General features: G+C 45.6%; 59 protein-coding genes and 1 pseudogene (1 of these 60 running past the window's edge). 36 read left to right on the top strand and 24 right to left on the bottom strand.

The features are described from left to right. The 3 genes from recF to dnaA form a co-directional block, all read right to left on the bottom strand. Nucleotides 1–800, bottom strand: the 5' portion of a protein-coding gene (recF, locus tag ACED59_RS15395) for a DNA replication/repair protein RecF (protein ID WP_017096604.1). It extends 280 nt beyond the left edge of the window; the window shows 800 of its 1080 coding nt (coding positions 1–800); it begins with the start codon at nt 798–800; its stop codon lies off the left edge, out of view. 74 nt (nt 801–874) lie between these two features. Further along, complete coding sequence (gene dnaN / locus ACED59_RS15390) at nt 875–1975, bottom strand: DNA polymerase III subunit beta (RefSeq protein ID WP_010433159.1); 1101 nt, start codon at nt 1973–1975, stop codon at nt 875–877. An 81-nt stretch (nt 1976–2056) separates the two neighbouring features. Next, nucleotides 2057–3478: a chromosomal replication initiator protein DnaA gene (dnaA, locus tag ACED59_RS15385; protein ID WP_009848136.1), complete on the bottom strand. Its 1422-nt coding sequence runs from the start codon at nt 3476–3478 to the stop codon at nt 2057–2059. Between the two features lie 309 nt (nt 3479–3787). Between dnaA and ACED59_RS15380 the strand changes: the two genes are divergently transcribed. From ACED59_RS15380 to glmU, 23 genes are all read left to right on the top strand, one after another. Then, entirely contained in the window at nt 3788–4537 is a 750-nt protein-coding gene (locus tag ACED59_RS15380; protein WP_029223762.1) for an amino acid ABC transporter substrate-binding protein, read from the top strand. Between the two features lie 134 nt (nt 4538–4671). Continuing rightward, complete coding sequence (locus tag ACED59_RS15375) at nt 4672–5343, top strand: amino acid ABC transporter permease (RefSeq protein ID WP_009848134.1); 672 nt, start codon at nt 4672–4674, stop codon at nt 5341–5343. Continuing rightward, on the top strand, nt 5340–6077 hold the full coding sequence (locus tag ACED59_RS15370) for an amino acid ABC transporter ATP-binding protein (protein WP_009848133.1): 738 nt from the start codon (nt 5340–5342) through the stop codon (nt 6075–6077). Before ACED59_RS15375 ends, ACED59_RS15370 begins: the two co-directional genes overlap by 4 nt. A gap of 206 nt (nt 6078–6283) precedes the next feature. Continuing rightward, entirely contained in the window at nt 6284–6418 is a 135-nt protein-coding gene (gene rpmH, locus ACED59_RS15365; RefSeq protein WP_004735800.1) for a 50S ribosomal protein L34, read from the top strand. A 45-nt stretch (nt 6419–6463) separates the two neighbouring features. Beyond that, a complete protein-coding gene (rnpA, locus tag ACED59_RS15360) occupies nt 6464–6787 on the top strand; it encodes a ribonuclease P protein component (protein ID WP_029223763.1) in 324 nt (107 codons plus the stop codon). After that, the gene (gene yidD / locus ACED59_RS15355) at nt 6754–7011 is read left to right on the top strand and encodes a membrane protein insertion efficiency factor YidD (protein ID WP_004735802.1); all 258 of its coding nucleotides are present in this window, start codon (nt 6754–6756) and stop codon (nt 7009–7011) included. Before rnpA ends, yidD begins: the two co-directional genes overlap by 34 nt. Nucleotides 7012–7013: 2 nt before the next feature. After that, entirely contained in the window at nt 7014–8633 is a 1620-nt protein-coding gene (gene yidC, locus ACED59_RS15350) for a membrane protein insertase YidC (RefSeq protein ID WP_009848131.1), read from the top strand. 129 nt (nt 8634–8762) lie between these two features. Beyond that, nucleotides 8763–10124, top strand: coding sequence for a tRNA uridine-5-carboxymethylaminomethyl(34) synthesis GTPase MnmE (mnmE, locus tag ACED59_RS15345; protein WP_029222947.1), 1362 nt, complete (start codon nt 8763–8765; stop codon nt 10122–10124). Between the two features lie 50 nt (nt 10125–10174). Next, nucleotides 10175–10609 (top strand): FMN-binding protein MioC, encoded by a 435-nt coding sequence (mioC, locus tag ACED59_RS15340; RefSeq protein ID WP_009848129.1) that lies wholly within the window; start codon nt 10175–10177, stop codon nt 10607–10609. 480 nt (nt 10610–11089) lie between these two features. Further along, complete coding sequence (gene mnmG, locus ACED59_RS15335) at nt 11090–12985, top strand: tRNA uridine-5-carboxymethylaminomethyl(34) synthesis enzyme MnmG (RefSeq protein ID WP_012605106.1); 1896 nt, start codon at nt 11090–11092, stop codon at nt 12983–12985. Next, nucleotides 12985–13617 carry a 16S rRNA (guanine(527)-N(7))-methyltransferase RsmG gene (gene rsmG, locus ACED59_RS15330; RefSeq protein ID WP_009848127.1) on the top strand — a complete coding sequence of 211 codons (633 nt, stop codon included), beginning with the start codon at nt 12985–12987 and terminating at the stop codon, nt 13615–13617. The genes mnmG and rsmG overlap by 1 nt, the downstream gene beginning before the upstream one ends. A gap of 14 nt (nt 13618–13631) precedes the next feature. After that, nucleotides 13632–14405, top strand: a complete 774-nt coding sequence (locus tag ACED59_RS15325) for a ParA family protein (protein ID WP_009848126.1) — start codon at nt 13632–13634, stop codon at nt 14403–14405. Nucleotides 14406–14428: 23 nt separating this feature from the next. After that, entirely contained in the window at nt 14429–15310 is an 882-nt protein-coding gene (locus tag ACED59_RS15320; RefSeq protein WP_012605105.1) for a ParB/RepB/Spo0J family partition protein, read from the top strand. A 192-nt stretch (nt 15311–15502) separates the two neighbouring features. Continuing rightward, nucleotides 15503–15892 carry a F0F1 ATP synthase subunit I gene (locus ACED59_RS15315; protein ID WP_008221392.1) on the top strand — a complete coding sequence of 130 codons (390 nt, stop codon included), beginning with the start codon at nt 15503–15505 and terminating at the stop codon, nt 15890–15892. An 8-nt stretch (nt 15893–15900) separates the two neighbouring features. Beyond that, on the top strand, nt 15901–16698 hold the full coding sequence (atpB, locus tag ACED59_RS15310; protein ID WP_009848124.1) for a F0F1 ATP synthase subunit A: 798 nt from the start codon (nt 15901–15903) through the stop codon (nt 16696–16698). 49 nt (nt 16699–16747) lie between these two features. Beyond that, a complete protein-coding gene (gene atpE, locus ACED59_RS15305; protein ID WP_004411110.1) occupies nt 16748–17005 on the top strand; it encodes a F0F1 ATP synthase subunit C in 258 nt (85 codons plus the stop codon). Nucleotides 17006–17064: 59 nt separating this feature from the next. Further along, a complete protein-coding gene (gene atpF, locus ACED59_RS15300; RefSeq protein WP_010433231.1) occupies nt 17065–17535 on the top strand; it encodes a F0F1 ATP synthase subunit B in 471 nt (156 codons plus the stop codon). Nucleotides 17536–17550: 15 nt separating this feature from the next. Beyond that, nucleotides 17551–18084 carry a F0F1 ATP synthase subunit delta gene (atpH, locus tag ACED59_RS15295; protein ID WP_009848122.1) on the top strand — a complete coding sequence of 178 codons (534 nt, stop codon included), beginning with the start codon at nt 17551–17553 and terminating at the stop codon, nt 18082–18084. A gap of 13 nt (nt 18085–18097) precedes the next feature. Beyond that, complete coding sequence (gene atpA / locus ACED59_RS15290) at nt 18098–19639, top strand: F0F1 ATP synthase subunit alpha (protein ID WP_009848121.1); 1542 nt, start codon at nt 18098–18100, stop codon at nt 19637–19639. A gap of 48 nt (nt 19640–19687) precedes the next feature. Continuing rightward, on the top strand, nt 19688–20554 hold the full coding sequence (atpG, locus tag ACED59_RS15285; RefSeq protein ID WP_009848120.1) for a F0F1 ATP synthase subunit gamma: 867 nt from the start codon (nt 19688–19690) through the stop codon (nt 20552–20554). Nucleotides 20555–20588: 34 nt separating this feature from the next. After that, entirely contained in the window at nt 20589–21992 is a 1404-nt protein-coding gene (atpD, locus tag ACED59_RS15280; RefSeq protein WP_009848119.1) for a F0F1 ATP synthase subunit beta, read from the top strand. Between the two features lie 18 nt (nt 21993–22010). Then, entirely contained in the window at nt 22011–22433 is a 423-nt protein-coding gene (locus tag ACED59_RS15275; RefSeq protein WP_004735742.1) for a F0F1 ATP synthase subunit epsilon, read from the top strand. 182 nt (nt 22434–22615) lie between these two features. Beyond that, nucleotides 22616–23977 (top strand): bifunctional UDP-N-acetylglucosamine diphosphorylase/glucosamine-1-phosphate N-acetyltransferase GlmU, encoded by a 1362-nt coding sequence (gene glmU, locus ACED59_RS15270; RefSeq protein WP_029223764.1) that lies wholly within the window; start codon nt 22616–22618, stop codon nt 23975–23977. 123 nt (nt 23978–24100) lie between these two features. On the opposite strand, the gene punC is transcribed toward glmU, so the two are convergent. Next, entirely contained in the window at nt 24101–25312 is a 1212-nt protein-coding gene (gene punC, locus ACED59_RS15265) for a purine nucleoside transporter PunC (protein ID WP_017096606.1), read from the bottom strand. 163 nt (nt 25313–25475) lie between these two features. On the opposite strand from punC, the gene punR reads away from it, so the two are divergent. Continuing rightward, nucleotides 25476–26390, top strand: a complete 915-nt coding sequence (punR, locus tag ACED59_RS15260; RefSeq protein ID WP_009848116.1) for a DNA-binding transcriptional activator PunR — start codon at nt 25476–25478, stop codon at nt 26388–26390. 100 nt (nt 26391–26490) lie between these two features. On the opposite strand, the gene ilvA is transcribed toward punR, so the two are convergent. Genes ilvA through ilvG form a run of 5 tightly spaced genes read right to left on the bottom strand, consistent with a single transcriptional unit; the run spans nt 26491 to nt 32826 of the window. After that, a complete protein-coding gene (gene ilvA, locus ACED59_RS15255) occupies nt 26491–28035 on the bottom strand; it encodes a threonine ammonia-lyase, biosynthetic (RefSeq protein ID WP_009848115.1) in 1545 nt (514 codons plus the stop codon). Nucleotides 28036–28037: 2 nt separating this feature from the next. Continuing rightward, complete coding sequence (gene ilvD / locus ACED59_RS15250; RefSeq protein ID WP_371705041.1) at nt 28038–29879, bottom strand: dihydroxy-acid dehydratase; 1842 nt, start codon at nt 29877–29879, stop codon at nt 28038–28040. A gap of 33 nt (nt 29880–29912) precedes the next feature. Continuing rightward, a complete protein-coding gene (locus ACED59_RS15245; protein WP_017096607.1) occupies nt 29913–30881 on the bottom strand; it encodes a branched-chain amino acid transaminase in 969 nt (322 codons plus the stop codon). 12 nt (nt 30882–30893) lie between these two features. Continuing rightward, the gene (gene ilvM / locus ACED59_RS15240; RefSeq protein ID WP_009848112.1) at nt 30894–31178 is read right to left on the bottom strand and encodes an acetolactate synthase 2 small subunit; all 285 of its coding nucleotides are present in this window, start codon (nt 31176–31178) and stop codon (nt 30894–30896) included. 1 nt (nt 31179) lies between these two features. Further along, the gene (gene ilvG, locus ACED59_RS15235; RefSeq protein ID WP_017096608.1) at nt 31180–32826 is read right to left on the bottom strand and encodes an acetolactate synthase 2 catalytic subunit; all 1647 of its coding nucleotides are present in this window, start codon (nt 32824–32826) and stop codon (nt 31180–31182) included. A 471-nt stretch (nt 32827–33297) separates the two neighbouring features. On the opposite strand from ilvG, the pseudogene ACED59_RS15230 reads away from it, so the two are divergent. Next, nucleotides 33298–34331, top strand: a pseudogene (locus ACED59_RS15230) (YifB family Mg chelatase-like AAA ATPase); the annotation flags it as partial. Nucleotides 34332–34364: 33 nt separating this feature from the next. Further along, nucleotides 34365–34745 carry an ATP-binding protein gene (locus ACED59_RS15225; protein ID WP_371705044.1) on the top strand — a complete coding sequence of 127 codons (381 nt, stop codon included), beginning with the start codon at nt 34365–34367 and terminating at the stop codon, nt 34743–34745. A 141-nt stretch (nt 34746–34886) separates the two neighbouring features. Here ACED59_RS15225 and ACED59_RS15220 read toward each other — a convergent pair whose 3' ends face one another. The 6 genes from ACED59_RS15220 to ACED59_RS15195 form a co-directional block, all read right to left on the bottom strand. Continuing rightward, nucleotides 34887–35840 (bottom strand): DUF2860 domain-containing protein, encoded by a 954-nt coding sequence (locus ACED59_RS15220; protein ID WP_017098107.1) that lies wholly within the window; start codon nt 35838–35840, stop codon nt 34887–34889. Nucleotides 35841–35979: 139 nt separating this feature from the next. After that, nucleotides 35980–36579 (bottom strand): thiol:disulfide interchange protein DsbA/DsbL, encoded by a 600-nt coding sequence (locus ACED59_RS15215; RefSeq protein WP_012605095.1) that lies wholly within the window; start codon nt 36577–36579, stop codon nt 35980–35982. Between the two features lie 53 nt (nt 36580–36632). Beyond that, entirely contained in the window at nt 36633–37619 is a 987-nt protein-coding gene (locus ACED59_RS15210; RefSeq protein WP_371705043.1) for a serine/threonine protein kinase, read from the bottom strand. 74 nt (nt 37620–37693) lie between these two features. Continuing rightward, nucleotides 37694–39112: a cytochrome c oxidase accessory protein CcoG gene (ccoG, locus tag ACED59_RS15205; protein ID WP_017098109.1), complete on the bottom strand. Its 1419-nt coding sequence runs from the start codon at nt 39110–39112 to the stop codon at nt 37694–37696. A 326-nt stretch (nt 39113–39438) separates the two neighbouring features. After that, nucleotides 39439–39702, bottom strand: coding sequence for a YihD family protein (locus ACED59_RS15200; protein WP_009848104.1), 264 nt, complete (start codon nt 39700–39702; stop codon nt 39439–39441). A gap of 131 nt (nt 39703–39833) precedes the next feature. Then, entirely contained in the window at nt 39834–40001 is a 168-nt protein-coding gene (locus tag ACED59_RS15195; protein ID WP_009848103.1) for a hypothetical protein, read from the bottom strand. Nucleotides 40002–40284: 283 nt separating this feature from the next. Here ACED59_RS15195 and ACED59_RS15190 point away from each other — a divergent pair, with 283 nt between their 5' ends. Together ACED59_RS15190 and ACED59_RS15185 are read left to right on the top strand one after the other, a co-directional pair. Continuing rightward, the gene (locus tag ACED59_RS15190; protein WP_009848102.1) at nt 40285–41076 is read left to right on the top strand and encodes a sporulation protein; all 792 of its coding nucleotides are present in this window, start codon (nt 40285–40287) and stop codon (nt 41074–41076) included. A 173-nt stretch (nt 41077–41249) separates the two neighbouring features. Continuing rightward, nucleotides 41250–41903, top strand: coding sequence for a hemolysin III family protein (locus tag ACED59_RS15185; protein WP_004735763.1), 654 nt, complete (start codon nt 41250–41252; stop codon nt 41901–41903). A gap of 22 nt (nt 41904–41925) precedes the next feature. On the opposite strand, the gene ACED59_RS15180 is transcribed toward ACED59_RS15185, so the two are convergent. The 6 genes from ACED59_RS15180 to def all read right to left on the bottom strand — a co-directional run bounded on the left by ACED59_RS15180 (nt 41926) and on the right by def (nt 48436). Continuing rightward, a complete protein-coding gene (locus ACED59_RS15180) occupies nt 41926–42480 on the bottom strand; it encodes a DUF3157 family protein (protein ID WP_017098112.1) in 555 nt (184 codons plus the stop codon). 26 nt (nt 42481–42506) lie between these two features. Continuing rightward, nucleotides 42507–43952: a TrkH family potassium uptake protein gene (locus ACED59_RS15175; RefSeq protein WP_009848099.1), complete on the bottom strand. Its 1446-nt coding sequence runs from the start codon at nt 43950–43952 to the stop codon at nt 42507–42509. Nucleotides 43953–44032: 80 nt separating this feature from the next. Then, on the bottom strand, nt 44033–45484 hold the full coding sequence (trkA, locus tag ACED59_RS15170; protein WP_267868334.1) for a Trk system potassium transporter TrkA: 1452 nt from the start codon (nt 45482–45484) through the stop codon (nt 44033–44035). Nucleotides 45485–45519: 35 nt separating this feature from the next. Next, entirely contained in the window at nt 45520–46800 is a 1281-nt protein-coding gene (gene rsmB, locus ACED59_RS15165) for a 16S rRNA (cytosine(967)-C(5))-methyltransferase RsmB (RefSeq protein ID WP_017098113.1), read from the bottom strand. A 119-nt stretch (nt 46801–46919) separates the two neighbouring features. Next, nucleotides 46920–47885, bottom strand: coding sequence for a methionyl-tRNA formyltransferase (fmt, locus tag ACED59_RS15160; protein WP_017098114.1), 966 nt, complete (start codon nt 47883–47885; stop codon nt 46920–46922). Between the two features lie 38 nt (nt 47886–47923). Then, nucleotides 47924–48436 (bottom strand): peptide deformylase, encoded by a 513-nt coding sequence (gene def / locus ACED59_RS15155; RefSeq protein WP_004735769.1) that lies wholly within the window; start codon nt 48434–48436, stop codon nt 47924–47926. Between the two features lie 140 nt (nt 48437–48576). Here def and ACED59_RS15150 point away from each other — a divergent pair, with 140 nt between their 5' ends. Genes ACED59_RS15150 through ACED59_RS15135 form a run of 4 tightly spaced genes read left to right on the top strand, consistent with a single transcriptional unit; the run spans nt 48577 to nt 51839 of the window. Then, on the top strand, nt 48577–49668 hold the full coding sequence (locus tag ACED59_RS15150; RefSeq protein ID WP_017098115.1) for a LysM peptidoglycan-binding domain-containing protein: 1092 nt from the start codon (nt 48577–48579) through the stop codon (nt 49666–49668). Further along, complete coding sequence (dprA, locus tag ACED59_RS15145) at nt 49665–50777, top strand: DNA-processing protein DprA (RefSeq protein ID WP_017098116.1); 1113 nt, start codon at nt 49665–49667, stop codon at nt 50775–50777. Before ACED59_RS15150 ends, dprA begins: the two co-directional genes overlap by 4 nt. Before the next feature lie 3 nt (nt 50778–50780). After that, a complete protein-coding gene (locus tag ACED59_RS15140) occupies nt 50781–51257 on the top strand; it encodes a DUF494 family protein (protein WP_009848094.1) in 477 nt (158 codons plus the stop codon). 12 nt (nt 51258–51269) lie between these two features. Continuing rightward, a complete protein-coding gene (locus ACED59_RS15135; RefSeq protein ID WP_017098117.1) occupies nt 51270–51839 on the top strand; it encodes a type I DNA topoisomerase in 570 nt (189 codons plus the stop codon). Between the two features lie 86 nt (nt 51840–51925). Here the strand turns inward: ACED59_RS15135 and ACED59_RS15130 are convergent, their stop codons facing one another. Continuing rightward, a complete protein-coding gene (locus ACED59_RS15130; protein ID WP_017098118.1) occupies nt 51926–53056 on the bottom strand; it encodes a 5-(carboxyamino)imidazole ribonucleotide synthase in 1131 nt (376 codons plus the stop codon). A gap of 5 nt (nt 53057–53061) precedes the next feature. Then, entirely contained in the window at nt 53062–53547 is a 486-nt protein-coding gene (gene purE, locus ACED59_RS15125) for a 5-(carboxyamino)imidazole ribonucleotide mutase (protein ID WP_371705040.1), read from the bottom strand. Between the two features lie 195 nt (nt 53548–53742). Here purE and ACED59_RS15120 point away from each other — a divergent pair, with 195 nt between their 5' ends. The 4 genes from ACED59_RS15120 (at nt 53743) to ACED59_RS15105 (ending at nt 56429) form a co-directional block, all read left to right on the top strand. Beyond that, complete coding sequence (locus ACED59_RS15120; protein WP_004735778.1) at nt 53743–54300, top strand: L-threonylcarbamoyladenylate synthase; 558 nt, start codon at nt 53743–53745, stop codon at nt 54298–54300. A gap of 19 nt (nt 54301–54319) precedes the next feature. Then, a complete protein-coding gene (gene hemF, locus ACED59_RS15115; RefSeq protein ID WP_017098119.1) occupies nt 54320–55237 on the top strand; it encodes an oxygen-dependent coproporphyrinogen oxidase in 918 nt (305 codons plus the stop codon). Between the two features lie 75 nt (nt 55238–55312). Beyond that, complete coding sequence (gene aroE, locus ACED59_RS15110) at nt 55313–56143, top strand: shikimate dehydrogenase (protein ID WP_017077328.1); 831 nt, start codon at nt 55313–55315, stop codon at nt 56141–56143. A 16-nt stretch (nt 56144–56159) separates the two neighbouring features. Continuing rightward, a complete protein-coding gene (locus ACED59_RS15105) occupies nt 56160–56429 on the top strand; it encodes a DUF1488 domain-containing protein (protein ID WP_017077329.1) in 270 nt (89 codons plus the stop codon). Here ACED59_RS15105 and ACED59_RS15100 read toward each other — a convergent pair. Continuing rightward, nucleotides 56426–56971 (bottom strand): gamma carbonic anhydrase family protein, encoded by a 546-nt coding sequence (locus ACED59_RS15100; protein WP_017098120.1) that lies wholly within the window; start codon nt 56969–56971, stop codon nt 56426–56428. The genes ACED59_RS15105 and ACED59_RS15100 overlap by 4 nt on opposite strands. Between the last annotated feature and the right edge of the window lie 100 nt (nt 56972–57071).

Raw genomic sequence — 57071 nt, 5'->3', positions numbered from 1 at the left:
TCCACTGGAGTGCCGTTCACTTTTATCTTCAGATCCGCTTTGTTTGGCCCACTAAAGGTGTAACCAAGCTGCTGATCCCTTTCAAAATTCTTTTCTAAAATATCGGCATATGGGGTGTCTTTGTCCCAACCACGATAATAGTTAATCTTTATCTCAAACTCAGGAAGGAAGGTCGCACAGATTTCTTCGGCGACTTCTTTAAGCTGTTCAACGTAAGTGGCACGCCACTGGCTGATACTTTCCGCTAAACGGGCCAATTCTTGGTCCCAATAGCTCAGTTCTCGATAGTTTTTTGCCGTTTTCAATAAGGCGTTTCGCTGCTTATTGAGGCGCTTTACCCTGCCCCATGCATCATAAAAGCTGGACTCACTGTGGAAGACTCCCCAATCAATGAATGCGCGGCGATGCTTAGGTCCATCGGTTAGTAAATCAAACCCTTCCGGGTGAATCAACTGCAAAGGTAAAACCTGAGCTAACTGAGCCAATTTTTGCCCAGTTTGACCGCTTATTTTAACCTCTGTTGTGCCATCGCGCTGCTTATTAATGCCAATTGGCAGCTCAAATTGATCCGAGGTCATAAAACGGCCATGTACAAACAGCTCACTGCACTCGTTTTGTATGATACGGCCGGTGAGTGAACTCTTAAATGAGCGACCATGTCCAAGCAGATATACCGCTTCAAGGACACTGGTTTTTCCGCTCCCGTTAGCCCCTATAAGAAAGTTAAAGCCTGATGACGGTTGAATGTCACAGGCTTCTATATTTCTAAACTGCTTAACGATTAAGCGCGATAAAGGCATAACGTCTTCATATTAATCTTCAATCACGACTCGATAGGTAAACGTTGTTGATCAGTAAACATCACAAACAACGCTTATAAGCGAATAGGCATAACAACGTACATCGCGCTGTCGTCTTGTGCGTTCTCGATAAGAGCACTCGCATTGGCGTCTGACATTGAGATGCGAACTTGTTCACAACGTAGTGTGTTCAGAACATCCAATACGTAGCTTACGTTGAAGCCAATCTCTAGCGCGTCACCGTCGAAGTTAACATCTAACACTTCTTCCGCTTCTTCTTGTTCTGGGTTGTTCGCGGTAATGCGCATCTCGCTATCTACAAGATTAACGCGAACACCACGGAATTTTTCGTTCGACAGAATCGCAGCACGAGAAAATGCTGAACGTAATTCATCACAACCAGCTTCAAGTGTCTTGGTAGTATTTTGCGGCATTACGCGGCGATAATCAGGGAAACGACCATCAACCAGCTTAGAAGTGAAGACATAGTTGTTCACTTCAGCACGCACATTAGAGTTACCAATCTGCAGCGTTACCGGTTGCTCTGGTGCATCCAGTAGCTTCACTAACTCTTGTACACCTTTACGAGGAACAATGATCTGCTTCTGAGCAAAATCGGCTCCCAATTGTGCTTGAGATACCGCCATACGGTGACCATCAGTTGCGACACTTCGCAGGATTGAACCTTCAATCTCAAACAACATACCGTTAAGGTAATAACGAACATCTTGGTTCGCCATTGAGAATTGGGTTTTCTCGATAAGACCGCGTAGCTCAGCTTGTGTCACTGACACTTCAACTTCACTGCTCCAGTCTTCAATGTTTGGAAAATCTGCCGCAGGTAATGTTGCTAATGAGAAGCGGCTACGACCAGAACGAACCTGAATACGATCGCCATCCAATACCACAGTGATCACTGAGCTGTCTGGCAAGCCACGACAGATATCTAGGAATTTACGTGAAGGTACAGTAATGCTGCCCGCTTCGAAATCACCTTCAAGCGTTACACGGCTGATCAGTTCAACTTCTAGATCCGTTGCTGTCATCGACAACACGTTATCTTCTACTTTAATCAGTAGATTTCCTAGAATTGGAAGCGTTGGCCTGCCACCGAGTGCGCCAGATACTTGTTGTAATGGCTTAATCAGGTGACTACGTTCAATGGTAAATTTCATATCTTGCTCTTACGGTCTAAATGGCACTGCGTAATAGTACGTGGCCAAGATTCTGCTTATTAAGGTTAAGAATACTGTGTATTAAGAAGAAAGGGTACGAATCAAGTTCGAATAATCTTCTTTAATGTCGTGGCTCTCTTCACGCAACTGAGCAATCTTACGACAAGCATGCAGTACGGTCGTGTGGTCACGGCCACCGAATGCATCGCCAATCTCAGGCAAGCTGTGGTTGGTTAACTCTTTAGCCAGTGCCATCGCCAGTTGGCGTGGACGAGCAACAGAACGAGAACGACGTTTAGATAATAGATCAGCAACTTTGATTTTGTAGTATTCAGCGACTGTCTTTTGAATGTTATCAATGGTGACTAGTTTTTCTTGCAGGGCAAGTAAGTCACGCAGTGCTTCACGCACGAAATCGATCGTGATCGGACGGCCAGTGAAGTTTGCATTCGCAATAACACGGTTCAATGCGCCTTCAAGCTCACGAACGTTAGATCGTAAACGCTTAGCAATAAAGAATGCCACTTCATCCGCAAGGTGAATTTGGTGGTCTTCGGCTTTCTTCATTAAGATCGCAACACGAGTCTCAAGCTCTGGTGGCTCAATCGCAACCGTCAAACCCCAGCCGAAGCGAGATTTAAGACGATCCTCTACCCCGTTGATCTCTTTTGGATAACGGTCAGAGGTTAGGATGATCTGTTGGTTGCCTTCAAGCAGCGCATTAAAGGTATGGAAGAACTCTTCTTGAGAGCGCTCTTTATTCGCGAAAAATTGGATATCATCGATAAGCAAAGCATCAACACTACGGTAGTAGCGCTTAAATTCTTCAATCGCGTTATTTTGTAGCGCCTTCACCATATCCTGAACAAAGCGCTCAGAATGCATGTAAACCACTTTCGCATTCGGCTTATTATCAACAATGGCATTACCCACCGCATGCAACAAGTGTGTCTTACCTAAACCGGTGCCACCGTATAAAAACAACGGGTTATAGGCTGTTCCTGGATTATCAGAAACCTGACGTGCCGCCGCTAAACCCAATTGGTTTGATTTACCCTCAACAAAGTTATTGAACTTATGTTTTGGGTTTACGTTTGAACGGTGGTTAAGATCAACCGCTACAGGCTCTTCATCACGCCAGATATTGTGAACAGGCTTACGAGCTTGTAACTGCGCAGGTGCTGACGATTCAGCGGCCACATCAGCGGCTGTGCGGGTACGAGCTGGGGCGATAGTCTCAGATTTTGGAGCCGTAACTCGTTTGTTCCCAATTTCAAAATGAAGATGCGGAATATCATTACCACAATATTCTTGTAGCAAACGGTTAATGCTATTTAGGTACTTATCGCGCACCCAATCGAGTACAAATCGGTTTGGTGCAAATAGAGTTAGAGTATTACCATTGAGCTCCGCTTGTAGCGGACGTACCCACATACTGAATTCTGTAGCTGGTAACTCTTCTTGAAGCTGTTGCAAGCATTGCAACCAAAGCGAAGATGACACGGTGCCCCACTCTATTTAAGTTATATGAAATGACCGTTAATTTTACCTGTTGATAAGTCAGATCACCAGCAATTGATCACAGATCCAGTGAATAAGATCCAAGTTATTCACAATAAATTTGTAAATAATCGGTGGATCCACACATCTTGCCCCTAATTTACTCACACAATGATCCACTTATGCCCGGATCCTTGCTAGTTATCCCCAAATCGAGAATGCGATCTGGTTATGGTTAATAACATCTGGTTATTTATTCTATTGAGCATTTTCCCAGTAACATCCAACCCTATAAATATAAGGAGTTACCAAATGAATAACTGGATTAAGGCTGCAATTGCGGCTATCGCACTCTCTGCTGCTACTGTTCAAGCCGCGACTGAAGTTAAAGTCGGCATGTCTGGTCGCTACTTCCCGTTTACGTTCGTTAAACAAGACCAACTACAAGGTTTTGAAGTGGATTTATGGGATGAGATCGGTAAGCGTAACGATTACAAGGTTGAATACGTAACGGCAAACTTCTCTGGTCTGTTTGGTCTTCTTGAAACGGGTCGTATCGATACCATTTCAAACCAAATTACAATGACGGATGCACGTAAAGCGAAATACCTATTCGCAGACCCATACGTAGTAGACGGTGCACAAATTACCGTTCGTAAAGGTAATGACAGCATTAAGGGTATCGAAGACCTTGATGGCAAGACGGTTGCGGTAAACCTAGGTTCAAACTTTGAACAACTGCTTCGCAGCTACGATAAAGATGGCAAGATCAATGTTAAAACCTACGATACAGGTATTGAGCATGATGTCGCTCTTGGTCGTGCCGATGCATTCGTAATGGATCGCCTATCAGCACTAGAGCTTATCAAGAAGACGGGGCTACCATTACAGCTAGCGGGTCAGCCATTCGAAACCATTGAAAACGCTTGGCCTTTCGTGGACAACGACAACGGTAAAAAACTGCAAGCAGAAGTAAACCAAGCATTAGCAGCAATGCGCGCAGATGGTACGCTAGAAAGTATCTCTCAGAAATGGTTTGGTGCGGACATTACTCAGAAGTAATCACTCACTATCTCCATTCGAGGCCCACTGCTTTACACGGCGGTGGGCTTTTTGCTTTTGTGCACTGATTAAAAGCCTGATAGAACAGTATTTCCAAATAGAACAACACTTCCAATACTAATACGAGATAGATTATGGGATTTGACTTTAATTACATGCTAGAGCTGTTGCCAATACTACTGAAGTATTTAGGCACCACGATGGAGATGGCGACTTGGGGCTTGTTCTTTGCTCTGATCCTGTCTCTGATACTGGCGAATATTCGTGTATTCAAAATCCCAGTACTCGACCAACTGAGCCAGCTGTACATTAGCTTCTTTCGAGGCACACCACTGTTGGTACAGCTTTTCCTCCTTTATTACGGCTTACCACAAGTATTCCCGTGGATGGTTGGGTTGGATGCTTTCAGCGCCGCTGTAATTGGCTTAACCCTGCACTTTGCCGCGTATATGGCAGAAAGTATTCGTGCCGCGATTATCGGTATTGATCGTAGCCAGATGGAAGCCAGCCTCTCAGTCGGTATGACAACCAGTCAAGCGATGCGCCGAGTGATCTTGCCGCAAGCAACCCGCGTAGCACTGCCTTCTTTAATGAACTATTTCATCGACATGATCAAGTCGACTTCACTTGCATTCACCTTAGGTGTAGCCGAAATCATGGCTAAAGCTCAGATGGAAGCTTCTTCAAGTTTCCGCTTCTTCGAGGCTTTCTTAGCAGTCGCGCTGATTTACTGGGGCGTAGTGGTTATCCTCACTCGTATTCAAATTTGGGCCGAAGTGAAACTAAATAAGGCGTATGTACGATGATCAAATTACAAAATATCCACAAGCAGTTTGGTGACACCGAAGTTTTGAAAGGGATCGACCTAGAAATCAAACAAGGTGAGATAATTGTCATCATAGGTTCAAGTGGTACGGGTAAGTCTACCCTGCTGCGTTGTGTGAATTTTCTAGAGCAAGCCGATCAAGGTATTATTTCGATTGATGATATTAAGGTTGATGCTCAGAAACACACCAAAGCAGAGGTGCTTGCACTGCGTCGTAAGACTGGTTTTGTATTCCAAAACTATGCACTATTTGCTCACCAAACCGCGAGACAGAATATAGCTGAAGGTTTGATTACCGTTCGTGGTTGGAAAAAGAAGCAAGCCCATGAAAAAGCACAACAAATACTCGACGACATTGGCTTAGGAGAGAAAGCTGATAGCTACCCAGCCGCGCTCTCTGGTGGCCAGCAGCAACGGGTTGGTATTGGCCGTGCAATGGCTCTACAACCAGAGCTTTTACTGTTTGATGAGCCGACTTCAGCGCTTGATCCTGAATGGGTTGGCGAAGTGCTTAACCTAATGAAAAAACTAGCAAATCAGCATCAAACCATGCTGGTGGTTACTCACGAAATGCAGTTCGCTAGAGAGGTCGCAGACCGAGTGATCTTCATGGCTGATGGCCACATTGTCGAACAGGGATCTCCACAGGATATTTTTGGTAATCCACAGGATCCTAAATTAAAGAAATTCTTAAATAAGGTCGGGATCGAATAAGGATCCTTGTGATTTTAGTTATTCTACGTATAATCCCCCGACCGGAATTTTAGTTAACCCAATCATTGACACTTTTTGTGACAGTGATTACAATTCCGCCTCTTTGTTGAGAGGCGTCGGTTTTCCTTTCTTATATAAAGAAGAGAAAAAATGCCCACGCCGGGTTTAACAAAAACCTAAAACTACTGATCAGTAAGGTAATTACAATGAAACGCACTTTTCAACCTACAGTTCTAAAGCGTAAGCGTACACACGGTTTCCGTGCTCGCATGGCTACTAAGAACGGTCGCGCAACAATCAATGCACGTCGTGCAAAAGGCCGTAAGCGTCTTTCTAAGTAATCTTTGATTATTTTGAATAAGCTAGCCTTCGGTCGGGAGTTACGCTTGTTAACTCCCGAACATTATCAGAATGTCTTCAAGCAAGCTCATCGAGCAGGCTCCCCTCATTTCACCATCATTGCCCGAAATAACTCTCTTTCAAATCCTCGCCTTGGATTAGCCGTTCCGAAAAAGCAGATTAAAACCGCCGTGGGTCGTAATCGATTCAAGCGTCTTACTCGTGAAAGCTTTCGTAACACTCAACACAAACTTCCTAACAAAGATTATGTTGTAATCGCTAAGAAGAGCGCGCAAGATTTAAGCAATGAAGAAATGTTCAAGCTACTCGACAAATTATGGCTTCGCCTGTCTCGCCCTTCGCGTGGATAGCGCTAATACCCATCTATTTTTATAGATGGTTTATTAGTCCACTCATCGGCCCACGCTGCCGATTTACTCCAACCTGCTCTTTATATGCGATAGAAGCGTTGAAAGCTCACGGTTTTGTAAAAGGGTGTTGGTTATCAGGCAAACGTCTATTAAAATGCCATCCTTTGAACGAAGGGGGCTTTGACCCCGTTCCACCAGTCCAAAAACAAGACAGAGATAAATAACGATGGATTCTCAACGTAATATCCTGTTAATCGCATTGGCTTTGGTTTCTTTCCTACTGTTCCAACAATGGAACGTAGCTCAGAACCCAGCTCCACAAGCGGTTGAGCAGGCACAATCTGGCAGCACCCTACCAGCGCCATCTTATGCAGATGATCTAGACCCGGCTCCTGGTCAAGTTGCTTCTGCTAAAACTATCACAGTAACAACTGATGTTCTGACTCTGTCAATTGATACGGTTGGTGGTGATGTCGTTACAGCAAACCTAAACGATTACTCTGCTGAGTTCGATTCTGAAGACACTTTTGTTCTTCTTAAAAACGAGCCTGGTCACCAATTTATCGCTCAAAGCGGTCTAGTGGGTCCTCAAGGTATCGATTTAAGCAGCACTAACCGCCCTAGCTACACGGTTTCAGCAGACAGCTTCACGTTGGCTGAAGGTCAAGATGAACTACGCATCCCAATGACTTACCAAGCGAACGGCCTGGATTACACAAAAACATTCGTCCTTAAGCGCGGCAGCTACGCGATTGACGTTGAATACGATGTAGTCAACAACTCTGGCAATAACGCAACATTCGGCATGTACGCTCACCTACGTCAAAACGTTATGGATGACGGTGGTAGCCTAACAATGCCAACTTACCGTGGTGGTGCTTACTCTACGGAAGATACGCGTTACAAAAAATACAGCTTCGACGACATGCAAGATCGCAACCTTTCTCTTAACCTAGCAAACGGTCAAGGTTGGGCAGCGATGATTCAACACTACTTTGCAAGTGCTTGGATTCCACGCGACGAAGCAGGCAGCAACCTTTACACTCGTGTAATTGGTAACCTTGGCGACATCGGTGTTCGCATGCCGAACAAAACCATCGCTACTGGCGACGAAGCAAGCTTCAAAGCAACGCTTTGGGTTGGTCCTAAACTTCAAGACCAAATGGCTGCTGTTGCACCAAACCTAGACCTAGTAGTTGACTACGGTTGGTTATGGTTCATTGCTAAACCACTTCATACTCTGCTTTCATTTATTCAAGGCATCGTTGTGAACTGGGGTCTGGCAATCATCTGTCTAACTTTCATCGTTCGTGGTGCTATGTACCCACTAACGAAAGCTCAGTACACGTCTATGGCGAAAATGCGTATGCTTCAGCCTAAGCTGACTGCAATGCGTGAGCGTATTGGCGACGACCGTCAACGCATGAGTCAAGAAATGATGGAGCTTTACAAGAAAGAGAAAGTAAACCCACTAGGTGGCTGTTTACCTATCCTTCTTCAAATGCCTATCTTCATTTCGCTATACTGGGCACTAATGGAGTCTGTTGAACTGCGTCACTCACCGTTCTTCGGTTGGATTACTGACCTTTCAGCACAAGACCCATACTACATCTTGCCACTTCTGATGGGTGCTTCAATGTTCCTAATCCAGAAGATGAGCCCGACAACTGTAACGGATCCAATGCAGCAGAAGATCATGACCTTTATGCCGGTTATGTTCACATTCTTCTTCCTGTTCTTCCCTTCAGGTCTGGTTCTTTACTGGCTAGTATCGAACATCGTAACTCTAATTCAGCAAACGCTTATCTACCGCGCACTGGAAAAGAAAGGCTTACATTCTAAGTAAGTTCGATAATAGAAAGAGATAAAGAAAGGCGACCAAAAGGTCGCCTTTTTGTTTTTAGCTGATTACAATTCAGCTAATTGATTAATCGTGAATGCCCTCTTTGGCTTTCACATGCTAGCAGGCACACCTATGACTACAGATACGATTGTTGCTCAAGCGACCGCGCCAGGCCGTGGTGGCGTCGGTATTATCCGCGTTTCCGGCCCATTGGCGACTCAGGTTGCCCTAGAAGTAACAGGAAAAACACTTAAGCCTCGCTACGCTGAGTACCTGCCGTTTAAATCTCACGATGGCATCGAACTCGACCAAGGTATCGCGCTTTTCTTCCCTAACCCACATTCGTTTACTGGCGAAGACGTGTTAGAGCTGCAAGGCCACGGCGGTCCGGTGGTGATGGATATGCTAATCAAACGAATCCTCGCGATCTCAGGCGTGCGTGCTGCGCGTCCAGGTGAGTTTTCAGAGCGTGCCTTCTTAAACGACAAGATGGATTTAACTCAAGCCGAAGCGATTGCTGACCTGATTGACGCAAGCTCAGAAGAAGCGGCGAAATCTGCACTACAATCCCTGCAAGGTGAATTCTCAAAGCGTATTAATACACTGGTAGATTCCCTGATTTACCTAAGAATCTACGTTGAAGCGGCTATCGACTTCCCTGAAGAAGAAATTGATTTCCTTGCTGACGGTAAAGTAAGTGCTGACTTACAGGCTATCATCGACAATCTCGAAGCTGTGCGCCAAGAAGCCAATCAAGGTGCCATCATGCGTGAAGGTATGAAAGTCGTGATTGCAGGTCGCCCAAATGCGGGTAAATCGAGCCTATTAAATGCATTGTCAGGCAAAGAATCTGCCATTGTGACTGATATTGCCGGCACTACGCGTGATGTACTGCGTGAACATATCCATATTGATGGCATGCCACTGCATATTATTGATACCGCAGGCCTACGTGAGGCCTCTGATGAAGTAGAAAAGATAGGTATTGAACGTGCTTGGGAAGAAATAGCTCAGGCAGACCGAGTTTTATTTATGGTTGATGGCACAACAACAGACGCAACCGACCCGAAAGATATCTGGCCAGATTTCGTTGATCGTCTACCAGACAACATCGGAATGACGGTAATTCGTAATAAAGCGGATCAAACCAGTGAAGAGTTAGGCATTTGTCATGTTAACGATCCAACCCTGATTCGCTTATCAGCCAAAACCGGCCAAGGTGTCGATGCTCTGCGTAGTCATCTAAAGGATTGTATGGGCTTTGCTGGTGGTCATGAAGGTGGCTTTATGGCACGTCGTCGTCACTTAGATGCCCTAGAACGTGCATCAGAACACCTAGATATCGGCCAACAGCAGCTTGAAGGCTACATGGCAGGTGAGATTTTAGCGGAAGAACTTCGAATTACTCAGCAGCACCTCAATGAGATCACGGGTGAGTTCAGTTCAGACGATCTTTTAGGTCGCATCTTTTCTTCATTCTGTATTGGTAAATAACCTTAAAAGGCCGGCTCATGCTGGCCTTCTTCTTTAGTAAGGACAGCTTAATGATCCACATTATTACAGGCAGCACCTTAGGTGGTGCAGAGTACGTTGGCGATCACCTTAATGATCTTCTTGAAGAGCAAGGTCATGAAATAACCCTCCATAATCAGCCTGAATACGATGATATCCCCCAACAAGGCTTTTGGTTGTTGGTCACTTCAACTCATGGTGCCGGTGAATTTCCAGATAATATTAAGCCGTTTATCGACGCATTGACCCAGCAATCTCCAGATTTAAGCCAGGTTCGCTTTGCTGTAGTGGCGCTTGGAGATTCGAGCTACGATACCTTCTGTTTGGCAGGTAAATCAGTCCACAGCCAACTAAAAGAGCTCGGTGCTCAAGCGATTTCCGGCTGTTTTACCATCGATGTTCTTGAAACACCGGTCCCAGAAGATGCTGCAGAGGAATGGTTTAACGATCATAGTGACCAGTTTTAACACCCCAATCTTCTAAAAAGCGGCTTATGCCGCTTTTTTTGTCTCTGAAAATCGTGATTGTGAATAACTTTTTTGAAAATAAATCGAAATACATGTCATTTTTTTCAATTTTCTCTGTGGATAAGATCATACATATACGGTGATCAACCTATAGTTATCCAAATAACAACTTTCTAGGTAATTTCCCTTTGTGCATAAGTGGCCATTTTGATCCCAGCTAATCCTCATTATGATCAAAGTTAGATCACACCCTTTGATCCAAAAAAGATCCATGATCTTGTTGATCATTTTCTACTTATCCACAGACACCCTCGATCCTAATAATAGATCTAATAAAAGATCTAATAAAAGATCTTATCTATATTAATTAAAAACAGCTTTTTCGAAAAATTCCAAAAACGTTTTCTCAAGCTATGAAAACAGGTAGAATATCGCTCCTTTTTATCAATCTAGAAACGTTTGAGTACCTGAGGTCGGTTCATGCTTTATCACGAAAAATTTGACGTCATCGTTGTTGGTGGTGGCCATGCAGGAACGGAAGCCGCACTCGCATCTGCACGTACTGGTCAAAGTACGTTATTACTAACTCATAATATCGATACGTTGGGACAGATGTCTTGTAACCCAGCCATTGGCGGGATCGGTAAGGGCCACTTGGTAAAAGAGGTCGATGCTATGGGTGGATTAATGGCGCAAGCTATTGATCATGCAGGTATTCAGTTCAGAACATTAAACGCATCAAAAGGCCCTGCGGTACGTGCAACTCGTGCACAAGCTGACCGCGCACTTTACAAAGCCTTTGTCCGTAATGTTCTTGAAAACACACCAAACCTAACTCTGTTCCAACAGTCGGTTGATGACTTGATCGTTGAACAAGATCAAGTGGTGGGTGTGGTTACGCAAATGGGCCTCAAATTCCGCGCTAATGCTGTGGTCTTAACGGTAGGCACATTCCTAGGCGGTAAGATTCATATTGGTATGGAAAGTTCATCGGGTGGACGTGCGGGTGATCCACCATCGATCGCGCTCGCTGACCGTCTTCGTGATCTTCCATTTCGTGTTGATCGCCTGAAAACGGGTACACCTCCTCGCATCGATGCACGCAGCGTTGATTTTTCTGAGCTTGAGGTTCAACACGGCGATAATCCGACTCCGGTTTTCTCATTCATGGGTAACCGAGCTCAGCAGCCGCGTCAGATTCCATGTTACATCACGCACACTAACGAAAATACGCATGACGTTATTCGTGCCAACCTCGATCGCAGCCCGATGTACGCTGGTGTGATTGAAGGTATTGGCCCTCGTTACTGTCCGTCGATTGAAGACAAAGTGATGCGCTTTGCTGATAAAAACAGTCACCAAATTTTCATTGAGCCTGAAGGCCTAACGACGCACGAGTTATACCCGAATGGTATTTCAACCAGTTTACCGTTTGATGTTCAGGTAAAAATCGTTCACTCAATGAAAGGTTTTGAGAACGCACACATCGTCCGTCCTGGCTACGCGATTGAGTACGACTTCTTTGACCCTCGCGATCTTAAACTGACTTACGAGACCAAGTTTATTAAGGGGTTGTTCTTTGCGGGGCAAATCAATGGCACCACTGGCTACGAAGAAGCTGCAGCACAAGGCTTAATGGCCGGTTTGAATGCGAGTTTGTTTACGCAAGGCAAAGAGGGCTGGAGCCCACGCCGCGATCAAGCTTACATGGGTGTACTTATCGATGACTTGTCGACGATGGGTACTAAAGAACCGTACCGAATGTTTACATCTCGCGCGGAGTACCGCTTGTTGCTTCGTGAAGACAACGCTGATATCCGTTTGACTGAAAAGTCTCGTGAACTTGGCTTGGTCGACGATGCTCGTTGGACGCGATTCAACGAGAAGATGGAAAACATGGAGAAAGAGCGTCAACGTCTTAAAGAAACATGGATTAATCCAAAATCTGAAGATATTGATCAATTGAACCAGATCCTGAAAACACCAATGTCTCGTGAAGCGAGTGGTGAAGATCTTCTTCGTCGTCCTGAAATGACTTATTCACAGCTAACGTCGTTGGATCGTTTTGGTCCTGCACTGGAAGATCAACAAGCGTCTGAGCAAGTTGAGATCCAAGTGAAGTACGATGGCTATATCCAACGTCAACAAGATGAAATTGAAAAATCACTGCGTCATGAAAACACCAAACTGCCGGCTGACATCGATTACAGTAAGGTAAAAGGGCTTTCTAACGAAGTGGTTCTAAAACTAACTACCGCTAAACCAGACTCAATTGGTATTGCATCGCGAATCTCAGGTATCACACCTGCTGCAATTTCAATTCTGTTGGTTTACTTGAAAAAACACGGCCTGTTGAAAAAAGGTGAGGAAGCATAATGAGCGCATTACGCGAAAAACTGGATCACCTGATTGGCCAGACTGAACTTGAAGTATCTGAAAAGCAACGCAGCCAATTGGTTGGCTACGTTGAGTTACTAAACAAGTGGAACAAAGCATACAATCTGACGTCAGTTCGTGATCCGCAAGAAATGATGGTGAAACATATCTTAGATAGCATCATTGTTAGCACTCACTTACAAGGCAAGCGCTTTATTGACGTTGGCACAGGCCCTGGCCTTCCTGGGATTCCGCTCTCAATCATGAATCCTGACTGCGAGTTTTACTTGCTAGACAGCTTGGGTAAGCGTATTCGTTTTATCAAGCAAGTGATTCATGAGCTGGGTATCGACAACGTGGTGCCGATTCAAAGTCGCGTTGAAGAATTTCAACCAGAAGAAAAGTTTGATGCCGTGCTCAGTCGCGCATTTGCATCAATGACAGACATGGTAGAGTGGTGTCATCATTTACCTAAAGAGCAATCCGGTGTATTTTTGGCTCTTAAGGGACAACATCCTAGAGACGAAATCGACCTGTTACCTGAATGGTGTTCAGTGACAGACATTAAAGCTTTGCAAGTGCCAGAGCTTGATGGAGAGCGTCATCTAGTTACTTTATCGCGTCAGGGATAATCAGCGAGGCCATAGTGGGTAAAATCGTAGCAATTGCCAACCAGAAGGGTGGCGTAGGAAAAACAACAACTTGCATTAACTTGGCAGCATCAATGGCGGCAACAAAGCGCAAGATATTGGTTGTTGACCTCGATCCTCAAGGTAATGCCACGATGGCGAGCGGTGTTGACAAGTATCAGGTTGAAGCAACTGCTTACGATTTGTTGGTTGAAGACACCCCATTTGATGAGGTAGTTTGCCGAAGTACATCTGGCAACTATGACCTTATCGCCGCAAATGGTGATGTTACAGCGGCAGAAATCAAATTGATGGAAGTGTTTGCTCGTGAAGTTCGCCTAAAGAACGCGTTGGCATCCATTCGTAATAACTATGATTTCATCTTTATCGATTGCCCACCGTCATTAAATCTTCTTACAATTAATGCGATGGCTGCGGCCGATTCCGTATTGGTTCCTATGCAATGTGAATACTTTGCTCTGGAAGGTTTGACTGCGTTGATGGATACCATTAGCAAGCTCGCTGCGGTGGTAAATGAGAACCTGAAGATTGAAGGTCTTCTGCGTACTATGTACGATCCTCGTAACCGCTTATCGAACGAAGTATCTGATCAACTCAAAAAGCACTTCGGTAGCAAAGTCTATCGAACTGTGATCCCTAGAAATGTGCGTCTGGCAGAAGCGCCGAGTCATGGCAAGCCAGCAATGTACTACGACAAATATTCTGCAGGAGCTAAGGCATATCTTGCTCTTGCTGGCGAAATGTTACGTCGTGAAGAAGTCCCAGTATAGGTCCAACCAAAGGAATTCGCTCAATGTCTAAGCGTGGTTTAGGAAAGGGGCTAGATGCATTGCTTGCAACTAGCTCATTAGCTCGTGAAAAGCAGCAAGTTGCTTCTTATAGTCAGGCGTTGTCGGCTGATGGTGAGCTTATCGAATTGGCTGTTGGTTGCTTAAAGCCAGGTGTATATCAACCGCGTAAGGATATTGCGCCGGAAGCGCTAGAAGAGCTGGCAGCATCAATCCAATCTCAAGGTATTATTCAGCCAATCGTTGTACGCCCCTTAGCACACGACCAGTTTGAGATTATTGCTGGCGAACGTCGTTGGAGAGCTGCTCGTCAAGCTGGCCTTAAGCAAGTGCCATGTCTAATTAAGAGAGTCGAAGACAAGGCCGCGATTGCGATGGCATTGATCGAGAACATTCAGCGTGAAGACTTGAATGCTATCGAAGAAGCACAAGCGTTAGAGCGCTTGCAGAACGAATTTGAGCTGACACATCAACAAGTTGCTGAAGTGATCGGTAAATCGAGAGCAACGGTTAGTAACTTATTACGTCTAAATCAGCTCGAAAATGAAGTAAAAGGTTTAGTTTCCAACAAACACCTGGAAATGGGGCATGCTAGAGCATTGCTTGCGCTCGAAGGCGATACCCAGGTTGAGGCAGCAAACACTGCGGCAACCAAAAAAATGACCGTGCGTCAAACTGAGCAGCTTGTTAAAAAGTGCTTAAAGCCAGACGTTGAATCAGAATCGAAGCAAGAAGACACTGAAGCTATCGAACTTTCACGAAGACTCACGGAAAAATTGCAAGCAAACGTTTCAGTTACTCGTTCTGTTAGTGGGAAGTCAAAAGTGACAATTACTCTTGATGAGCCTCACAAATTAGATCAACTTATTGCTAAATTAGAGTACTAAGTGAGATAATTGATTTAGGTCAATTATGTAATGAACAAGTGATTTCGTACAAAAGTTGTCGGTTTGTATACAAAAATGTAAATGATTGCTGCATTCTTATTGCAATCAATTTGGCTGAACGTATAATTTTCGCCAATTTATCAGCACGCTTTTAAGCGAGTATCAAAGTAGGCTTAAAAGAGGAACGAATACATGGTAGCGGCGTTAGCAAGACCAGGACGAGTGCTTGCAAAGCAAATGTTATTGATCGAGCTTAGCGCGGTTATATTAGTGGCGATAGGGTTAGGTTTAGCTGTTAATCCTGATTGGGGTTTTGCTGCATTAATCGGTGGCGGTATTTTTGTCATCGCGAATGTAGTTTTTTGTGTGTGTGCTTTTCTATTTTGTGGAGCTCGCGCAACTAAGTTAGTTGCGGCGTCGTTCTATGCAGGTGAAGCGCTCAAAATCTTAATCACAGTTCTACTATTCTCTATCGTCTACATGTATATGCAGGTGGAATTAATTCCCCTCAAACTGACCTATTTACTGGTTCTAGGTATTAATATCTTTGCGCCAGTGCTTTTCATTAACAATAAAAAATAGGATGAGTTATGGCTGCGCCAACAGCATCCGGATACATTGAACACCATTTACAAAACCTTTCTTTAGCTAAGTTTGGTCTTGTAGAGGAGACAAGTTTCTGGAACGTACATATAGACAGTCTGTTTTTTTCGGTGTTGACAGGGATGTTATTCCTTTGGGTTTTTCGCTCAGTCGCTAAGAAAGCAACAGTAGGTGTACCTGGTAAGCTTCAGTGTTTTGTTGAAATGGTAGTGGAATTCGTTGGTGACAACGTTAAAGAAACTTTCCATGGCCGCAACCCTCTGATTGCCCCACTAGCACTGACTATATTCTGCTGGATTATCATTATGAACTTGATGGACTTAGTGCCTATCGATTTCTTACCATATCCTGCAGAGCATTGGCTAGGTATCCCTTACTTGAAAGTGGTTCCTACAGCTGATGTTAATATAACAATGGCAATGGCTTTAGGTGTTTTTGCTCTGATGATCTACTACAGCATCAAAGTGAAAGGTCTAGGCGGATTTGCTAAAGAATTGGCACTGCATCCATTTAATCACCCAATCATGATTCCATTTAACTTGGTACTTGAGGTAATTTCGTTATTAGCGAAGCCACTATCTCTAGGTATGCGTTTATTTGGTAATATGTTTGCGGGTGAGGTGGTGTTTATTCTTATCGCGGCAATGCTACCGTGGTACTTACAATGGGTAGGTGCACTACCTTGGGCTATCTTCCATATCTTGGTTATTTTGATTCAAGCGTTTGTTTTCATGATGTTGACAATCGTTTACTTATCAATGGCTCATGAAGATAGTGATCACTAAAAAATTTTTAAGCTTTATTCTAACTATTAATGTTAATCGGAGAACGTAAATGGAAACTGTACTAAGTTTTTCAGCAATCGCTGTTGCTATCATTGTTGGTCTTTGTGCCGTAGGTACTGCAATTGGTTTTGCTATTCTTGGTGGTAAATTCCTAGAAGGCGCTGCGCGTCAACCTGAAATGGCTCCAATGCTACAAGTTAAGATGTTCATCATCGCTGGTCTATTGGATGCTGTTCCAATGATCGGTATCGTAATCGCACTACTATTCACGTTTGCTAACCCATTTGTTGGTCAACTAGCAGGCTAATTAACTTCTAAATAGTTAATTAAATTTTTGTAGTTGATTCTTAACGAGGGGTAGCTGTTGTGAATATGAACGCAACTCTGCTAGGTCAAGCAATTGCTTTTTCACTGTTTGTTTGGTTCTGCATGAAATATGTATGGCCACCAATCATGCAAGCAATTGAAGAACGTCAGAAAAAAATTGCTGACGGTCTGGTAGCCGCTGAACGCGCTGCTAAAGACTTGAACCTGGCACAAGCCAACGCTTCTGAGCAAATGAAAGAAGCAAAGCGCACTGCAACTGAGGTTATTGATCAGGCAAACAAACGTAAAGCTCAAATTATTGATGAAGCACGCGAAGAGGCTCAGGCAGAACGCCAGAAGATCTTAGCGCAAGCTGAAGCAGAAATTGAAGCAGAGCGTACACGTGCCCGTGATGACCTGCGCAAACAAGTCGCAACTCTGGCTATAGCTGGTGCTGAGAAAATCCTTGAACGTACAATCGATAAAGATGTACACGATGATCTTCTTAACAACATTACTGCAAAACTTTAAAGCAAGGGGCTGTATATGTCTGATTTGACTACAATCGCACGCCCCTATGCTAAAGCAGCGTTTGACTTTGCGGTAGATAAAGGTGAGCTAGACCAATGGGGTCAAATGCTTACTTTTGCTGCCGAAGTGGCACAAAATGATGATGTTCACAATTTATTAAGCGGTTCTATGACTGCTGAAAAATTAGCTGAAGTATTCATTGTAATTTGTGGCGAACAATTTGATGAATTCGGTCAGAACTTAATTAAAGTGATGGCAGAGAATGGCCGCTTAATGGCTTTTCCTGATGTTTGTAAAGAGTTCTTTATACTCAAAAAAGAGTATGAGAAAGAGATCGACGTTGAAGTAACTTCAGCGGTAGAACTTTCTGAAGAACAACGTGCAGAGATCAGCAGCAAATTGGAACAGCGCTTAGCGCGCAAAGTTCAGCTGAATTGCAGTATAGATGAGACTCTACTTAGTGGAGTTATTATTCGAGCCGGAGACCTAGTCATCGATAACTCAGCGCGCAGTCGTTTAGACCGCCTGAGCGATGCATTGCAGTCTTAATGGGGATTGGAGCATGCAACTTAATTCCACTGAAATTAGCGATCTAATTAAACAACGTATTGAATCTTTCGACGTTGTTAGTGAAGCTCGCAATGAAGGTACTATCGTTTCTGTAAGCGATGGCATCCTTAGCATCCACGGCCTAGCGGACGTGATGCAAGGTGAAATGATCGAACTACCGGGTGGCCGTTACGCTCTAGCACTAAACTTGAACCGTGATTCGGTTGGTGCTGTTGTAATGGGCCCGTATGCTGACCTACAGGAAGGCATGAAAGTTACAGGTACTGGTCGTATTCTAGAAGTACCAGTAGGTCCTGAAATGCTTGGTCGTGTTGTAAACACGCTAGGTGAGCCAATTGATGGTAAAGGTCCAATCGAAGCTAAATTGACTTCGCCTGTAGAAATTATCGCACCAGGTGTAATCGACCGTAAATCGGTAGATCAACCTGTTCAAACTGGTTACAAGTCTGTTGACTCAATGATCCCTATCGGTCGTGGTCAACGTGAGCTAGTAATCGGTGACCGTCAGACTGGTAAAACAGCAATGGCGATCGATGCGATTATTAACCAAAAAGATTCTGGTATTTTCTCTATCTACGTAGCTATCGGCCAAAAAGCGTCGACTATTGCTAACGTAGTTCGCAAACTAGAAGAGCACGGCGCACTAGCAAACACTGTTGTTGTTGTTGCATCTGCCTCTGAATCTGCAGCGCTGCAATACCTTGCACCGTATGCTGGTTGTGCGATGGGCGAATACTTCCGTGATCGCGGTGAAGATGCACTGATTGTTTATGATGATCTATCTAAGCAAGCTGTCGCTTACCGTCAAATCTCGCTACTACTTAAGCGTCCACCAGGTCGTGAAGCGTTCCCAGGTGATGTTTTCTACCTTCACTCTCGTCTACTAGAGCGTGCAGCTCGTGTAAGCGAAGCATACGTAGAAAAATTCACTAACGGTGAAGTGACAGGCAAGACTGGTTCTTTAACAGCTCTTCCTATCATCGAAACGCAAGCTGGTGACGTATCTGCATTCGTACCAACGAACGTAATCTCGATTACTGATGGTCAGATCTTCCTACAAACTGAGCTGTTCAACGCGGGCGTACGTCCAGCTGTTGACCCTGGTATCTCAGTTTCTCGTGTAGGTGGTTCGGCGCAGACTAAAATCATCAAGAAGCTATCTGGCGGTATCCGTACTGCTCTAGCTCAATACCGTGAACTTGCAGCATTTGCTCAGTTCTCTTCGGATCTTGATGAAGCGACTAAGAAGCAGCTAGACCACGGTCAAAAAGTTACAGAACTGATGAAGCAGAAGCAATACGCTCCTATGTCTGTATTTGACCAAGCTCTAGTAATCTTCGCTGCAGAGCGTGGATACCTTCAAGACGTTGAACTTTCTAAAGTTCTAGACTTTGAAGCTGCTTTACTGTCGTTTGCTCGTGGTCAATACGCTGATCTAGTAACACAGATCGACGCAACGGGTGCTTTCAACAAAGAAATCGAAGCTGAGCTGAAGAAGCTTGTTGACGATTTCAAGGCAACCCAGACCTGGTAATTGGTAGGTGGTCTTAGGGCCACCTCATACCATTAACGGAGAGTAACGATGGCCGGCGCAAAAGAGATACGTAATAAAATCGGTAGTGTTAAAAGCACACAGAAGATTACGAAAGCAATGGAAATGGTAGCAGCTTCAAAAATGCGTCGTTCTCAAGACGCAATGGAAGCTACTCGTCCATATGCAGAAACAATGCGTAAAGTGATCGGTCATTTGGCTAATGGTAGCCTCGAGTATAAGCATCCTTATCTTGAGGAACGTGAAGCCAAACGTGTTGGTTACATCATCGTTTCTACAGACCGTGGTCTTTGTGGTGGTTTGAACATTAACTTGTTCAAGAAAGCCATGAACGACATGAAAGATTGGTCTGAGAAAGGTGCTGATGTTGAGCTTGCAATTGTAGGCTCTAAAGCAACAGCATTTTTCAACAACAGCGGCGCGAAAGTAGCAGCTCAAGTTTCTGGTCTGGGCGATCGTCCAAGCCTTGAAGACTTGATTGGCTCTGTGAGCGTTATGCTGAAGAAATATGATGAAGGCGAACTAGATCGCCTGTTCGTAGTGTTCAACAAGTTTGAAAACACTATGGTTCAAGAACCAACGATCGATCAATTACTTCCTTTGCCTAAATCAGACAGCGAAGAAATGAAACGCAGTCATTCTTGGGACTACATTTATGAGCCCGAGCCAAAGCCACTACTAGATGCACTATTGGTTCGCTATGTCGAATCTCAAGTGTACCAAGGTGTGGTCGAGAACCTTGCTTGTGAGCAAGCGGCTCGAATGATTGCAATGAAATCAGCAACAGATAATGCTGGTGACATTATTGATGACTTAGAACTTGTGTATAACAAAGCCCGTCAATCGGCGATTACACAAGAACTTTCTGAGATCGTTTCAGGCGCAGCTGCGGTTTAAGCTTAGGTAAAACTAAATAGTTAGAGGATTAACGATGGCTACAGGTAAGATCGTACAGATCATCGGTGCGGTAGTCGACGTAGAGTTCCCACAGGGCGAAGTACCTCGTGTATACGATGCTCTGAATGTTAATGAAGTGAAAGAGCGTCTAGTTCTTGAAGTTCAGCAACAACTTGGCGGTGGCGTAGTTCGCGCAATCGTAATGGGTAGCTCTGATGGTTTACGTCGTGGTTTGACAGTTGAAAATACTGGCGCTCCAATCTCAGTACCAGTAGGTACTAAGACATTGGGTCGTATCATGAATGTCCTAGGTGACGCGATTGATGAGTGTGGCGAGATTGGTGCTGAAGAGCATTACGCCATTCACCGTGAAGCTCCAAGCTACGAAGAGCAGTCTAACGAGACAGCTCTTCTAGAAACTGGTGTTAAAGTAATCGACTTGATTTGTCCATTCGCTAAGGGTGGTAAAATCGGTCTATTCGGTGGTGCTGGTGTAGGTAAGACCGTTAACATGATGGAACTTATCAACAACATCGCACTTCAACACTCAGGCCTATCTGTATTTGCAGGTGTAGGTGAGCGTACTCGTGAAGGTAACGATTTCTACTTTGAGATGCAGGAAGCAGGTGTTGTAAACATCGAAAAACCTGAAGAATCAAAAGTAGCGATGGTTTACGGCCAGATGAACGAGCCACCAGGTAACCGTCTACGTGTTGCACTGACTGGTCTAACAATGGCAGAGCGCTTCCGTGACGAAGGTCGTGACGTTCTACTGTTCGTTGATAACATCTACCGTTACACACTAGCAGGTACTGAAGTATCAGCACTTCTAGGTCGTATGCCTTCTGCGGTAGGTTACCAACCTACACTAGCTGAAGAAATGGGTGTTCTACAAGAGCGTATCACGTCAACTAAAGCTGGTTCTATCACGTCTGTACAGGCGGTATACGTACCTGCGGATGACTTGACTGACCCGTCTCCAGCAACAACGTTCGCTCACTTGGATGCAACGGTTGTACTTAACCGTAACATCGCATCTATGGGTCTATACCCAGCGATCGACCCGCTAGATTCTACTTCACGTCAACTGGATCCATTGGTAGTTGGACAAGAACACTACGACATCGCTCGTGGCGTTCAGTCTACTCTTCAGCGCTATAAAGAGCTGAAAGATATCATTGCTATCCTAGGTATGGACGAGCTATCTGAAGAAGATAAGCAAGTTGTATCTCGTGCTCGTAAGATTGAGAAGTTCCTAACTCAGCCTTACCACGTAGCGGAAGTATTTACAGGTGACCCAGGCGTTTACGTACCTCTTAAAGAGACTCTACGTGGCTTCCAAGGTCTTCTATCTGGTGAATACGATGACATTCCAGAGCAAGCGTTCATGTACTGTGGTGCAATTGACGAAGCTATCGAGAATGCTAAGAAGCTATAAGGCTAACTAGGAGGCGATATGGCAGCAATAACCTTTCACCTAGACGTTGTAAGTGCCGAGAAACAAATTTTCTCTGGTCTTGTTGAGACGTTTCAGGTGACCGGTAGTGAGGGTGAGCTTGGTATTTTCCATGGTCACACTCCACTGCTGACCGCTATCAAGCCTGGTATGGTGCGTATTGTTAAGCAGCACGGCCACGAAGAAATTATTTATGTTTCTGGTGGTATGGTAGAAGTTCAGCCTGGTACAGCGACTGTACTGGCTGATACAGCTATCCGTGGTGAAGAGCTAGACGCAGCAAAGGCGGAAGAAGCTAAACGCAAGGCTGTGGAGAATATCCAAAATCAGCATGGCGATATAGACTTCGCACAAGCGGCCGGTGAACTGGCTAAAGCCATTGCTCAGTTACGAGTTATCGAACTGACAAAGCAGCGTCGTTAATCTTTTTAAGATTATAGACTCTGAGATAAAGGCGACCTAAGGGTCGCCTTTTTGCATTTTTAGGTTCTGAAAAATGCACCTTTTAAGCACCACTACTGGTTAAATGGTTATTGTGATTTAATTTTTTTGCCAAAAACGGTTACAATATCGGCTTAATAAAAATACTGTTGGATAGGTTTACAATGAAGTTTAGCGCAGTGATTCTCGCGGCGGGCAAAGGCACTCGCATGTATTCAAACACACCAAAGGTTCTGCACACGCTAGCGGGTAAGCCAATGGTGAAGCATGTTATCGATACATGTAATGGTTTAGGCGCTCAAAATATCAACCTGGTTTACGGCCACGGTGGTGATCAGATGAAGGCTACTCTAGCTGAAGAGTCTGTAAATTGGGCACTGCAAGCTGAGCAGCTAGGTACTGGTCACGCTGTAGATCAAGCATCTGCACATTTCGCTGATGATGAAAAAGTATTGGTGCTATACGGTGATGTTCCACTAATCTCTCCTGAAACCATTGAAAACCTATTAGACGCTCAACCAAACGGTGGTATCGCACTACTAACGGTCGTGTTAGACAACCCGATGGGCTACGGTCGTATCATTCGTCGCAATGGCCCGGTTGTCGCTATCGTTGAGCAAAAAGATGCAACCGATGAGCAGAAGCTTATCAAAGAGATTAATACTGGCGTTATGGTTGCTACTGGTGGCGATCTGAAACGTTGGTTGTCTGGCTTAAGCAACGATAACGCACAAGGTGAATACTACCTGACTGACGTTATTGCAGCGGCTCACGATGAAGGGCGTGCGGTTGAGGCTGTACATCCAGTAAGCCCAATTGAAGTTGAAGGCGTGAACGACCGCTCTCAACTGGCTCGTCTAGAGCGCGCTTACCAAGCTGAACAAGCAGACAAGTTATTAAAGCAAGGCGTAATGTTACGTGACCCAAGCCGCTTTGACCTACGTGGTGAGCTTCAATGTGGTATGGATGTTGAGATTGATACCAACGTAATCATTGAAGGCAGCGTAAGCATTGGTGATAACGTGGTTATCGGCACTGGTTGTGTACTTAAAGACTGTGAGATTGATGACAACACTATCGTTCGCCCATACAGCGTAATCGAAGGTGCGACAATTGGTGAAGACTGTACGGTTGGTCCTTTCACTCGCTTACGTCCAGGAGCTGACATGCGTAACAATTCGCATGTAGGTAACTTTGTTGAAGTGAAGAACACTCGTCTTGGTGAGGGTTCTAAAGCGAATCACCTTACTTACCTAGGTGATGCTGAGATCGGTCAACGTGTAAATGTGGGTGCGGGTGCTATCACTTGTAACTACGATGGCGCGAACAAGTTTAAGACCATCATTGGCGATGACGTATTTGTTGGCTCAGACAGCCAATTGATCGCACCTGTTACTATTGGCAACGGCGCAACTGTCGGTGCGGGCTCAACGGTGACTCGTGATGTTGCTGAGAACGAGCTTGTTATTAGTCGTGCGAAAGAACGTAAAATTGCCAACTGGCAGCGTCCGACTAAGAAAAAGTAGCCTCAACTATAAAGCAGATGACAGCGATAGAGCTAATAGCACTGCTATTGGTTTTTCTTAGATATCTAGATATAAAAAAAGAGCGACTAATATCGCTCTTTTTTGTTTTCTTTAACCGAGAAACTAGTCTTGTTTCTCGTCAGCGACCACTCGAGAGTTGTCTGGTGTCGCGAAGTGTTCAGAAAGTTCTTTGTTCGAAACAATATAGCCAATCCACAATGCACCCAAACAAATCACAACCGCGATACCCGTTGCGCTTAGTGCTTGGCTAGCCATTGCCGCGACCAATGCACTTGATAGGCCACTGATACTGATTTGCAGGCTGTTTTGTAGGCCAGCAGCTGTTGCTGGGCTTTGCTTAGCACTTGATAGAGCACGGTTAACTACTATTGGGTAAAGTGCACCGTTTGCTACTGCAATCAAACAGAAAGGCGCAAGCAGAGGCCAGATTGACGTCAGTTCCCACTGTGATGCAATGAAGATAAGCATCGCTGCAACGCTGAACAAACCGATAAGATTTCTTAGTACAACGCCATCACCATATTTCTTCACCGCTTGCTTACCGAAATAACCACCCGCCATGAACGCGATTGTCTGTGGGATAAAGCTCAAGCCGATGTCTTTTGCTTCATAACCTAGCTGAGCCATTATCTCTGGCATACCTGTTAGGTAAGCGAAGAACGCTGCAGATGCCGAAGCAAACATTAAAACATTACCCATGTAAGGCTTTGATTTTATCAACATCTTGATGTCTGTCTTAATCGATGTCTGCTTTACTTCAGGCGCTTCTTTTGGTTGAGCCATTGTTGTTGCAATTAGTAGTGCGCCCATCAAAGTCAATGTAATGAAGATACTGTGCCAGCCAAAGCTGTTTGCTAGCAACACACCCAGTTGAGGTGCTAGTGCTGGAGATAGCGCTACTAGAGGCATGATAGTAGCAAAAATTTGCTGGCTACTGCTTTGCGAGTAACGCTTGATAACCATTGCTTGCCAGATTACCGCAGGCGCACACACACCGATCGCTTGAATGAAGCGTAGTGTTAGTAGGTGCCATACCTCGGTGCTGAATGCCAAGCCGAATGACGCTGCCGTAAAGATAACAAGACCAACCGCTAGTGTGTTGCGATGACCATACTTGTCACTCGCCAGACCCCAAAGAAGCTGACCCATTGCCATACCGCCAAGGAATACAGTTAGAGACAGAGCAATCTGCTCTGGACCGGTTGCGAAATCAACTTCCATTGCCTTAAATGCAGGAAGGTACATATCGGTCGCAATAAAGCCAAGCATTGAAAGTACTGCAAGGTAGACCAATTGAAATTTAGAAATATTCATAAGATGCCATTAAGCTAAAGGTAGTGATGTTTTTATCATCAAAAAAATTGTTTGATATACAGAAGTGAAGGCCCCTGTTTATTTGTGCTGACATTCTATTTTTCAGACCTGATAAAATAAAACGCTAAAATATGTGGTTATCAATCAAAAAATTTGAAGGCTTATGTTCTCTAAATCTTCTTTAGAAATGCTCGATACTGTTGCTCGCTTAGGCAGTTTTACTGCGGCGGCAGAACAATTGCACAAAGTGCCCTCAGCGATCAGCTATGGGGTTAGGCAGGTAGAGCAAGAGCTTGATGTTCTACTTTTCAGACGGTTACCAAGAAAAGTAGAGCTGACACCTGCAGGTGAGTTGTTTATTGAAGAGGCTCGTCAACTGCTGAGACAGATGGAAGAACTCAGTGCCCAGACTCGCCGAGCTGCGCGTGGTTGGAAGAAAACCTTGCGCTTAACGCTTGATAACGTGGTTAAGCTCGACAAGATGAAGCCTATGATTGAAGAGTTTTATCAAACCTTTGAGTTCGCTGAGCTGCAGATTAACATGGAAGTGTTTAACGGCTCTTGGGAAGCCATTGCACAGGGCAGGGCGGATGTCGTGATTGGTGCAACCTCGGCGATTCCGGTTGGTGGTGACTTTGAAGTTAAGGATATGGGGCGGTTAGATTGGGCATTTGTGATGTCACCCAGTCACCCGTGTGTGCGAGAGCAAAACCTTAATGAAGCCTTTGTCAGTCAATACCCAGCAATATGTTTGGATGATACCTCTAGTGTACTGCCTAAGCGACACACAGGGCACTTTTCGAATCAAAGACGTCTATTGTTACCTAACTGGTACAGTGCGATAGAGTGTCTTAAAAATGGTGTTGGGGTGGGTTACATGCCAAGGCATATCGCCGCACCTATTATTGAGCAAGGTTTGCTGGTAGAAAAAATATTGCCCGAGCCAAGCCCGCAGAGTCATTGTTGTTTGGTGTGGCGAAAAGACGATAACCATAAATTGATCGAATGGATGGTCAAATATCTAGGATCAAGTGAGCAACTTCACCAAGATTGGTTGGATCATCGTAAAGCGATCTAATGATGTGATCCGTTGAAGATCATTCGGGTTAGGTTTGAATCAGCCCAATAAAAAGAGCGAGTTATCATAACTCGCTCTTTTTCATGTTTAGGCCGAACTCTTAAGACAAGAAGAACTTGTAGGAAGGGTTATCGGTTTCATCTTTGCATTGGTAGCCGAGTTCTTCTAAATGCGTAGAGAACTGAGCCAAATCGTCATCACCAAGCTCAAAACCACACAGCACACGACCGTAATCAGCACCATGGTTACGATAGTTGAACAAGCTGATATTCCAGTGAGTCCCTAAGGTATCAAGGAATTTAATCAATGCTCCTGGGTATTCAGGGAACTCAAAGCTGTACAGACGCTCTTTCAATGGTTTCGATGGTTTGCCGCCAATCATGTAACGAATATGAAGTTTTGCCATCTCGTCATCAGACAAGTCGACAACCGCGTAGTCACCCTCACGTAAGTCATTGATGATGTGTTCGAGTTCTTCTTGTCCACCTTGTAGACGTACACCAACGAAGATATTCGCCAGGCTTTCGTCGTTGTGGCGGTAGTTAAACTCAGTCACCGCTCGACCACCAATAATGTTACAGAACTCTAGGAACGCACCTTGTCGTTCTGGGATAGTCACCGCAAGTAGACCTTCTCGCTTCTCACCCAATTCACAACGCTCAGAGACATAACGCAGACCGTGGAAGTTGGTGTTCGCACCAGACAATACCGTTGCTAGTTGCTTATTTTGCAGTTGGTTTTGTTCTGCAAACTTCTTAAGGCCTGCCAGAGCAAGCGCTCCTGAAGGCTCAGCAATTGCACGGGTGTCTTCAAAGATGTCCTTTACCGCAGAGCAGATTTCATCGCTAGAGACTGTAATATGACCATCAATGTACTGTTGGCAAAGACGGAAGGTTTCTTCACCAATGCGTTTAACCGCAACACCATCAGCAAACATGCTGACCTGATCCAGTACCACTGGTTCACCCGCATCCAGTGCTGCTTTCAAGCAAGCTGAGTCTTCAGGCTCTACCGCAATCACTTTAATCTCTGGCATCAGTTGTTTGATAAGCACTGCAACACCAGCGGCTAAGCCACCACCACCAACCGGCACAAAGATATAATCCATGTGACCGTTTTGCTGCAGCATCTCCATGCCCATAGTACCTTGCCCTGCAATCACCAGTGGGTGATCGAAAGGAGGTACAAAGGTGAAGCCATGTTCAGCCGATAGGCGTTCCGCTTCCGCTTTTGCTTCATCGAAATTACTGCCGTGCAGAACCACATTACCACCAAATCCGCGTACCGCATCAACCTTGATATCCGGCGTCGTTTTTGGCATCACAATCGTGGTCTGAATACCAAGCTTAGAACCGGACAGCGCCATACCTTGAGCATGGTTACCTGCCGATGCAGCAATCACACCTGCGGCTTTCTGTTGTTCAGAAAGGCTTGATACCATGTTGTAGGCACCACGTAGCTTGAACGAGTGCACCGGCTGACGGTCTTCTCGTTTAAGCTGAACCTGATTACCAATGCGCGCGCTTAAACGTGGCATATCCTGCAGAGGTGTCACGATTGCCGCTTCGTAAACCGGCGCTCTCAGGATCTGACGCAGATAATCTGCGCCAGTTTGTTTTTGGGGGCTGGAGGTGTCATCACTCATAGTTAGCCCTCAAGTTTAGACTTATCACGTACAGCGCCTTTGTCGGCACTGGTCGCCATGCTTGCATAAGCTTTCAGTGCGAAAGACACTTCACGCTGACGGTTTTCTGGTTTCCAGCCTAGAGCATCCTGTTTAACTCGACGTGCTTCAAGCTCTGCTTCTGGCACATCAAGTGTGATTGAGCGGCTAGGGATGTCGATAGTGATAATATCGCCAGTGTTCACTAGACCAATCACACCGCCACTTGCTGCTTCTGGAGAAGCGTGACCGATAGATAGACCTGATGTACCACCAGAGAAACGTCCGTCAGTTAGAAGCGCACACGACTTTCCTAGCCCCATCGATTTTAGGTAAGTCGTTGGGTAAAGCATCTCTTGCATGCCCGGACCACCTTTAGGACCTTCGTAACGAATAACAACCACTTCGCCGGCTTTTACTTTACCCGCTAAGATGCCGTCTACTGCCGTATCTTGGCTTTCGAATACGATTGCAGGGCCTTGGAATTTAAGGTTTTCTTCATCAACACCCGCGGTCTTAACGATACAACCATCAACCGCGATGTTACCTGAAAGTACCGCTAGACCACCTTCTTGGCTGAATGCGTTTTCTTTAGTACGAATACAACCTTCTTTACGGTCGTCATCAAGACGATCCCAACGGCAATCTTGTGAGAATGCTTTGGTTGTTCGGATGCCCGCAGGGCCAGCACGGAAGAACTTAAGCACCGCTTCGTCTTCTGTCTGCATGATGTCGTACTGAGCAAGTTGCTCTTGCATGCTTAGACCAAGCACGGTGCGAGTTTGGTTATTGAGTAGACCTGCACGATCAAGCTCACCTAAGATAGCCATTACGCCACCAGCACGGTGAACGTCTTCCATGTGGTATTTAGGCGTCGAAGGAGCAACTTTACATAGGTGTGGAACGCGGCGAGACATCTCGTCGATATCACCCATATCAAAGTCAATGTCGCCTTCTTGAGCGGCTGCTAAAAGGTGAAGAACGGTGTTACTTGAACCACCCATCGCGATATCTAACGCCATTGCATTATCAAAGGCTGCGCGATTTGCGATGCTGCGTGGCAGTGCTGATTCGTCGTCTTGCTCGTAGTAACGCTTAGTTAGGTCAACGATACGTTTACCGGCATTGATGAATAGCTCTTCACGGTCTGCGTGGGTTGCTAGCATAGAACCGTTACCAGGCTGAGATAGGCCAAGTGCTTCTGTTAGACAGTTCATTGAGTTCGCTGTGAACATACCTGAACATGAACCACATGTCGGACATGCAGAACGCTCTACTTGCTCACTTTGCTCATCAGAAATGGTTGGATCGGCACCCTGAATCATCGCGTCAACAAGATCTAGCTTGATGATTTGATCTGAAAGCTTGGTTTTACCTGCTTCCATTGGGCCGCCAGATACAAAGATCACTGGGATGTTTAGGCGCATAGCTGCCATCATCATTCCCGGAGTGATTTTGTCACAGTTAGAGATACACACCATCGCATCTGCACAGTGTGCATTGACCATGTACTCTACCGAGTCTGCGATAAGCTCACGTGATGGCAGTGAGTACAGCATACCGCCGTGGCCCATTGCGATACCATCATCGACTGCGATGGTGTTGAATTCTTTAGCGATACCGCCGGCTTTCTCGATTTCACCCGCAACCAGTTGACCCATGTCTTTAAGGTGAACGTGGCCTGGTACAAATTGAGTGAACGAGTTTACAACCGCGATGATCGGCTTACCGAAGTCATCATCTTTAACGCCAGTTGCACGCCATAAAGCGCGCGCACCAGCCATGTTGCGTCCGTGGGTAGTCGTTGCTGAACGATAGATTGGCATTGCTTAAATCCTTATAAAATATTTGGCTGTTGCTTACTTAGTTGTTTGCGTTTGGTTTGCTGAAGTTTGGTCTGCTGGGTAAACATAATCTAACCAGCCCCACTTATCTTCAGTCGTGCCATTGAATAAACCAAAGTAAGCCGCTTGAACTTTTTCAGTGATAGGACCGCGTTTGCCTTCACCTACTGTAATTTTGTCTACGCTGCGAACCGGAACGATTTCGGCAGCTGTGCCTGTCATGAATACTTCATCGGCAAGGTATAGTGCTTCACGAGCAATGTTCTCCTCACGGATCTCATAACCCATGTCTTTTGCTAGTGTCATGATCGAATCACGAGTGATACCCGGCAGAATTGCGCTGGTCGCTGGTGGCGTTGATAGTACGCCATTACGAATCACAAAGATGTTCTCACCTGCACCCTCTGAAAGGTAACCATCAACACTCAGTGCGATGCCTTCATCGTAACCATGACGGCGAGCTTCACCACCAACCAGTAGTGAAGATAGGTAGTTACCACCGGCTTTTGCTGCGGTTGGGATAGTGTTTGGAGCGGCACGGTTCCAGCTAGAAATCATCGCATCAACGCCGTTTTCTAGCGCTTCTTCGCCTAGGTAAGAACCCCAAGGGAAAGCAGCGATGATCAGATCCATCTCTGTGTTTTCAGGCGGGCAAACACCTAAGCCAACGTTACCGACAAAGCCGAGAGGGCGGATGTACGCTGACTCTAGCTTATTTTGGCGTAGCGTTTCGCGAGTCGCTTCCATAATTTCTTCCTCAGTGTAAGGAATAGGGAAGCGGTAGATTTTTGCTGAGTCTTTTAGGCGCTTAGCATGCTCTGGGTGACGGAAGATAACCGGACCCTTTGGTGTGTTGTAGCAACGAACACCTTCAAACACAGAAGTACCGTAGTGCATTGCGTGAGTCAGGACGTGAACGTTCGCCTCTGCCCAAGGAACCATCTCACCATTAAACCAAATATAGTCTGCTGTTTTAGCTGTCATGTTAGCGGTTCCTTATGCGTTTATCTTTTGTTGTAAGTTGTTGTTTGGCAATTCATTACGGCTGATCGAGATAACGTCAACGGTACGCACGTCCCACAGTTTTTCGATTTGGTTTACCAAGAAAGAGATCGGACGCTCACTGTCGACAATGATCTCAACACTCGCCACTTTGCTTTCGTGGTTTTGAGTGCCAGCTACTTGCTTAACAATAAAGCCACGGTGGCGGATAACACGAAGAACACGCTCTAGTAGTACAGGCTTATCATCGGCTTTGATGTCTAATAGGTATCTTTTCATGTTATGTGTTCTCCAACATCTCACTGTTTGAAGCACCTGGCGGTACTAGTGGCCATACGTTCTCTTCTTCATCGATAAGAACATGAAGTAGGTAAGCGGTTTTGCTCTCTAGCATCTCTTTCAGTGCTGGTTCTACTTCTTCTTTACGCGTGATGGTTTTGCCCGGGATATCAAATGCTTTCGCTAGCATGACGAAATCCGGGTTGTCATCCAAGATGGTTTCACTGTGTCGGCCATCAAAGAACAGCGATTGCCATTGGCGAACCATGCCTAAGCGCGAGTTGTTAAGCAGCACCATTTTTACTGGGATTTGGCGACGCTTCAGCGTACCAAGCTCTTGAATGTTCATCATGAACGAGCCGTCACCTGAGATAAGTATAGATTGGTCATTAGGACGACCAACCGATGCACCCATGGCTGCAGGTAGGCCAAAGCCCATAGTGCCTAAGCCCGCTGAAGTGATGAAGTTTTGTGGATCGCGTGGCTGAATGTGTTGAGCTGCCCACATCTGATGTTGGCCAACATCGGTCGAAACCATAGAACTCGCAGGCATCATGTCTGACAGTTGTTTCAACAACAGAGGTGCGAAGATAAGGTCGCCAGGGTGGTCGTAACGCCATTTGAATGAGCTACGAAGGCCTTCGGAGTGATGAACCCAAGAAGAGATGTCTTGGCTTAGCTCCAGTTGAGGCATGATCTTGTTGATGTCACCACGAATTGGTGCATCGGCAAGACGTAGTTTGCTGAACTCAGCCGCATCGATATCAATATGGATAACTTTAGCGTGCGGTGCAAAGGTGTCGAGCTTACCAGTAACTCGGTCATCAAAACGAGCGCCCACAACAATCAACAGGTCACTTTCTTGAACCACTAGGTTAGCGGCTTTAGTGCCGTGCATACCAAGCATGCCAAGATAGTGTGGGTCGTCACGCTCGATAGTGCCTAAGCCTTTCAGTGTGCTTACGGCCGGCATTGGGTTAAGGCGTAAAAACTCACGAACTGCATCGGTTGCTTTCGCCAGTTGAACGCCACCACCTACGTATAAAACAGGACGAGTCGCTTGAGATAAGAAGTACTGAGCTTGCTCAATAGCATCCGTTGTCACAACAGGAATTGCTGGTGGTGTAAATTCAGGAAGAATTTTTACAGGGGATTCGGCTAGTTGAACATCTTTAGCGATATCGACAATAACCGGACCGGGACGCCCTGCTTTTGCAACGATAAATGCTTCAGCCAATGTTGGCGCAAGATCTTCAATATCGGTAACAAGGTAGCTGTGTTTAGTACATGACAGAGACATACCAATCACATCCATTTCTTGGAATGCATCGGTACCAATGTGGGAACTAGCAACTTGACCAGTGATAGCTACGAGTGGGATGGAATCCATAAAAGCATCAGCAAGACCTGTGACTAGGTTAGTTGCCCCCGGGCCTGAGGTTGCCATACAAACAGCGACGTCTTGCGTTGCTCGAGCCATACCGATAGCGGCCATTGCAGCGCCTTGCTCATGGCGACATAGGATATGTTCAACCCCGCCGTCATAGAGTGCATCGTAGATTGGCATGATGGCACCGCCAGGGTAACCAAATACGGTCTCAATGCCTTGTTGCTTGAGTGCGGATACGACCAGTTCTGCGCCTTTCATCGTAATTCCTCCGTATTACCTTTGTTTTGGTAATTGTTTCCATTGTCTCTGCACATCTTGTGCTCCCATTCTTCCTGTAAATCGGCAAAGCCGAAAATGTTTCAAAATATAAAATCGAATGTCTAAATTAGAAAAAACCCCCGGACTTTTCAGTGCGGGGGGTTTTTCTAATTCGTGGTTACTTTTTTCCCACTCGCCCCCGCGCAGTCTTAATAATGACTACGATAATCAGGTTAATCAGTGCGTAAATGCGAGCGTTAAAAATCATAATATTCGAGTTTTCTCGTTTATTGTCTTCAGTAAAAGTTTACATCTCTAGTGTTATCACACAAATCTGCAGTATGACAAGGAAAATGTCATTCTTTTTTCACATTAAAACACCATTCCACCAAGCTATATAACAACCTTATCGCTTTGGTGAGCAACGAATACCCAGAGCGAATACTTTTAAATCAAAGACAAAGGAAAGTTATGGGACTCGCGATAATTCACAGCCGGGCTAGTGTGGGAGTAGAGGCACCAGAAGTGACCGTTGAAGTGCATATAAGCAACGGTATGCCTGGGTTTACATTGGTGGGGCTACCTGAAACGACGGTCAAAGAATCTAAAGATCGAGTCAGGAGTGCCATCATCAATTCTCGCTTTGAATTTCCTTCGAAAAGGATCACGGTCAACCTCGCGCCTGCTGATTTACCCAAAGAGGGAGGGCGTTTCGATCTGCCAATCGCGCTTGGGATTTTGGTGGCGTCAGATCAGCTTCCGACATCAAAAATAGCTCAACATGAATTTATCGGTGAGTTGGCATTGTCAGGAGAGTTGCGCTCGGTAAAGGGCGTTCTGCCTGCGACGTTAGCCGCCGATAGTGTCGAGCGATGCTTAGTAGTTCCACATCACAATGGTGATCAGGCGGCCTTAGTCGGCAAGGGGGCCCATAAATCAGCGCAAACCTTGCTAGAGGTTTGTGCGGATATGTGTGGTCAGGCTCAGCTTGGTTTATATCGAACCGAGCATCATCATGTCGATGTGTCTGATAATCGTGACTTACAAGATATTATTGGCCAGCAGCAAGGTAAGCGAGCACTGGAGATCGCCGCAGCGGGCAACCATAACCTGCTTTTTCTCGGCCCGCCCGGAACTGGAAAAACCATGTTGGCTTCTCGATTGCGCGATTTGTTACCTGAGATGAGTGATGACGAGGCGATGGAAACTGCTTCGGTGGCTTCTTTAACGCAACAAGAGATCAATCAATACAACTGGAAACAACGACCTTTCCGTTCTCCACACCATTCGAGTTCGATGGCAGCATTGGTCGGTGGTGGCTCGATACCTCGCCCCGGTGAGATATCTTTGGCGCATAATGGCTTATTGTTTCTTGATGAGATGCCAGAGTTTGAGCGTAAGGTGCTTGATTCACTGCGAGAGCCGCTAGAGTCGGGTGAGATCATTATTTCACGCGTGGCAGGCAAGCTCGAGCGAACCCGCAAATTATCCTGCGTTACCTCAATCGACTATCAGGGCCGTTATTGGATCGATTTGATATGTCGTTAGAGATCCCTCTATTGCCCAAAGGGATGTTAGCCGAAGGAGGTGACCGTGGTGAAACCACTCAAGTCGTGAAGCAACGAGTTAAACAAGCGCGTCAGTTGATGTTATCTCGAAACCATAAGTCGAACGCACTGTTAGGTAGCCGAGAAATTGAAAAGTATTGCCCATTGCGACGCGAGGATGCGGAGTTTTTAGAAACGGCACTGCATCGACTGGGCTTATCGATTCGTGCTTATCATCGAATCATCAAGGTAGCGCGAACTATTGCGGACCTAGAGGGTAATGCGCAGATTGAAAAGAAGCATTTATCAGAGGCACTTGGTTATCGAGCAATGGATCGATTGTTGAAGCAACTTACGGCTCAAGCGGTGTAGTCATACCAATCGTAGTAAACAACGGGTCATTTATTTACTGTGATTGGTATAGAAACAAGAAAGCCTGCTTTTTACGTAGGCTTTCGTTGTTATGAACCAATTGTTATGAACTAATGGTTATTAGCGAGTAGTGATGCCTAACTAGAACTTGTAGTTCAGGCCAACTGAGACGATGTATTGTGATTCATCGTAGAAGGTAATGTTTGAGTCGCTGGTGCCATAGCCCGCAAGCGAAACAAACGACCAGTTTTCCCAGTCCATGAATTGATCATATTCATACGCGGCAAACAGGTTGATGTTGTCGTCGCTGCGCTTCTTGTCGTAGATAGGGTTGCTTGCATCGTAAGAGCGTTGGTTATAGCCCGCTGTTAGTGCGTATTGGTGACGACCCATACCGCCGAATAAGCTGACTTCACCACCGAACTGCTCATAAGAAGCAGCTTTGCCATCGGCAGAACTTGATTGGTAAATCAATGATGGCACTAACATCATGGTACGATTGATTGGCTGACGGTACTGACCTTTCAGGTAGAAAGTATTGGCATCACGCTGTAGTTCTTCTCTAACTCGATCATCTTCTACATCTTTGGTGGCGTAGGCCATGTCTAACGAGAAAGCTGAGCCCGCAATGCTACTTAGTTTCAAACGAAAGGCATTGCCTGTTTCATCCGTTTTGGTGCGACCTGAAGTGGTGTTGTACGGATCGGCCCAAGTCTCACCAGACATGATAGTCGGCAGAAGTGAAGCGTCGATGGTCATGCCTGACTCTAGTTGGTATTTATAGCCAACCTCCAGTACAACAGTACCTGTTGCTACGTCATCACGAGCGGTACCTGTGTACACCTGGTGATTTAGCTTCTCACCAAAGGTGTAAGCGACACTGCCTAAAGGTGCGACAAGAAATGAGCTCTCAGATGAGGCTTTCTGTGTATTTGACGAAATGGTGCTATCAGCATCGGTATTAAAGTTTGAGGTGGAAGAGGTAACCCCTGTATTAATAGAGATTTCACCACTGAAACCTTGTTCGTCTGCAAGCTTGGCAAAAGCAGGAGAGGCTGCAATGCTCAGTGCCAAAAGCGTTATTTTTATTTTCATTCAAAGGCTCCTTGCCTACCAGTTCTTAGGACTGGATATTGATATCAGTAAAGCACAACGTTTTCAGGATGATTGTTTATTGATGAATCTTTTTGAACTAGTGCAAAAAAGGAAGCCGAAGCTTCCTTTAATCAATACGTTACTTCTTAAGTAGAAAGTTAACGAGCTCGAAGTACTCATCGAGAGAGCTAATACCTTGAGCGTCTACTAGGTAGCGGTTGTTAACTACGACCGCAGGAACACCAGAAAGACCGCTGTCTTTGAATGCTTTGTCGAAGCGGCGAACCATAGAGTCGACTGCAAAGCCGTTGTATGCCGCATCGAATTTCTTAGCATCAACGCCTTCGTCTAGGAAGATTTGACGCAATTCTGCTTCATCGCGTGGTGGCTTGTTCATGGTGTGGATGCGGTTAAACATCACTGGTACCATTTTATCTTCAACTTTCAGGGCAATCATGGTCGCGTAAGCTTTGCTCATTGGCAGGCCCATGTTACCACCCATGAATGAAACATGGTTCTTCTGTAGCTTAGCGTCTTTTGGTAGCTGTTGTTTTAGCTGTTGGATGATTGGTTCAAAGCTATTACAGTGTGGGCAGTAGAAAGAGAAGAACTCTGTCACCATTGGTTTTTTTGATGCTTCTAGATCGAGAACTTTGTAGTGTTCACCTTCGTTAAATTTCGCAGCGTGAGCTGAAAGGCTCAACATGATCAATGAGAAAAATGCGAATAGCTTTTTCATTTATCCAATCTCCATTATGTTTGAATTTTTATCTAGTTGTGTTGCGATTGCTGTTACCACTGAGGCATTAACGAAAGTGGTGGCTCTTGCAGGGTAGCAATTTGCTCTTTACAAGCAAGTACTTGTTGCTCCCAATATTTTGGATCATTAAACCATGGGAAGGCTAGAGGAAATGCAGGATCGTTCCATCGTTTCGCCAACCATGCCATGTAATGCACCATACGTAGACCGCGTAGTGGCTCGATTAGTTTCAGTTGCGCGGTATTAAAATCGCAAAATTCTTGATAGCTCTCTAGCAGAATATCCAGTTGCATTAGCTTATCTTGACGCTCGCCGTTAAGCAGCATCCACAAATCTTGTATCGCTGGGCCGTTACGTGCGTCATCAAGGTCGACGAACATTGGCCCGTCACGCCATAAGATATTGCCAGGGTGGCAGTCACCATGCAGGCGGATGTTGTCAATGTTGCTCGGCCACTGACTCTCTAGCTCTTTTATCAGAAGGTCTACGTCATTGAAGAACGCTTTTTCTAGGTGTGTCGGGATAAACTGAGAGTTCTCTAGAATCTTACGTGGCTGATAAAGGTATTCATCTAAGCTGATGGTCGGGCGATGTTGGAATGTTCTTCCCGCGCTGGCTTTATGAATACGACCCAGAAAACGTCCAACGCCTTCCAGTTGATCTAGATTGTCGACTTCATACTGTCTGCCGCCAACGCTTTCGAACAATGCAAATAGGTAGCCTTGATATTCATGTAAGGTTGCGCCATTGATTCGCATTGGAGGTGCAACTGGCATCTCTTGTTCGATAAGCTCGAGTGCGAAGTCATGCTCTTCTTGGATCTGTGCTTTGTTCCAGCGCTGCGGACGATAAAATTTAACGACGTAGCGTTTACGGTCTTCATCGGTGACTTGATACACTCGATTTTCGTAACTGTTGAGAGCGAGAAGCCCGGATTCAGCACGGACTCCAATACTCTCCAGTGCGTACCACATGAAGTCAGGAGTCAGGTTATCAAAGTTAAAGGCTTGCATCGTCATAGAATAAAAAAGGCTCATTACTGAGCCTTTTTCCATTTATTGGGTTGTTATACCTAGCACTAAGGTGACTGGTATCAGAGCTTTTTGATAAAGCGGCTTTCGACTTTCATCGTAAACTCTTCATTATCCGAGAGTATAAACTGAATTGTCGAAACTGGTGAGCTCAGTTTTTCTGGATCGACGCCTAAACTGATAGGAAGGTTTAAAACCTCACCTGGGTCTACGGTAATCGTTTGTTTGCCGTACCAGATAGAATCCGGCAGCCCGCTGACATCAAGTTTGTACTCTTGCTCTTGCTGAGTCTTGTTGATGACTTTCAAGTTGTAAGTATTTTCGACAAGCCCTTGGCTATTGATTCTAAATAGTTGGTTTCTATCGCGCAGAACGCTTAAGCCTGCAGGATCAACACTCGCGATTTGTGCGAAAAACAGTCCCAACATAACGATTAGTATTACGCCATAGCCCAAGAGCTTAGGACGCATCACCTTGGTTGAGTGCCCCTCAAGCCTATGTTCGGTGGTGTAGTTGATCAGACCTTTCTCATAACCCATACGTTCCATGGTGTTGTCACAAGCATCAATACACGCGCCACAGTTAATACACTCGTATTGCAGACCGTCACGAATATCGATACCCGTTGGGCACACTTGAACGCATAAATTACAGTCAATACAGTCGCCTAGACCAAGTTCTTTTGGATCGGCTTTACGAGAGCGAGGGCCGCGGCTTTCACCTCGTTCAGTGTCGTAACCCACGATGAAGGTATCTTTATCGAACATTGCCGATTGGAAACGCGCATACGGACACATGTGCAGACAAACAATAGAACGCATCCATCCCGCATTCGCATAAGTACACCCAGCAAAGAACAATACCCAAAACACTGGCCAGAAAGTCGAGTTAAAGGTAAAGAAGCCAACCACCAGCTCTTTGATTGGGATGAAGTAACCGACAAAGGTTAAGCCCGTCGCAATCGCAATAGCCCACCACGCGATGTGCTTGATAGTTTTTCTGAGAATTAAATTGCTCGTCAGTTTGCCCGAGTCTTGTTTTCTTCGCTTATTGGCAGCACCTTCCAGTTTCTCTTCGAACCAGATGTACATGAAGGTCCAGACGGTTTGTGGACACAGGTAGCCACACCAGACTCGCCCTAAGAAGGTGGTTATGAAGAACAAGCCAAACGCCGCAATCATGAAGAGGATAGCGAGTAGCGTTAGATCTTGTGGGTATAGGGTTGTACCAAAGAAGTTGAACTGTTGGCTGCCGATATCGAGCAAGATCGCTTGTCGCTCACCAAATGGGATCCATGGGATAAGCGCAAAAAGTAAAAGTAAGAACCAACCGCCATAACGGCGCAGTTGTTGGAATTTACCTTTGCTTTCTCGAACATAGATTCGGTTACTTGGGTTAAATCGATCTCCATTACCTTTATGTGTTTTTGGGTTAAAGGTTTTAGGAGTCACATCTTTGATATCGATTTTATCCTGACTCATGGACTATCCTTTTTGTGGCTTGTTTGCCCGGTTAACTCGAGCATGACGACATTACTTGAAAGTATGGTTTAGAGAACCTGTAGAAATTGAGCTTGGTGCATTTATTGGTATCGCACTCACTCTTATTATTTTAGAAGATTCTTATGGATGGCGATTATAGCGACAATCTTGTTCTCATTTCTTTAACGCTATCAACCTTTAACAACAAAAGTCATAACAGTTGTGACGAAAAAATAGCGAACAGAAACAAAAAAGCGACCGAGTGGTCGCTTTTAAACATTGAGTGTTTTATCTATACGGCAATTGAGCCCTAAATAAATAGGCGACTAAAGAAGGCCACGCGCTTTTAGAATTGCGGTTTTGAAATCATCTTCTTGGTCTTTTTTAAGACCTGGGATCATTTCATCTTTTTCGCTATTACGCATTTTTAGATGGTAGATAAGAACATCGTCAGTTAGCTCTTCAAGCTTACCTTGGTAGCCCGCTTCTTTTGATAGCTTAATGATGAACTCTAATAGGTTAAGCTCTTGATCTTTCTGCCACTCAGGCTCCATCAGTTCAAGCAGTTCTTCAATGCGGTGACACTTCATACTTTATTTCTCCACAAATTTTATAATGATTTGTGGCTAAGGTATCAAATCGGGTAGGGAATACCAATGTGTAAACACATTTCAAGATGGGAGCGGGCAAGAAAAAAGCGCAGTAAAAACTGCGCTTTTTGTTAAGCGGCTTTAATTACTTTTGTTGCAGTCGGTGCTAATAAAGCAGCCTTCTCAACGAGAGTCATTGTAGGAGCCAATTTCTTAGCCGTTGGAGCAGCAACAAAGCCACTACGACGACGCATCGCACTACGGTTGGTGTGCGAGAACCTGACAGCTGTTGGGCGCATTAATTTACCTAACGGTCAGGCATATCCATTGCCAATCTAATGGCCTGATTTATCATGAGCTCCGCCTCAATTACTTGAAGAGTCACTCGTCTGGCTTTCGCCAATCCGAAAAATAAATCAGGATAATGATATGCATGCATATCAAGGGTTAGATTATCACTATCTAAGTTATCGATCGACGCCTGAGTGATAATTAAACGATATTAGAGCTAAAATAGTGTGAGCAGTATATTTGAGTTTGAACCTCTTTCAGGCTTAAGATGATGTTTTAAAGGAGGTGCATATGTCGTTCTTAAAGAAAACGTTAGCAAGTTTTGGAATTGGATCTGCCAAGGTGGATTCTGTATTGCAACAGGAAGTGCTTTATCCAGGTAAGAAGGCGAGCATTATTGTACATGTCTACGGAGGCGCTCAGCCGCAGGAGATCGATAACATTGATCTCAACTTATGCTGTCGCTACGTCAAAGAAGTTACCGCGAACTCGCAAGGACAAGAGGGCGGTCATAAACGCCGAATGCACCAGACGTACTCGCTGGCAAAATGGAGCTTGCCGTATGCCTTTGTGATTCAGCCGGGTGAAACCCGTGACTTTGAATGTGAGTTTGATGTGCCACTGAACACACCGGTTACGATTGGTGATTCAAAGGTATGGCTGGAAACCGGGTTGGATATTGCGATGGCGATTGACCCATCGGATAAAGACACCTTAACGGTTCGTCCCGACCCACTGCTCGATGGTATTTTTAACGAGCTTGAAGCTCAAGGCCTGCGCATTCGTCAAGTGGAATGTGAAGCGGTTAAAGGCTTTGAACTGCCGTTTGTACAAGAGTTTGAGTTTGTGCCGACGACGGGTCCTTATCATGGCCGTTGGCGTGAATTGGAAGTGGTGGCTCATCGTGATGAAACAGAGCTGAAGTTGTGGTTCGAGATTGATAGAAATCGCGATGGTGCAAAAGGCATGTTAGCGAGCTTGCTAGGCGTTGGTAAGCTACAGCGTCAATTGAGTGTGCCACTGGATACCTCACCACAAGATGCTGGCAAGATGGTACTTGAATATCTAGATAACGCCTCTTAGTTCCTATAACCCTTTATTTAACTCTTTGGTTATTTAGCTTTGGATCTTTTAGCTTCATTACATATTTCAGGCGTCATTAATGTCATAAAAGGTGTCATAAAAATTTAAGCTTACACGTGTAAGCTTAATGTGCAATACTGGGTCAATCGAACATTTACTCTAGTAGGATATTCATGTCTGCATCATCAGCCAGCGAATACAGTGACATCGAAGAACGCGCTAATGCAATAACCCATGGCTTGGGCGTTGTGCTCGGCGTGGTTGGTCTGATCTTGCTGCTTATTCGTGCGTTTGATTACCAAGCCGACATGCTAACTGTTGCTAGTATGGCGGTGTATGGCAGCAGTATTATTCTGCTCTTTCTCGCCTCCACGTTGTACCACTCGATCACCACTGAGAAAACCAAGCGCTTACTCAAAACCCTTGACCACTGTGCGATTTATTTGTTGATTGCAGGCAGTTACACGCCGTTTCTCTTAGTGGGCTTAAGAACCCCATTGGCTATGGGTTTGATGGCGGTGATCTGGGGGATTGCGCTGGTGGGCATCATCATGAAGATAGCCTTCGTTTATCGATTCAAGCGTTTATCGCTGTTCATTTACCTAGCGATGGGTTGGCTATCTTTGATAGTTGTTTATCAATTAGCGATGAATATCGATATAGGTGGTTTGGTGTTACTGGCAGTTGGCGGAGTGATTTACTCGCTGGGTGTGATTTTCTATGTGGCAAAACGCATCCCTTATAACCATGCCATCTGGCACTTGTTTGTATTGGCGGGCTGCGCTTGCCATTTCTTCGCTATCTATCTGTTTGTGACACCAGTTTAGTTTTGATTGAACCGGTATGCCCCTAACGGGTAGAAACGTCAGTGATCTCCACGTCGATTTTATATTCAGGATACTTATAAACATCGATCGCTAAGTATTTACCTTCTGCCGAAGTTTGTGGTCGAAGGTAGGTATCAGCAAGGCGCTTAATGGATTGCCAAGTGTTGATACTGCCTTGATGCAGCAGCTCACCCGTTGGTGAGTAGACTGTGATATTTAGCGTAACTAGCACAACGGCTTCTGTGCTTTGGTTAGTGACTGAAATAGGTAAGATTAGCTGTTCATTCTCGTAGAGTCCTGCCCCAATCAAAACGTCCACACCTGATTTGGAAAGCTGCAAGCTTGGCTTGGTGTCTCCAATCTTGATTGTGGTACCGCGTGTGTTTTTGGCTACAGGAATACTCGTCAATGCTGACTCTGCATTCGATGATGCGTTACTCACATACTGCCAAGTAAAATCGTCTTTTAGTAACACTTGCTTGCCATCAGACAATGTGACCATTTGATCAGCAAAGGCAGAACTTACGAATACTGAGTTTGCGAGCAATGCGCTAGCGAGAAGTACGTATGATTTCATCTGTGTTTCCTTAAATATTCGCGGAATTAGCGTCGCCAAAAGGCTGGGAAAAATAGAACAATGAGCGTCAGTATCTCGAGTCGTCCCATTAGCATGCCTAAACTTAGCAACCATTTAGCGGCGTCTGGCAGTGGAGCAAAGTTCCCGGTTGGACCGATCACGCTGCCCATTCCCGGACCCACGTTGGCAACGGCTGTGATAGCGCCTGAGATGCTTGTTATTGGGTCTAACCCCATCGCACTCAAACCACCAGCAATTAAGATAATCGTGATAAAGAACATCAAACCAAATGCCACGAGTGAACGCACAATGTCGTCATTCACAGGTCGCTGATTGTAGCGTTGAACAAACACGCCCGATGGGTGAATTAGCTTCATCATTTGTTTGTGGAGCATGGTCATCGCGATCTGGAAGCGGAAGATTTTTATACCGCCAGAGGTTGAACCCGAGCAAGCTCCCGCCATCATTAGGAATGCAAACAAGGTCGTTGGCAGTGCACCCCACGCGGTGAAGTCTTCTAAGCCAAAACCGGTTGTGGTGACGACTGATACGATGTTGAACATCGAAACACGCATCGCATCCATAACAGTGTAGCCATCTCTAACCACCAACCATGTTGATATTACGGCGCTGGTGACCAAGAACAGGTATGTAAAACCTCTCACTTGCGCGTCTTTGTAGAGGATTGAGAGTTTTCTTCCACGCAGTGCGCTAACGAACAGTAAGAACGGCAGGCCGCCAAGGAACATGAACAGTGTTCCTACCCAGTGAGCACTGTTGGAGAAGTGGTTCATTGATCCATCTGATGTTGAGTACCCCCCCGTCGACAGTGTTGTGAACGCGTGATTGATCGCATCAAAGATGCCCATGCCTGCAAACAGATAGCTAATGATGCATAAGCCAGTCAGAACCAGATAAACCGCCACGATGTTTTTCGCGACTGTTTTCGCTCGTGGGCTACTTTTATCTGACCAATCGGATGATTCAGTTTGGAACAGGCGCATACCACCAACGTTGAGCATTGGTAGAACCGCTACCGCCATCACGATAAAGCCGATACCGCCTAACCATTGCAGTATTGAACGCCACAACAGAATGCTTGGTGCCATGCTGTCTAAGCCGCTTAATACGGTTGAACCCGTCGTGGTGATACCTGACATGGTTTCGAAGTAGGCGTCCGTAAAGCTGATGTGATTAATGAAGACAAACGGCAGTGCAGCAAAGGCACTGGCAATCGTCCAGACCAGAGAGGTGATCAGGAACATGTCCCGCACCCCAAGTCGGAACTTAGCGGAGCGGCCTAAACTCAAGCAGATGAACGCCACAATGTGCGTGATCACTACCGATTGACCAAACTCGAGGAAGCCACCGGTGCCTGTGAAAAAGGCAACCAATGTAGGGATGTACATGAAAAGGGCGAGTTTTGATAACACTAACCCTATCACTAATAATATCGGACGAAAGTTGACCATAGCTTAATAGACCATCGCTTTGAGCCGGAGCGTCGTTCTCACAAGAAGAAAGCTGCGAGAAGAAGCTTACGAGAACAAGGCTATAAGAAGAACGGGCTCGGTTGGAATAGAGACTCAACATCAGGTACGTATTTCTTGTCCACTAGGAACATCACTACGTGGTCATCTTGTTCGATTACGGTTCTATCGTGCGCGATAAGCACCTCTTCTCCGCGAACAATCGCACCAATGGTGGTACCCGGTGGCAGTTTGATGTCGCCAATCGCTCGGCCAACAACCTTAGAGGTGGTTTCGTCACCGTGAGCAATCGCTTCGATCGCCTCTGCAGCGCCGCGACGTAGAGATGATACGTTTACAATATCAGCACGACGAACGTGGGTAAGCAGCGCAGAAATGGTCGCTTGCTGTGGCGAGATAGCAATATCAATCACACCACCCTGAACAAGGTCTACGTAAGCACCACGCTGAATCAGTACCATTACCTTCTTGGCGCCCATTCGCTTCGCCAGCATTGCTGACATGATGTTGGTTTCATCTTCATTGGTTAGAGCGATGAACACATCTACCTGATCGATGTTCTCTTCGGTCAGCAGTTCTTGGTCGGCAGCATCACCACAGAATACGATGGTGTTTTCTAATTCTTCAGATAGCTTCTCAGCGCGAGTGTAGCTGCGTTCGATAAGCTTGATGCTGTAGCTCTGCTCAAGGCGTTTCGCCAAGCTTGCACCAATGTTACCACCACCGACAATCATGATGCGGCGGTACGGCTTCTCTAGGCGCTGTAGCTCACTCATTACTGAGCGGATGTGGTTACTTGCTGCCACAAAGAAAACCTCATCATCGGCTTCAATGATGGTGGTGCCTTGTGGGCGAATAGGGCGACCTTGACGGAAGATAGCGGCTACACGAGTATCAATGTGCGGCATGTGTTCACGCAAAGCAGACAGTGCGTTACCAACCAATGGTCCACCGTAGTAAGCTTTTACTGCGACTAGGCTAACCTTCTGTTCAGCAAAGCTCACAACCTGTAGTGCACCTGGGTATTGAATCAAGCGCTCGATGTAGCTGGTGACGAGTTCTTCGGGTGCAATCAGGTGATCGACTGGGATTGCACCTGATTTGAAGAGTGCTTCTTTCTCTTCTAAATACTGTGGAGAGCGGATACGGGCAATTCGGTTTGGCGTATTAAACAGAGAGAAGGCAACCTGACATGCGGCCATGTTGGTTTCATCCATGTTGGTTACGGCAACCAACATGTCGGCATCTTGCGCGCCCGCTTCACGTAGTGTGTTCGGGTGGCTGGCATAACCGTTTACAACCCTAAGGTCGTATTTGTCCTGAAGTTCACGAAGTCGGTCGGCATTGCGGTCGACGATTGTGATGTCATTGTTTTCACCCACTAGGTTTTCAGCAAGGGTACCGCCAACTTGTCCAGCACCTAGAATAATGATCTTCATAGCCTTTCTCTTATTTTTTGCCGTTGTAATTCTAGTGCTCTTATTTCGCTTTGATAATGCACTAGAAAGAAACAGCGGCTAAGAAATAAATTCTTAGCCGCTGTTAGTTGTTATGCCTGTTTTACTAGAACTGCGTAGTAGAAGCCATCCATATCTTCTTCACCAGGCAGTATTTGACGCCCCGGTTTTTCGATATCAGACCCAACCAGCGTTGCGTTCTCGGTGCGCTCTAAGAATGCTTTCACTTGCAGCACATTTTCTTGCGGCGCGATAGAACATGTCGCATAAACCATGGTGCCGCCTTCTTTTAGCTGGCGCCACATTGCATCCAAAATCTCACTTTGCAGCTCTGCTAGTGCATCAATATCAGATGCACGGCGTAGCCACTTAATGTCAGGGTGACGGCGGATTACACCCGTCGCTGAACACGGAGCATCAAGTAGGATGCGGTCAAACTGACTGCCTGTCCACCACTCTTCAGGGTAGCGAGCATCACCACAGATTACGTCAGCACGTAGTTGTAGGCGTTCAAGGTTATCGTAAACGCGGTCTAGGCGTTTAATATCACTGTCGATTGCAACCACTTCAGTGTCTTGAGTATGTTCAAGAATGTGTGCAGTTTTACCACCAGGTGCTGCGCAGCAGTCTAGGATTAGCTCACCATCTTTTGGTGTTAGGAAATCAACGGAAAGCTGAGCTGCAGCATCTTGCACCGATACCCAGCCTCTGTCGAAGCCAGGAAGCAAAGTAACGTCACAAGGTGAGGCTAATTTTATGGCATCAGCTGCTTCAGGGTGCAGTGTGTATTCAATGTTTTCGTTTTTAAGCAGTTCAACATACTCGTCACGAGTGTGGTGTTGGCGGTTTACGCGCAGCCACATTGGTGCCTTGCTGTTGTTTGCTTCAACTAATTGCTCCCACTGATCTGGGTAGCTTTCTTGAAGCATTTTTAGGATCCAGCTTGGATGGCTGTATTTGCCCGCATTGTGGCTAACGGCTTTCTCATCTAGCTCTTCTTGATCGCGCAGGTAGCTGCGAAGTACTGCGTTGATCAAACCACTCAGGCTTGGGCCGCGCAGTGTTTTGGTTGCTTCAACTGTTTCAGCAACGGCAGCATGCGAAGGAATGCGCATAAAGCTCAACTGGTAAATGCCTACTAAGATCAGATGGTGGAATACACGCTTTTTACCTTTAAGCGAGTTTTCCATCAGTTCGTTAGCGATTGACTCTAAGCGAGGCAGGTAACGAAGTGCGCCGTAGCAAATCTCTTGCAATAGAGCATGGTCTCGCGGACGGATCGTTTTTTGAGCCGCAGGGAGAGCGTGTGAAAGAGAGTGGCCTTTATCGACAACTTGGAATAGGACATTTGCAGCAGCAGCGCGAACATTCATGAGGGGTACCGAATATTTATTTGAATACATGAGGGCATCTCTGCCCTCGTAAAGGTTTTCTAAACTGTGTTTTTACAAGCTACACGTTTTAAAGTACATATTGAGTAGCTTTAAAGCGGTTAAGAAAGTTGAGTACCAACTTCAAACCAGCTTGCACGTGAGTTCAAGATATCTTGAACTGACATGGCTTTTTTACCTGGAACTTGTAACTGTTCCAATACTAGTACTTTGTCGCCAGTCGCAACATAAATACCAGTCTTATCTGCTTTGATGATTGAGCCAGCTGGCGCAGATGTCGATTCTTCATCAACACGCGTTTGCCAAACTTTAATGCTTTTTTCATCATTAGAGCTGCTATCAACAATCGCAAAGTGACTTATTGGCCACGGGTTGAAAGCGCGCACACAACGTTCGATGTGTTCTGCACTGTCATTCCAATCAATTTTAGCTTCTTCTTTGCTCAGCTTCTTCGCGTAGTTAGCAAGTTCGTCGTCTTGCTTCTCAGCTACGGCTTTACCAGAAGCGATGTCGGCTAAGCACTCAACAAGCGCATCAGGGCCAAGCTCTGCTAACTTGTTGTACATTGACGCGCTGGTGTCTGTAGCTTCGATAGGCAGTGTTACTATGCTTAGCATGTCACCAGTATCAAGGCCGATATCCATCTGCATGATCGTCACGCCTGTCTCTTTATCACCTGCCCAGATAGAGCGTTGTATAGGAGCAGCACCACGCCAGCGCGGTAAGATAGAACCATGTACGTTGATACAACCTAAGCGAGGCGTATCTAATACTGCTTGTGGTAACAGCATGCCGTAAGCGACAACAACCATGATGTCAGCATCTAAATCAGCTAGTTCTTGCTTAGCTTCATCTGACTTGAAGTTTTCTGGCTGGTAAACCGGAATGCCGTGCTCTAATGCAAGTTGTTTTACTGGTGGTGCAGACAGTTTTTTCCCTCGACCAGCTGGGCGATCTGGGTTGGTGTAAACTGCAATAACTTCATGCTCCGAAGACAACAACGCCGCCAAATGAAGGGCGGCGAAATCCGGAGTACCTGCGAAGACAATTCTTAAAGATTGACCCAAGGTAGACTTCCTTCTTAATTTAGTAATAGCAGCGGTTATTAACCTTGTTTCTCGTTGAAACGTTTAATCTTCGCTAGCTTATCTTGAATACGTTTGCGCTTTAGTGGCGATAGGTAATCAACAAACAACTTGCCTTCTAGGTGGTCAAGTTCGTGCTGAACACAGATAGCCAGAAGGTCGTCAGCGTCGAATGTGAATTCGTTGCCTTCACGGTCTAATGCTTTAACCGTTACTTCTGCAGCGCGAGGTACTAGAGCTCGAGCGCCTGGTACAGATAGACAGCCTTCTTCGATACCATCTTCGCCACGTTTGTCGGTAATTTCAGGGTTGATCAGAACCATAGGCTCGTCACGTGTTTCTGAAATATCGATAACAACGATGCGCTGGTGGAAATCTACTTGCGTTGCAGCAAGGCCGATACCTTCTTCGTCGTACATGGTTTCAATCATGTCATCAACGAACTTTTGAATCTCTGGGGTAACTTCTTTTACCGGTTTCGCCACGGTACGTAGACGATCATCTGGTAATGTTAATACTTGTAATACAGACATATACACTCGAAATATTGAACTGTGCCGAAACAGCTTAAACCTTGTTGGCTCAATTCTAGACATTTTAGAGGTCAAATGACAGCATCCTGAAGGTAATTCTCTAATCAGATGTCATATATTCAGACCAAGGAACCTAGGTCATGCGTCATTTTTTCCCCGCTTTATCTCTTATTTGTGCCTCGCTTTCGTTCGCCACTATGGCTGAAAATAGTGAACAACCTTTAACCATTAAACAAGGCGCACCCGAAGCGTATGTGGTGGTGAAGGGCGATACTTTGTGGGATATCTCCGCGATGTATCTTGATAGCCCATGGCTGTGGCCGAGGTTGTGGCAGGTCAATCCTGAGATAGAAAACCCTCATCTTATTTACCCCGGAGATAAATTGTCTCTGGTTTGGATTAATGGCGAGCCTGTATTGAGCCTCAAACCCGTCATCAAGCTAAGCCCTAAGATTCGTGTCTCTGAGAAGAAAGCAGTACCTACCGTGAATGAAGGGCTTGTTTTGCCGTATCTACAATCTGATCGCTTGGTTGAGCAGCAAGATATTCAATCTGCTCAACGAGTGTTGGGGACAAGTGATGGTAAACGTTTCTTATCGGGTGAAGACCGACTATTTATCTCGGGTAATCAGCAACATCAAAAGTGGGGTATCTATCGCGCTGTTGAAACTTACCAGCGACAGCAACCTCAAGCGAGTATGACTTCTTTGCGTTTGGTCGCCACGGCGCGCTTGAAAGAGGTGGATGCTGAGTTCAGTAGTTTGCAAATAGAGACTCAACTGCAAGAGGTACTGCTCAACGACCTCGTGTTACCAGAACTTGGCGTTGGTCAGGTGAAGCTCTCAACCACGTTTTATCCTGTGCCTAGTGCTGCGGGTCAGTTTGCTAATATCTTGGGTTCGTTAGATGGCAGCCAATACAGTGCAAAGAATCAGGTCGTGGTTATTAACAAAGGCTCGCAAGATAATCTTCGCCAAGGCTCTATGTTTACGCTCAGCGAAAGCGGCGCGGTGGTGTTTGGTAAGCAAGGCGAATACAGCTATAAAGAGTCGGCGGCGAGCGATAAGGTGCAGTTGCCAAGTACTTCACTCGGTAGTTTGATGGTCATTCGTCCTTATGAGTATTTTAGCTTGGCCTTGATCACTCAGAGCTCTAAGCCTGTTAGCAATGACATTCTGGCGGTATCGCCTTTGGACCTTGCTTTGGCGGAAGAGCTTAAGGGTACCGAGTGAATGAGCAACAACTGAGCGCTTGGCTAACTCTAAGTTTTGTACCGCAATTGGGTGGCAAGCGCCTTTCTCGTCTGCTGAGCATTGATTCCCCTTCTAATATTATTGGTTACTCAAGCCAGCAACTGCAAGCGATTGGCTTGTCAGCTAAGCAAACCTCCTATTTAAGAGAGCAAGCCCCAAGAGAAGTAGAGGCTTGCCTAGCGTGGCAAGCAAGACAACCCAACCATCACATCATTACCCCGAATTGCTCACATTATCCCAAACTGCTGAATGAGACCGCCTCTGCACCAAGTGTTCTTTTCGTTAAAGGTCACGTTGAGAAACTGATTGAGCCTCAAATCGCAATGGTTGGCAGTCGTAATGCCAGTATCGAAGGGCTGCAGACAGCGAAGTCCTTCGCCAAAGAGTTCGTCCAAAATGGTTTGATTGTCACCAGTGGCTTAGCGTTGGGTATTGACGGCTATGCTCATGATGGTGCTCTAGATAAAGGAGGGGAAACTTTCGCGGTTTTAGGCTCTGGCTTAGATTCCATTTACCCTGCGCGGCACAGAAACTTAGCCGATAGAATCTGCGAAAATGGTGCGCTGATTTCAGAGTTTCGCCCAAGTGCCAAACCACGACCTGAACATTTCCCTCGCCGTAACCGTATTATAAGTGGGTTATCGCTCGGAACCTTGGTAGTTGAAGCGGCTGAGAAGAGCGGCTCTTTGATTACAGCTCGCTATGCCATGGAGCAAGGCCGAGAAGTGTTTGCGCTGCCTGGTTCAATTCATAGCCCTACCAGCCGTGGCGGCAATAGCTTAATTAAAGCTGGTGCATGTTTGGTGCAAAATGCTCAAGATGTTCTGATCGAAATAAAGAGTCTGTTAGACTGGTCTATAGATCAGCAGCCCAGTTTGTTCGAGCCTACGTCGAATGAGGGTGAAAATGAACAATTGCCATTTCCACAGCTGTTAGCTAACGTAGGATTAGAGGCGACACCCGTTGATATTTTGGCACAGAGAACCCATATACCTGTGCATGAGGTCATGATGCAGCTTTTAGAGCTTGAGCTCTCAGGGCATGTTGTTGCAGTTTCCGGTGGCTATATTCGAAAGGGGAGAGGCTAAGCTATGATGATGGACATACTGATGTACTTGTTTGAAACCTACATCCATAGCGATTCTGAATTGCAGGTGGATCAAGATGAGCTGGAAGATGAGCTTCTTCGAGCAGGGTTTCACCAAGATGATATTTATAAGGCCCTCCATTGGTTAGAAGATCTTGCTGCATTGCAAGATACCGAGAACCAAGCGGCGATTAGTGTGTGTTCCAATACCTCGATGCGTATTTATACCAGTCGAGAGATTTCACGTATTAATATGGAGTGTCGAGGCTTCTTATTGTTCCTTGAGCAGATCAACGTGCTTACGACAGAGATTCGTGAAATGGTGATTGATCGTGTGATGGGGCTTGAGACCAACGAATTTGAATTGGATGATCTGAAATGGATTATCTTAATGGTGCTATTTAATGTGCCGGGTAATGAAAGTGCTTACACGCAAATGGAAGAGCTGTTGTACACCAAAGAGCAAGGTATCTTGCATTAATACAGGCTTGTCATGAGTAGTAAGATTGATAATCAGCTTTTTTCAGCACATGAACATGCGTTAGAGCATGAACCATGTCCACAGTGTGGTGGGGAGCTTCAGCTTCGCCATGGTAAGCACGGCCCATTTTTAGGCTGTAAGCAGTATCCGAGCTGTGATTACATCAAGCCTTTGCATCAAAACGATGGACACGTGGTGAAAGAGCTGGGTGTGCCATGTCCTAAATGCCAAAACGAATTGGTATTAAGGCAAGGCCGCTTTGGGATGTTCATTGGTTGTAGTAGCTACCCAACGTGTAATCACATCGAATCTTTGGATCAACCAAAAGAACAACCAGAAGAGCAGCCACTTGTTGCTTGTCCTGAGTGTGGCAGAGGCCATTTGGTTGAGCGTAAATCTCGCTATGGCAAAACCTTCTATGCTTGTGATAACTACCCAAAGTGTAAGTTTGCAGTAAACCAACCACCTATTATCGGTCGTTGTGAAGAGTGTCAGTTCCCGTTGTTACTTGAGAAGAAAACAGCCAATGGAATCAAGAAACAATGTGCTGATCGCAAGTGTCACCACATTCAATCTCAATAACCTGATGTTATAGACAAAAAAACGGCGCTCACTGAGCGCCGTTTCTATATCCAATAAACGTTCTATATTCATCAAGCAATGTAGACTTACTTCATCTGCTCAGCAAATTCATGCACAGCAGGGTAGGCTTGCTTATCGAGAATGTCTGCCAGTGAGCATAACGCTCTTTGCAGCTCTGCGTTGTAGTCAGCGCTCACGTTAATGTGGCCCATCTTACGACCTGCACGCTTCTCTTTACCATACCAATGAACATGACAGCCACCTTGAGCAAGAATTGCTTCAGGTAGGGTATCTTCGCCAAGGATGTTGATCATTGCGGTTGGGCGAATCAGTTTGGTGCTGCCTAGTGGCATCCCACATACGGCACGTAGGTGGTTCTCAAACTGACAAGTTTCAGCGCCTTGCTGCGTCCAGTGGCCAGAGTTATGAACACGTGGTGCAATCTCGTTAACCAGCAGTGAACCTTGAACATCAAAGAACTCTAGCGCGAGCACACCAACGTAATCTAAGCGTTCAGCAATGGCAGTGAACATGGTTTTCGCTTGCTCTTGCAGTTCAATGTCATCAATCGCTGTCGATAAGCTCAACACGCCATCGGTGTGAACATTTTCAGCCAGTGGGTACACTTGAATCTCACCATTGGCGCCACGAGCACCCACCAGTGATACTTCGCGGTCAAACGGGACAAACTCTTCAGCAACAATGGCTTGGTTGTCTGTTGCTGCGATGCACTCAGCCATTTCTGTCCAAGTCGCGTCAACGTTATCTAATGTCTTTAAGCGCCATTGACCTTTGCCATCGTAGCCGCCAAGTGTGCTCTTCAATACCATTGGTAAGCCAACGTGAGCGATCGCAGCGTCAAAGTCTTCGCGAGAGTTAATCACGTAGTACTTAGCATTTTTCACGCTTGCTTCGTCTAACAGGATTTTTTCAAGGCGACGGTCACCGCCAGCTTTGATTGCTTCTGTTGTCGGTAAGAACTTACCGCTGCGCTCACATACCTCAAGAACATCGTGAGGGATATGTTCGAATTCAGCAGTAATGACGTCCGCACGCTCAATCGCATTGTCTAAGCCGTTGCCTAGAATCGCTTGCGTTAATGGATGAACAATATTTTTGCTGCCAACATCAAAAGCAGAAATTTCAATATTCAGCGGTGCCCCAGCTAGGGACATCATGCGAGCAAGTTGGCCCGCGCCTAACACAAGAACATGCATGGGAATTAGTCCTCTGCAGGGTTTGGATTAGCAAGAACCGTTTCTGTTTGCTCAGAGCGGAACGCTTCTACTTTCGCCATCACTTCTTCATTGTGTGTACCAATGATTTGAGCGGCTAGGATGCCTGCATTGGCTGCGCCAGCTTCACCGATAGCCAGAGTACCTACCGCGATACCTTTTGGCATTTGTACGATAGAAAGCAGTGAGTCCATGCCTTTCAGTGCTTTAGACTGAACAGGAACACCTAAAACAGGTACGCTTGTGAAAGCTGCAGCTATGCCCGGAAGATGCGCAGCACCGCCAGCACCAGCAATAATCACTTTAATACCGCGCTCTTTCGCACTGGTTGCGTAGTCAGCAAGCAACTGAGGTGTGCGGTGAGCAGAAACCACTTTTGTTTCGTACGCCACGCCAAACTGATCCAACATTTCTGCAGCTAGCTTCATTGTTGGCCAATCAGATTTAGAACCCATGATAATACCGACAGTCATCTCAAACTCCTTCAGGTACGATTTAATTAGTGATTAGATATTTTGCGCGCATTATACGGGTAAAATTGCTTAAGGAAAACGTTTGCGTCAGTCTAAGTTGTTAATTGATACATTTTATAAACAAATAGCTTTAGTCACAGTGAATGATAATTTGTACACTTAGCGAGTTCGATAACAGAATTAATGAGGCAACCCTTGGATAACTTTCAACATACTTTGCAGGCATTACAACAAGGTGAAGTCATTGCTTACCCGACTGAAGGCGTTTTTGGGGTCGGTTGTGATCCCGATAATCCACAAGCCATTAAGAAATTGCTCGATTTAAAACAGCGGCCGATGGAGAAAGGGTTGATCCTAATTGCTGCGAGTTACGAGCAGTTGCTGCCCTATATTGACGAAAGCCAGTTGACGGAAGCGCAGTTAGCGACCGTAAAAGCAACATGGCCGGGACCAGTGACTTGGATAATGCCAACCAGCAGTAAAGTAACTGACTGGGTCAGTGGCCAATTTGAATCCATCGCGGTGCGAGTGACGGATCACCCTTTAGTTCAAAGAATGTGTAATGAATTCGGTAAGCCGTTAACCTCGACCAGTGCTAACCTGACAGGTGAACCGCCTTGTATGACGACTGAAGAAGTTCAACAGCAACTGGGTCAACATTTGGTGGCTATTCTCGAAGGTCAAACGGGTGGTCGTGAGAAGCCAAGCGAAATTAGAGATGCAAAAACGTCGAAAATATTAAGACAGGGTTAAACCCTGCAAAGGAAGAAAGATGTCAGCAATTGATAAAGAAGCAGTAAAACAGTTTTTACTGAGCCTACAAGATTCGATTTGCCAGCAGCTTGAGCAAGCTGATGGCACTGCACTGTTTGAAGAAGATGCATGGGAGCGTGAACCTGGCGAACGCCTTGGTGGCGGTGGTCGAACTCGTGTGATGACCAACGGTGCGGTATTTGAGCAAGGTGGGGTTAACTTCTCTCACGTAGCGGGTAAGGCGATGCCTGCCTCAGCCACAGCTCACCGCCCTGAATTAGCTGGACGTAAGTTTGAGGCGATGGGTGTCTCATTAGTTATCCACCCTAAAAACCCATACATCCCGACCTCACACGCCAACGTTCGATTCTTTATTGCGGAAAAAGAGGGGGAAGACCCGATTTGGTGGTTTGGTGGTGGTTTTGACTTAACGCCATTTTATCCTTTCGATGAAGACTGCCAATCTTGGCATCAAACCGCTAAAGATCTTTGTGCGCCGTTTGGTGATGATGTTTATCAAGAACATAAAGAGTGGTGTGATAAATACTTCTACCTGCCTCACCGAGACGAAACACGCGGTGTGGGTGGTCTGTTTTTTGATGATCTTAATGAGTGGGGTTTCGATAAGAGCTTTGCTTATATGCAGGCTGTCGGTGAAGGCTTTGCAGCCGCCTATCTACCCATTGTAGAACGACGTAAAGAGACGTCTTACGGCGAGCGCGAGCGTGACTTCCAACTTTATCGTCGTGGTCGCTATGTTGAATTTAACCTAGTTTACGACCGTGGCACCTTATTTGGTCTACAAAGCGGTGGTCGCACAGAGTCTATATTAATGTCGATGCCGCCATTGGCTCGCTGGGAATACCGCTACGAACCACAAGCGGGTTCACCGGAAGCTCTGCTTTATAGCGACTACCTCAAGCCTCGAGTTTGGTAGTTCTTCCTTCCTTATAGGGATAGTGATAGGGTCATCTATATAGATGACCCTTTTTTATTTCTGTTAGGTAAGGATATGACACAGCAAGTAGATCGTTATGCCGTTTTCGGTAACCCTATTGGGCAAAGCAAATCGCCATTCATTCACACATTATTTGCTCGCCAAACCAGCCAACAACTTACCTATACAGCACTCCAGCCAGAACAAGGTGAATTCATCATTGCTGCTCAAGCTTTTTTTAGTGAAGGTGGTAGAGGGTGTAATGTCACAGCGCCATTTAAAGAAGATGCTTATCAGTTCGCTAATCGCCTGACTGAAAGGGCTGAACTAGCAGGTGCTGTAAACACACTTAAGAAGCTCGATGATGGAGAGATCATTGGTGATAACACCGATGGTGAGGGTTTAGTTCAAGACCTTCTTCAACATCAAGTTATGCTCGAAGGGGCTCGCGTTCTTCTGCTTGGCGCTGGTGGTGCTGCAAGAGGAGTGATTCAACCTCTTCTCGACCAAAAGCCACAACAGTTGGTAGTCGCTAACCGAACCAGTTCAAAGGCAGAACTATTGGCTGAGATGTTTTCGTCGCATGGAAATATCAAAGGTATGGGGCTAAGTGATGTTAATGAAGGCTTTGATGTCATCATTAATTCGACCTCGTCTGGTTTAAGTGGTCAGCTTCCTGAAATTTCTGAGATTATCTTCAATTCGAATAGTGCCGTTTATGACATGGTTTATGGATCTGGAACGACGGTATTCAATCAATGGGCATTAGATAATGGTGTTCACGCTGCTTATGATGGTTTAGGCATGCTAGTGGGGCAGGCAGCAGAGAGCTTTATGCTATGGCGTGGTCTTCGTCCAGGAACAAAACAGATTTTAAGAGAACTACGTAAAAACCTAGAGATGTAATGAGGTATTTATAAAAATGAATCAATCAATTCTATTTCCTGATATCCAAGATTGGGATGAAGAAAATCAATCAATCATCTTCCCTGCACAGCAGTCTGGCGCACTGATTGAGTGTGTTATGTCTATTGAAGAGCTGTCTCGATTGGCAGGTAAAAATATAGAAGAAGGCGATCAAGCTTTAGTTATCTTTTCAGAGTTACGTTTCGATATTGAAGAGCTAGCTGAAGAGTTAATAGAAGAAGAGGAGTATGACTCCTCTAATCGGATTCAGATCAAAGTGTTTTAGACTGGCAACACAGAGTCTAGATAGTCGTTTTTATTCTGAACATAGTTGTCAGCTGACCTCTGTAAAAAGGCACGCTCTTTATCATTTAATGGGCGTGCTTGCTTTACTGGGCTTCCTACATATAGATAACCGCTTTCAAGTACCTTATTCGGTGGCACCAAGCTACCAGCACCAATCATCACATCTTCTTTAATAACCACGCCATCGAGCACGATAGCTCCCATACCAACAAGTACGCGATCTTCAATGGTGCAGCCATGCAGCATTACTTTATGCCCGATAGTGACATCATTACCTATTAGTAGAGGATAACCCTCTGGGTTTTCTGCATTCTTATGGGTGACGTGCAAAACGCTGCCGTCTTGGATATTCGTTCTATCTCCAATATGAATGTGGTTCACATCTCCTCGAGCTGCAACTAAAGGCCACACACTAGAGTCGTCACCGATTTTGATATCACCAACCAGTACCGAACTCGTATCTATATAGACACCTTGTCCAATCTGAGGGGATATTCCTTTATAACTGTGTATTGAACTCATAAATCCTCCTTTATATAGGCACCTTAAGCCCTTAATTAAGGGGAATACTAGTGAAAATGGGGTGTTTTGAACAAAAAACGCTCGAACAATCAAAAAAGTA

Origin of the sequence: Vibrio sp. FF266 (assembly GCF_041439695.1) — a bacterium.
GTDB classification, from domain to species: domain Bacteria; phylum Pseudomonadota; class Gammaproteobacteria; order Enterobacterales; family Vibrionaceae; genus Vibrio; species Vibrio tasmaniensis_A.
Note: the sequence above shows the minus strand (reverse complement) of the source record. Positions and strands in the feature narration are given on the sequence as shown.

Coding starts and splice junctions, on each gene's coding strand:
- dnaN (WP_010433159.1), bottom strand. CDS start 1,975: ATGAAATTTACCATTGAACGTAGTCACCTGATTAAGCCATTACAACAA.
- ACED59_RS15380 (WP_029223762.1), top strand. CDS start 3,788: ATGAATAACTGGATTAAGGCTGCAATTGCGGCTATCGCACTCTCTGCT.
- ACED59_RS15375 (WP_009848134.1), top strand. CDS start 4,672: ATGGGATTTGACTTTAATTACATGCTAGAGCTGTTGCCAATACTACTG.
- ACED59_RS15370 (WP_009848133.1), top strand. CDS start 5,340: ATGATCAAATTACAAAATATCCACAAGCAGTTTGGTGACACCGAAGTT.
- rpmH (WP_004735800.1), top strand. CDS start 6,284: ATGAAACGCACTTTTCAACCTACAGTTCTAAAGCGTAAGCGTACACAC.
- yidD (WP_004735802.1), top strand. CDS start 6,754: ATGGCTTCGCCTGTCTCGCCCTTCGCGTGGATAGCGCTAATACCCATC.
- yidC (WP_009848131.1), top strand. CDS start 7,014: ATGGATTCTCAACGTAATATCCTGTTAATCGCATTGGCTTTGGTTTCT.
- mnmE (WP_029222947.1), top strand. CDS start 8,763: ATGACTACAGATACGATTGTTGCTCAAGCGACCGCGCCAGGCCGTGGT.
- mioC (WP_009848129.1), top strand. CDS start 10,175: ATGATCCACATTATTACAGGCAGCACCTTAGGTGGTGCAGAGTACGTT.
- mnmG (WP_012605106.1), top strand. CDS start 11,090: ATGCTTTATCACGAAAAATTTGACGTCATCGTTGTTGGTGGTGGCCAT.
- rsmG (WP_009848127.1), top strand. CDS start 12,985: ATGAGCGCATTACGCGAAAAACTGGATCACCTGATTGGCCAGACTGAA.
- ACED59_RS15320 (WP_012605105.1), top strand. CDS start 14,429: ATGTCTAAGCGTGGTTTAGGAAAGGGGCTAGATGCATTGCTTGCAACT.
- ACED59_RS15315 (WP_008221392.1), top strand. CDS start 15,503: ATGGTAGCGGCGTTAGCAAGACCAGGACGAGTGCTTGCAAAGCAAATG.
- atpB (WP_009848124.1), top strand. CDS start 15,901: ATGGCTGCGCCAACAGCATCCGGATACATTGAACACCATTTACAAAAC.
- atpE (WP_004411110.1), top strand. CDS start 16,748: ATGGAAACTGTACTAAGTTTTTCAGCAATCGCTGTTGCTATCATTGTT.
- atpH (WP_009848122.1), top strand. CDS start 17,551: ATGTCTGATTTGACTACAATCGCACGCCCCTATGCTAAAGCAGCGTTT.
- atpA (WP_009848121.1), top strand. CDS start 18,098: ATGCAACTTAATTCCACTGAAATTAGCGATCTAATTAAACAACGTATT.
- atpG (WP_009848120.1), top strand. CDS start 19,688: ATGGCCGGCGCAAAAGAGATACGTAATAAAATCGGTAGTGTTAAAAGC.
- atpD (WP_009848119.1), top strand. CDS start 20,589: ATGGCTACAGGTAAGATCGTACAGATCATCGGTGCGGTAGTCGACGTA.
- ACED59_RS15275 (WP_004735742.1), top strand. CDS start 22,011: ATGGCAGCAATAACCTTTCACCTAGACGTTGTAAGTGCCGAGAAACAA.
- glmU (WP_029223764.1), top strand. CDS start 22,616: ATGAAGTTTAGCGCAGTGATTCTCGCGGCGGGCAAAGGCACTCGCATG.
- punC (WP_017096606.1), bottom strand. CDS start 25,312: ATGAATATTTCTAAATTTCAATTGGTCTACCTTGCAGTACTTTCAATG.
- punR (WP_009848116.1), top strand. CDS start 25,476: ATGTTCTCTAAATCTTCTTTAGAAATGCTCGATACTGTTGCTCGCTTA.
- ilvA (WP_009848115.1), bottom strand. CDS start 28,035: ATGAGTGATGACACCTCCAGCCCCCAAAAACAAACTGGCGCAGATTAT.
- ilvD (WP_371705041.1), bottom strand. CDS start 29,879: ATGCCAATCTATCGTTCAGCAACGACTACCCACGGACGCAACATGGCT.
- ACED59_RS15245 (WP_017096607.1), bottom strand. CDS start 30,881: ATGACAGCTAAAACAGCAGACTATATTTGGTTTAATGGTGAGATGGTT.
- ilvM (WP_009848112.1), bottom strand. CDS start 31,178: ATGAAAAGATACCTATTAGACATCAAAGCCGATGATAAGCCTGTACTA.
- ilvG (WP_017096608.1), bottom strand. CDS start 32,826: ATGAAAGGCGCAGAACTGGTCGTATCCGCACTCAAGCAACAAGGCATT.
- ACED59_RS15225 (WP_371705044.1), top strand. CDS start 34,365: ATGTCGTTAGAGATCCCTCTATTGCCCAAAGGGATGTTAGCCGAAGGA.
- ACED59_RS15220 (WP_017098107.1), bottom strand. CDS start 35,840: ATGAAAATAAAAATAACGCTTTTGGCACTGAGCATTGCAGCCTCTCCT.
- ACED59_RS15215 (WP_012605095.1), bottom strand. CDS start 36,579: ATGAAAAAGCTATTCGCATTTTTCTCATTGATCATGTTGAGCCTTTCA.
- ACED59_RS15210 (WP_371705043.1), bottom strand. CDS start 37,619: ATGACGATGCAAGCCTTTAACTTTGATAACCTGACTCCTGACTTCATG.
- ccoG (WP_017098109.1), bottom strand. CDS start 39,112: ATGAGTCAGGATAAAATCGATATCAAAGATGTGACTCCTAAAACCTTT.
- ACED59_RS15200 (WP_009848104.1), bottom strand. CDS start 39,702: ATGAAGTGTCACCGCATTGAAGAACTGCTTGAACTGATGGAGCCTGAG.
- ACED59_RS15195 (WP_009848103.1), bottom strand. CDS start 40,001: ATGCGCCCAACAGCTGTCAGGTTCTCGCACACCAACCGTAGTGCGATG.
- ACED59_RS15190 (WP_009848102.1), top strand. CDS start 40,285: ATGTCGTTCTTAAAGAAAACGTTAGCAAGTTTTGGAATTGGATCTGCC.
- ACED59_RS15185 (WP_004735763.1), top strand. CDS start 41,250: ATGTCTGCATCATCAGCCAGCGAATACAGTGACATCGAAGAACGCGCT.
- ACED59_RS15180 (WP_017098112.1), bottom strand. CDS start 42,480: ATGAAATCATACGTACTTCTCGCTAGCGCATTGCTCGCAAACTCAGTA.
- ACED59_RS15175 (WP_009848099.1), bottom strand. CDS start 43,952: ATGGTCAACTTTCGTCCGATATTATTAGTGATAGGGTTAGTGTTATCA.
- rsmB (WP_017098113.1), bottom strand. CDS start 46,800: ATGAATGTTCGCGCTGCTGCTGCAAATGTCCTATTCCAAGTTGTCGAT.
- def (WP_004735769.1), bottom strand. CDS start 48,436: ATGTCTGTATTACAAGTATTAACATTACCAGATGATCGTCTACGTACC.
- ACED59_RS15150 (WP_017098115.1), top strand. CDS start 48,577: ATGCGTCATTTTTTCCCCGCTTTATCTCTTATTTGTGCCTCGCTTTCG.
- ACED59_RS15140 (WP_009848094.1), top strand. CDS start 50,781: ATGATGATGGACATACTGATGTACTTGTTTGAAACCTACATCCATAGC.
- ACED59_RS15135 (WP_017098117.1), top strand. CDS start 51,270: ATGAGTAGTAAGATTGATAATCAGCTTTTTTCAGCACATGAACATGCG.
- ACED59_RS15130 (WP_017098118.1), bottom strand. CDS start 53,056: ATGCATGTTCTTGTGTTAGGCGCGGGCCAACTTGCTCGCATGATGTCC.
- purE (WP_371705040.1), bottom strand. CDS start 53,547: ATGACTGTCGGTATTATCATGGGTTCTAAATCTGATTGGCCAACAATG.
- hemF (WP_017098119.1), top strand. CDS start 54,320: ATGTCAGCAATTGATAAAGAAGCAGTAAAACAGTTTTTACTGAGCCTA.
- aroE (WP_017077328.1), top strand. CDS start 55,313: ATGACACAGCAAGTAGATCGTTATGCCGTTTTCGGTAACCCTATTGGG.
- ACED59_RS15105 (WP_017077329.1), top strand. CDS start 56,160: ATGAATCAATCAATTCTATTTCCTGATATCCAAGATTGGGATGAAGAA.
- ACED59_RS15100 (WP_017098120.1), bottom strand. CDS start 56,971: ATGAGTTCAATACACAGTTATAAAGGAATATCCCCTCAGATTGGACAA.